Genomic DNA, 40,516 nt, shown 5'->3' with positions numbered 1-40,516 from the left:
GGTAGTGACGAGGCAGCACATCTGCTGTAACCAACGTGCCTTAACACCCCCCAGATATCATGCAGGCAAGTTGAGATCTACCCTACTTGCCTCATGTGCCTTACGGCTTCTGGTCACCCAAGATAACGACCGGCCCGCCTGTAAGGCGGCCCATCGCCGGGCCCGGCGCCACCAGGTAGAGGCCATCGCGATCGGCTTCGCCATCCTCGACGGCAAGAAAGCCGAGGTCTCCCGGGCCTGCCCGGTCTGCGGGAAGCGCTTCGTCCCAGGTCACGGGCACCGTAAGGACCAGGTCTTCGACCGGCCTTCGTGCCGGACGGCCGCGTGGCGCCGCCGTCGGGCCGAGCGGGTACGCGAAGCCGTCAACAAGGCCACGGCCGTGAACGTGTCCGAGTCGCCGACCAGCGGGAACGCTGCGGCGTTCGTCGACGGGTCGACGACGACCCCGGCGGCGGCACCTGGGCCGGCCCACCTGCAGCGCCGGCGGCTGAGCGTGGCTGCTGCGGATGCGTCGTCGTCTCGGGTGGCACACGGTGGACACATAGCCGTCATCGTGTTGTTGGAGCTCCTGGATCCGGGCCGGGTGATTCCGGCGAGCGGGGAGCCGGTCGAGCCGTCGGCCGTCCGGCAGGTTCACGCGGCTCCGTCCGATCCTGACGTTCCCGGCGACCCGGGGCCGACGACCGTGTGCGGGCGGGACACTGGTTTGATGTTGGTGGAGCACTGGCGGCCCGCTGGGCCTGGCGGGCGCTGGTTCCCGCCGAGGTGGGCGGGCCGCATCTGCCCGGTGTGCGACACGGCGGTCCGGTCCAGCTGATCTTGCGGCCTACGGGTTCGACCGGCGGCGGCCGGTTTTCGGGCCGCCGCCGTACGGAACGGGGGCCTCGTGACCGGGATCGCCGCCTGTCACGACCTTCCGAGCCGGGCCAGTACGGCCAGGAGCACAATGCCGAGGCAGGCGATCACCTTCGGGTACCGGAGGATCAACGCCAGGGGGAGTCGCCAGCCCTTCAACTGTCTCAAGGGTGGCCGCTCGCGCTGACGTTGAGCCTTGCGGATCCCCTTCGCGACACCGCGCGCGATGGAGCGCTCATCCACGGCTGTCCCCTTCCTCTAGGAGTCGCAGGGCTTCGCGTACGCCCTGTGGCAGTTGCGGGTGGTCGTGGAAGGGGCGTGCGGTGTCGAGCAGGATTTTCCAGAGCAGCCGGATGGCGGTCTCGTCGGGCTGGTCGGCTAGGAGGTCGTTCTCCAGTTGGTGGGCGGCGGCTTCCGCGACCTGGCCCAGGGTGCGCGGGATGCGGAGCAGTTCGACGGCGTCGGGGGTGCCGTGTTGTTCGGCGGGGATGCGCTGGAGAAGGTCCTGTGCGGCCACTTCGAGGTGGGCCGGGAGGAAGGTGGCGAGCGCGCGGACGGTGCTGATGGCCGGCAGCGGGAGGCGGCTGGTGGCGTGGGTCATGGGCGGGAGCGTAGTCGCCGCTGACGGTCCGTACGGCGAACTTCCGGCAGCCAACGCGGAGGCCCCGGTCCCGACCTTCAACTTGGGATAACAGGGAGGGGACCTCAGCCACCGTCCTCCCCGCGGGCGCGGGGGCGCGCGGGCACCTTCCGCTCCCACGTTCGGCAGGCTCGGCTGTGGGGTGGTGTGGCGCGCTGTTATCCCAAACAGGCCGGTAGGGTCCGGGCATGGACCCCTATGAAGTGCTCCGGGACTGGCTGGAGCACACCCCACTGGTGCAACGCACCCGCCAGGACTACGACACCGAAGTCCGCGAGTGGATCGGTTATGCCGGTGAGCACGTCTGGGCCGCTCAGCCGGTTGATGTCGCCCGCTGGGCCGGTCAAGCCCGCGCCACCCGCAGCCGCGCCCGCCGCGTCTCCTCCGTCCGCGGCTTCTACACCCACGCGCAGACCCTCAACCCCACCCAACACAACCCCGCCCTGCACTCCCTGCGGCCCAACGTCACCGAGCTGCCGCCCGGCCGACCCCCGCTCGACCCACCCACGGTGGCGCTGCTCGTCACCGCACTCGACCGCTACACCGGCCCCCAAGCCCAACGCGCCCGTGCCCTCGGCTACCTCATCCTCGGCATCCCCCACCTCCGCGCCCACCAGGCCGTCGCCCTCGACCTCACCGACCTCGTGCGCGAGCAGCACCGCCACACCCTGAACACCACGCTCAAGACCGGCGGGCGGCGCCTCATCGAAGCACCCCCCGCCGTCGTCCTCGCCGTCCACGACTACCTGCCCCACCGCAAGACCCGTCCACCGCACTCCACCACCGAGGCCGGACCGCTGCTCACCAGCAACACCGGCCGCCGCCTCGACGGCCACACCACCCCCACCGCGATCCTGCGCGCCGTCGCCGCCACCCACCCCCTCCTCGCAGGCCTCGGACGCGCCATCACCTCCGACGCACTCGCCGCCACCCCCAGCCCCTGGCCCCTCGCCCAACCGGCCGGCGCCCTACCCGACGACCGCATCATCGGCACCCCCACCCGCCTCGTCCTCCACGAACACGACCACTACCGCGGCTGGCAGGAAGCCGGCCACCTCGTCGAACTCCCCGCCACCCCCCACACCCACCGGCAGCTGCGCGAGCTCCTCACCGCCCACCTCACCTACCTCACCGACGAAGTCGCCGACATCTGGTTCGACGAGAACAAGCCCGCCCCGCACACCCGCACCTTCCAGAACTCGGCGCGCCTGCAAGCCGAACACCACGCCCTACTCGCCGGCTACCAGGTCGCCGCCCACGACGCCGACGGCACCCTCCTCGCCCGCATCGACCACCAAGGCCGCATCCACCACGGCCCCTTCGAGGCGCCCTGACCACTCCCCCGCACACCACCGGTGCGCAACGCGTTCGGGTGTACACCCGACGCCCACCCCCGGCAGGCTCCTCGAACTGCAGGCGGAGGGCGAGGTGCCCGACCGGGAAGTCTCCCACCCACCCCAACGACTGATGCACGGTCACGGCCGTCGGGTTGTTAACGAGCGTCGAGCCTCGCTGAGTAGATACACACCCGTGATCTGAGTACCCAGACGGCTGCGCCGGGCTCGCCGATCGGCGTTGGATGAGGGCATGAACGCAACATCCCCTGCCAAGGCACCCCCGGCCCAGGCGTCCTCGGGGAGGGACCGCACACGGCTCCGGGCCGTTCTGTGCGCCGCCCTCTTCGTGCCGGCGACCCTGGCGGCCGTCCTGCTGACCCTGAGCTCCGAGCGGGCATCGTACTGCCTGACATACGGGGAGCAGTGTGACTCGGGACTGCCGGAGTGGCTGTTCGGCTGGGGAGCTGGACTCGGCGCTGCGGCGCTCCTTGTCACCCTGGCCGCACCCGCCGCGCGCGTGCGGAAGATTGCGCTCGCCGCCCAGATCGTCGCGGAGGGCATGGCGTTGCTGGTCATACTCAGCCACGGGTGACCCGCGCGCGGGCCGAGGATTTACCTCGCCGCCGTGTCTCCACTTGTCGCCGACGGCGGACCCGGCAACAACGGTGGCCGCTACGAGACCACCCAGACCCGGACGTGGGGACTGGGGACCGACGGCCAACGGGTGCTCGCGAAGCTGGGCTCGACCGTCTTCGCGCTGCCGCCAGCCTGACGGCGGACCTGGGCTGGGCAGCGCTCGGAAATTCAGAGCCGCTCCGCTTCGCGGCTCGGCGTCAAAACGGCCGTTTTGACGCCGAGCCGCAGAGTGCGTGTTCTACTCCTCGCCGTCCTCGTACCACCAGGCGCTCGGGACGCGGCCGGGAAGGCGGTGGTTGATCGCGTGCTCGCCCTTGGTGCAGCCCTGGAAGGTCCCCGTGCTCTTGCGCAGCTCGTTCATCGCCGGGATGTAGTGGTCACGATGCCAGACGGATGGGCCGGTGTAGCCGCAGGTCGCCGGGTCGGTCAGCTCGGCCGGCCGGCAGCGGACAAGCGGACCGGGCAGCGAGGAGGGCCGGAGGGGAACCTCCGGCCCTCCTCGGCCTCGTTGGCCGAACCTGCTTCGTCTACCTGACGACCCAGTACTGGTTGAGGCCCCAGTTGGGCGACCACTGGTCGAGCTGTGTTCCCCAGTTCTTGTCGAAGTGGGGCTCGTCGATCACCATGCTGATGCCCGCGTTCATGCCGTTCACGTTCCACCACATGGCGCCGACGCTGTCCCCGTTGCCGGCCGACCAGAGCTGGTTGGTCCCACCGTTGCAATCCCACTGGTCGAGGCCGGTCCCTGCTGAGGTGCTCCAGGCCGGCACCTCCAGGCATTTGCCGCTGTTCAGGTTGACCAGCTGGTAGCCGGAGTTCAGCTCATTGTTGCCGTGGTAATACACGGCACTCCAGATCTGGTTGCTCCCGCCGTTGCAGCCCCACTGGATGATCGCTGCGCCGTTGGCCTGGCTGGCGCCGCTGACGTCCACGCACAGGCCGCTGTTCTCGCTCCTGAGCATGTTGTTGGTGGGATAGCCGGTCGACGCCGAGGCGGAGTTGGCGGTCGTCATCAAGCAGGCGCCGGCGAGCGCGGCGACGGAGAGAACGCGGACGGCCTTCGTGCGTATGGTCACGGAGCTCCTTCACGATGTTGTGGTGGATGCGCTGGTAGCACGTACCGACGGTAAGTCGGCGCGGGCCCCAGCCTTCCGCCGCACGACCATTGATCGCCGCGGCGGTCCTGGGTGGGCGGGTCCAAAAACGGTCGTTTTTGGACCCGCCCACCCAGGAAATTCAGGGTGCCGAGGTCTGGCCGTGCTATTGCTCGCTGTCCTCGTACCACCAGGCGCTCGGCACCCGGCCCGGCAGCCGGTGGGCGATGGAGTGCTCGCCCTTGGTGCAGCCCTGGAACGTCCCACTGGACTTCCGCAGCTCGTTCATCGCGGGGAGATAGTGGTCACGGTGCCAGACGGAGGGGCCGGTGTAGCCGCAGCTGACAGGGTCGGTGAGTTCCTGCCAGGCCAGCCACAGGCCGTGCAGCCAGAGCACGGCGTCCTGGTGTTCCAGCCATCGGTGGCACCAGCGGGCGTCGGCGGAGGCCTCGCCGAGGTAGCCGGGCACCAGGACTCCCTCGACCCACTCGGCGAGTGCACGCAGCTCCTCGTCGCGCAGGTCGCCTTCGAGCAGCGCGATGAACGGCGGGTACTGCCACTCGTCCTCTTCGCTCTCCGGCTCGCCGTCTTCGGGCGCCTCTTCCTCGTCGGCGTCCTCGCCCGTGGCCTCGTCGGCGCCGGCGGCCAGCGTCTCCCGGATGCCTTTGAGCTCCGCCGTCAGCTTGGCGACTTGGGCCTTGAGGTCTTCGACGTCCTCCTCGACGGCGGCTGGCGGCCTCACGGGGCCGGTGGGGATGTCAGCCACGGCGCGCCGCCCGGCGCTGCTCGTAGGCGGTGATCGCGCGCCCGGTGATGGCCTTCTCCTCGGCGGCCATCTCCTCGCCGAGGTGGGCCATCGAGTCCTCCTCGTACCAGGGCCTCAGTGCGATCTGGGCGACCGGCATGCCGGTGGACATCAGCAGGGCGGTGCCGCGCTTCATCGCGCGGATCTCGGAGGGTTCCAGGATCTGCTCGCGGTGCTCGCTGACGGAGGTGGAGCCGCCGTCGCGGCTCTTGGAGTAGGAGCCGCGGGTGATCTCGTGGTTGCCGACCAGCGAGGCGACGTCCGCGCAGAACTTCGGGTCGTCCAGGCCGACGCCGATGATCTTCTTCGTGGCCGCACCCCACATCGCGTCCATCCCGACCTCCCCCCACGCCTTCACGCCCTGGCGGTAGGACTGGAGGATCGTGACCGGGGTGATGCCGCGGGAGCCGAGGTGGGAGTAGAGGTCGGGCAGGTCGGCAATGCGGCAGATGTTCGCGGCCTCGTCCAGGATCGCGCGCATCGGCTCGGGCAGGCGCCCGCCGTGGCGTTCGCCGGCCTCCGACCCGGCGGTGAAGACGGCGTCGGCGAGGGCGGCGACGACGGCGGAGGCCGCGCCGCCCTTCTTGCTGAGCAGGTACAGGGTGTCCCGGCTGAGGACGAACTCCTCGGGCCGGAACTGCGGCCGGTGCTTGTCCGGCAGCACCCAGGCGAGGACCTGCTCGTCACGCAGCGCGCTGACGGCGGTTCGCGCGTTCTGGTACAGGCCGGACTGGGTCTCCTCGGCGATGTTGATGGAGCTCTCGACCTGTTCGGCGAGGATCGGCTCGTGCTGGTGGAGGATCCGCAGCGGCGCCCGCTCGTTGGGATCGGCGATCCACTTCATCACGTCGCGCATGTCGGCGCCGTCCCACCAGGCGGCGCGGAGATAGCCGACGAGGATGTCCTGGGCACCCTGGGACCAAAACGGGTCGGCCTGCTCGCTGGTGATCTGGTTGATGAAGTGGGAGGCCAGGCGCTCGGCGCGGTCGATGGTCTCGGCCTCGGCGACGATGTCCCACCACCAGGTGCGCTCGATCTGCGCGACGCCCTGGGTGTCCATCCCCCAGGCCTGGCCCATGCGACTGCGGGAGGTCAGGGTGGCGGCGTAGACGTCGGGCTTGTTGCTGGTCATCAGGAGCGCGGCCGGCGCCTCCTCGGCGACCGGGATGGCGATCGCGGTGGACTTGCCGGCACGGGGGGCCATCAGCGCGAGGTAGGTGTCCTCGTCGGACCCGCGGAGCTCGACCTTGGTCGGCATGTGGTTGCCGAGCAGCACTCCGCGGTCGGCCGCCTTGACCTTCTTGGGCTTGGTGCCCTTGAGGGAGGCGCGCAGGCGGGTGGCGGTGCGGGCGGCGCTCTTGGGGGTGAGGTCGCGCACCTGGTGCAGGGTCGCCAAGTGTGAGGCGTTGCGGAACCAGCGCAGGCTGATCCACAGGCCCCACACGATCGCGGCGACGACAGCCAGATCGAACATGGCCGCGCCGATGCCGGAGGCGACCGGCGAGTGCGGCCACACCGAGTTCCAGTCGGAGGCCATGTGAAAAACGGTCACCGGGTTGAGCGGGGCGACCTCGTTGCCGGTCACGGCGGCACCGGCCGCAGCCCCGGCCCAGGTGGCGGCCGAGAGCACCACGGCGCCGCCGAAAAGCACGCCTCCCGCCGCCCAGTTGCGGTCGCTGTCGGTCATCATCGGCTGTCGCCCCCCGGCGTGGTGTTGTTGTCGGTGCGGTAGAGCCGCGTTTCGGTCGGGGTGAGCGCGGTCGCCGCGGCGATGCCCGGCCTCGTCCCGATTTTGATCAAATATTTGCCGCGGCCGGGGTGCACCTGGTCGCTGGTGTCGAGTCCGGTGGAGGTGGCGGACGACCAGGACTCGATCATCATGCGTTCCTGCTCGGTGAGCGCCCGCTTGCCGGTGACCCGGTTCAACTCCTCCGCGGTGCTGGCACCGATGACCCAGGTGTCGCACCGGTCCATCAGGCCGCGGGCCTTTGCCCGGTCCTCCTCGGTGGGGAGGGACTCGGCGTCGAGGAGGGAGTGCGTGACGTAGATGGTGACGTCGTCCGTGGTCCGGTTCAGGCGGCTGATCGAGTCCATGGAGTCCACCAGGCCGGGGCCCGACCTGAGCGCGCGCCACATCTCGTCCATCGGCAGCACCAGCTTGCGGTCCAGCAGACCGATGCTGCGGGCACTGTCGATGCTGGAATAGGCGTACGCCCAGGTGGCGATCATTCCGGCGGAAACGACCGCGTTGCCGCGTGCTCGCAGGCTGGAGATGTCCACGGACACCGCTGGCGCGTTCAGGTCCAGCGCCTTCGTGGTCGGACCGTCGAACATGCCGCGCAGCGGTCCGCCGGTCAGGTTGTCCAGCCCCGCGATGACGCTGCGGGTGAGCTCCATGTAGGCGTCGCCGCCGCTGACGGCGAGTTTGGCCAGCAGGGGCTCGGGCGCCTGGCGGAGCACGGCGATCACGTCCGGGATGATCGGGTCCTCGCCCGGTGAGGCGTCGTCGGCCAGCTGCACCGCCAGATTGAGCGCCGAACGCTCGATCTCATTCGGCGCCCGACCGAGCCCGTTCTTCGTGCTCAACAAGGCGCCGAGGGTCTCCAGGCGGCGGCCGTTGAGGACGTCGAGCAGCGCGGTGCGCCGATCGACGGACAGGGTCGCGACGGTGTTCTTCAGCGGTCCGCTGTCCAGCGGATTGATCCGGCCGATGCCGTCGCCGATGCGCACCACGCTGCCGCCCAGCTCGCTGATCAGGGTGTTGTACTCGCCCTTGACGTCGGCCGGTACGCACACCATGAACCCGAACGCGCAGTACACGAGGCAGACCCGCTTGACCAGGGCGGATTTTCCCGCGCCCGGCTGCGACATGACCCACACGCCCGGGTTGGTGGTCAACTTGCCGGTCCAACCGGACGGGTCGATGCACACCAGCTCCCCGGTCAGCACGTCGCGACCGACCGGCACCCCGCGCGGCGGAAGCCCGCTGCCGAGGAGAAACGGGTACAGACCGGCCACCTGGGTGGACGGGCCGGTGTAGACCGTGCCGGCGTCCTCGACCACCGCCCTACCGCCGAACCGCCCGCCCCAGCCAAGGCGTGGGGCATAGACCCGTCGGCGCCGCTTCTCCTCGCCGCGCTGCTCGCGGTCCGGCAGTTCGGATCCTGCGGGATCCAACCGGCGGGGCGTCGTCACTACCGCTTTGCGTGCCATGTCCAAGCCCCTCTTACTTCACCAGCGGGTTGTAGCCGATCGGAAGCGAGGCCGCGAAGGTGGCGGCCTGCGCGCCGAAGGCAGGCCTCATCCGGATACCGCGGGTCGCCTTCACAGCACGCTCAAGGTCCTGACGGGCGGCGGGCAGCTCGGCGGCGCTGCGGGCCGTGGTGGTGACGATGAGAGTCCAGTCCACGACCTGTGCACCGCTGGCCGCCTGGGCCGCGGCCTTCTCCGCGCGCTGCAGGTCGGCCTTCTGGGACCAGCGCGCCCGCCGCTTGGTCTCGGCCGTCGCCGCCGCCCGGTTCTGGGCATTGGAGATCTCGCGCTCCAGGACCTGCTCGCCCTCGTGCGGGTCCAACACCCGGTAGGCGATGGTGATCCGGCGCTGGAACCGACCGGGCGACAACAGGGGCAGCAGGACGCTGTACGGAATGGGGCGGCGCGGCATCTCACGCAGGACCCAGCTCACCGAGACGGCGCCGTCGTGCGCGTACTCCTCGAAGCCGTCGTCCGCCGCAACCGGTCCGCACTCGCCCCACTGGAGCTCGGCGAACTCCTCGTCGCGCGCGTGGAAGACGTCCGGATCGTAGGCGCTGCGCACGATGCGGCGCAGGTCGGTGGCTGTGGTGCGCCGGTAGATGTCGGTGCCGGTGCCACTCAGGTCGAGGCCGTCCACCACCCTCAAGGTTTCGGCGACCTTCTCGGCGAGGTCCTGGGGCGGGTTGGCGGTGGCCATCGGGTCCACGGTCACGCTCATCCACGGCGCCACCGAGGCGGTGGCGCGCGGTGTGGTCCGCACGAGCTCGTCGATCGTGTCGAGAGCCAGCTTCGGGGCGTCGTCGCGCCGGCGGGCCTTGACGTCGTCGCCCAGGGCCTCGCCGGCTCCGGGGGTGATCTGGATGGTGACGGAGGCGCCCTTGATCTGCTCGTCCGTGCTCATGGCGTCGAGCACGGACGACCAGGTGCGGATGCTGCTGCGCACGGCGCTGGTCGGGGCCATGAGACTGCCGCCGGGGGCAAGCAGCGTCGTGACCGTCATCCAGTCGGTTGCGCGGTCGTGGACGACGCCCACCCGCTTGCCGGTCATGGGGTCGTGAGCGTCGATCAGCGCCGAGGAAGCGCCCACGCCGGGCAGGTCCAGCGCGTAGGGGTGCGGCAGCAGCACCTGGCGGTAGGACGTGGCGTCCGCTCGGGATGCGCGCTTCCAGGCGAGGCGGGCCCCGTAGTAGTTCAGGGCGGGCATGCCGTGGCGGCGCGCGGCGGCCAGGCCGGCCACCACGGCGGTGGCCGGCAGGGTGACGAGCAGGGTCGCGTGCTGGGTCGCGCCGATGAGGCCGTCCGCGGTCAGTGCGACGGCCACTGCGATGGTCGCGGTCTTGCTCATGTTGCCGAAGCCGAACGGGCTGCGGGCCCGGAAGCCGTCCACCCGCAGCCCGTCGGGCACCTCGTGTGCGCTCACGTGTTGTTCCCGCCTCCCATCTCGTTTCCGGCCTTCTGGATGCCCTGGTTGACGCCGTCCAGGATCGCGATGCCAGCCCCGACCGGTCCCAGTCCCGCCGTAGCGCCTGTGGTAGCGGCCTGGGTCGTTCCGGCCTCCGCGACCCCCGTTCCCACTCCCGTGCCGGCCTCGACGCCCGCTCCGGTACCCGTGCCCGTCGCGGACGGGACACCGGCATCCGGCGCGGGAGCCTGGTTCGGCACCTGGGCTGCCTCGGTACGGGATTGCTGGGCGAGCGCGTCGCTCCCGGCGCTCTCCTCGGCGCCGCCGCTTTCGTACTTGGGCATGGTCTGCTCAACGTGCTTGGCGTGGTCCACGGGGTTGGCCGGCGCATCTCCTCCATCGCCCCCGCCGCCACCGGCACCGCCGCCACCACCGGCGCCGCCGCTACCACCGAAATGCTTCGCACCGAGGCCAGCCACCGCACCGATGGCACCGCCGACGGCCATACCCGACCCCATCTCGGCACCCAACGGCGCAAAAACCTTGGTCAGCGGGCCGGGGGCGAGGATGCCGAGAATCAGCGTGGCGACGCCGCGCATCCACTCGGCCGCAGTGGTGGCCTTGCCGAACTCCGAGAATCCGACGCAGATGATGATGGCCAGGATCGGCTTGTAGATGATGATCACGAAGATGCTGGTCATCAGCCGCGGTGCCCACTGACGGGTCGTGTCCCCGCCGACCCGGCCAGCACCGGCGATCGGCAGGAGCAGGCACTGAATGGGGATCGCGCTCTGCCGCAGGAAGACCAGCGCCAGCTGGACCGCGCCGACGATCAGCAACAGGATCAGGCCGGAGGCGACCAGCGTCGGGTTGGGGATGCCGTCAGGCACCAGGACCTTCGCGATGCGGTCGTAGGCGGCGTCGTCGCTGCCGAAGACCGTGTTGACCAGTCCGGTCGTCATCTCGTCGCCTGCTTCGAGCAGCATCGCCACGAGCGAGATGCCGAGCGTGCACAGCAGGACGTTCTGCAGCCATCCGACCGCGGCCCGGCCCAGGTGTTTGGCTTCGCCGGTGACGGCCATTTTGCCGACCTGCCACATGAAGCCGCCCGCCGCGAAGACGAGACCGAGCCACGTCAGCATTCCCGTCAGAGTTGCCTTCCCGTCGAACAGACCGGTGGCCCGCAGGTCGAGCGACGGGCCCCGCAGCGCGAGGGTGAGGACCGTCTTGATGAGCCCCTTGGCGAGGTCCTCGCCGCTCTTGAGCATGTCTCCGACCAAGGAGTTCCAGACGTTCTGATACTCCTTTTTGATCACCTTCTCGGCGACATGGCCGATCTCTTTGCAGATCGCGTCCGCGCCGAAGAAGCCGACGATGCTGGTGCCTGCGACGTCGCACAGTCCCCGGATCCCGGTGCCGATGACGCCGTCCGCGGCGGCCGGCTGCGGCGCGACCACCGTCTCCTGCACGACGACTGCGCCGAACAGGGCCGCGAACGTCAGCAGCAGAGCAGCCAAACGGCGTATCACGACGCCTGCCTGATCGCGGTCCACCCGGCCTCATTGAACCTGGCGTCGCCCGGCGCTGCGATCGTGGGCGACTGCTGCCCCCGGGTCTGGGCCACCGCGTCGCTGGAGGCCTTCACGCTCAATTTCCAGTCGGTGTCTTGCCAGACGGCGCCGAGCGCGCTCACGACGTAGGAGTCGTTCTCCGGTGACATCTCCCCGGCCTTCGAGCTCACCTTGGTCAGCAGGTAGGCGGTCACCTCACTCGGGGACGACTGAATGACCTTGAACCCCACAACGTTGGCGCGCACGAACGCACCGGACGGCAGGGGACCGCTCGCCGGCAGTCCGAGGTCCGCCCTGTTCTGCGCGTCGGTCTGCGAAGCCTTCTCCCGGAGTTTCGCCTCGTTCGCGGGGTTCTGGTCGGCCGCGGCCAGGTAGGTGTTGTAGATGGCCAGTTGCTCGTCGAGCATGCCGCGCTGGTTCTGCATGTTCGTCGCGGTGGCGGCAACCAGCAGCGCCACCGCACCGTCCGTGGTGTTCGGGAACCCGGTTGTGTTGCCGCTGGCGGCGGTCTGGGAGCCGCGCGGCAGCGCCGCCCACCGCGCCGGCTCCGTCCAGTTCGCCGGGATGCTGTAGGTCGACGTCGCCGCAGGCGGCGCGGGCGCTTGCGAACTCGCCCCCGGCGACACCGAGGGCGAGGGCGAGGCCGTGCTGCTGCCCTGGCCCGTCACGGGCCCGTCGTGGTCGCCGCCCGTCAAGGCCACGTAGGCGGTCAGCCCCAGCACGGCGGCCAGCGCCACACCGGAGCCCCACACCGTGGCTCGGCTGATCCTGCTCCCCCTGCCGCGCATGCCCGTCAGCCCGCGATTCCGTTGAGGATCGCGATCAGCGAGCCGCTCAGCAGGATGGCGGCCACTCCAGCACCCATCCACTTGAAGGGCTCGCTGCCGCCCCCGTGCCTGCTCTTGTCGGACATCACCAGCTTGTAGACGCCGAAGCCGACACCCCCCACGCCGACCAGGACGAGCACCCACAGGCCGTAGCCGAACAGGGTGGAGACCGTCCCGTCAACCCCGGGGATCTTGGTCGGCTTGGCATTGGGGATCAGATCCCCCGGCTTCGGCGAGGGCTTGTCGTCGGCGAGAAACACCGTGGTGATCACCTTGTTGAGCATCACTTCGTCCCTTCCATCTGGCGGCACAACTTGGCCGCAGCGCGTGCCACATCGGCGTTTTTGAGTGCGTCCTCGGGAGCCTCCACCGCGCGAAGCACGGGCAGGTAGGGCACGTGGGCGGTCCCGGCCAGACGGTCACTCAGGGCCCTTAGCCGGTATCGGGCCGCCGGCACCGCGGAGGCGGGCACATCCGCCACCAGCACCAGCCACGGCCGCGGGACCCCGGGCGACCACGCCCTGACCATCCGCTCGACGGCCAGGGCGCCAAAGACCGTACTTGGCGCGACGAGGACGGGCAGCGCCCCGTACGGGATCGGCTCGCCTGGCTGCAGGACCCGAGCCCGAGCGCCGTTGCCGTGTACACCATCGAGCATCGCCGTGACGGTGGCCACGACGATGTCGTATCCGTGCACGGGGATCAGCCCGTACCGCAGCGCCGCCAGCGGTTCACGCACGGACACTTCCGGCACCTGATCGGTCGTCATATCGCAACATCCCCCCTTACACCTGCGTCGCTAGAAACATCCTGGGCTCCTGGGAGTACAGAGACTAACGTGAGCGAGCGACAACTTTGAGTAGCATTTTTTGAAGTCGGAGGACCCGTGTCCCGGTTCGACGCTGCGCGAGCGCGCGCGCTTCGCCTCAACTCCGGTGTGGGCTTTGAGGATTTGGCACTTCTGGCCGGGGTGAGCCCCAATACGATTCGCAATGCTTTGGAGGGCAAACACAACCCCTGGCCTCGGGTTGCCGCAGCGATCGCCCGGGCCCTCGGGGTCCCTGCAGCCGAACTGTCACTAGCCTCGGGGCCGTTGACTCTGCGTGACATCAGGCACCGTCTCGGGCTCGCACAGAAGGACATCGCCACGCGCGTCGGCGTCTGCCGACAGATGGTCTCCCGAGTCGAGCGCGGTGTCGGCGGTGTCGGCGCACCGGAGCACTGGGCTCGGGCCTACGGACTGACACTCAAACAGTGGTTACGGGCTCATCAGGCATCTCAGAAGTCTGCTCTCAAAAGGGTCGAAGAGCGGATAAAGAACACCACGGGGGGCAAATGAACAAGCTTGCGGCAGGCATCGGCGCTGCCATACTCGCGGCATTCGTCATACCGCTCCTGCTCGTCGCCTACGTCGTGACGTCCGTCATCTCCGGCCAGGAGAGCGCCACCGCGGCAGGCGTCTCCACCTCTCTGACCGGGGTACCGGACGCCTACAGGCCCTGGCTCGCCAAGGCATCCGAGGCATGCAAGTACCCTGCACTCTCCCCGGCGCTGCTCGCCGCCCAGCTCGATACGGAGAGCGGTTTCAATGCCAACGCCCGCAGTCCTGCCGGTGCCGAGGGGCCCGCGCAGTTCATTCCGGGCACGTGGGCCACCTGGGGGCGCGATGACGCCGGTGACGGCCATCCTTCCCCGTTCAACATCGCCGATGCTGTCATGGCCCAGGGGCGATTCATGTGCAGCCTGCTCGGGGACGCCCAGAGCTCCGGCATCCCCGGGGACGTCCGCGGGTTGGCGCTCGCGGGATACAACGCCGGCTGGGGCCCGGTCGCCCAGCATCACGGCATCCCGCCCTACGCCGAGACCCAGAACTACGTGACGACCATCCTGGCCGCCGTGCCGAAGTTCCAGGGCGGCGCCACCACGGCCACACAGGTGACCGGCACCGGCACCGGCCCCGACGCCGTGCGCAGGGCCCAGACCCAGCTGGGTCTGCCGTACTCCTGGGGTGGCGGCAGTCCGGCCGGCCCGTCCACGGGCTTCTGTGACGGCGTCAACGGCATACGCAACGGGGTGTGCCTGGCACAGACCACCGTGGGCTGGGACTGCTCCAGCCTCGTGCAGTACGCCTACTGGCCCACCCGACAGCTGCCGCGCACCGCGGCCGAGCAGTACTCCGCCACCTCGGACCATCCCGTCGCCCGGGCCAACCTCCAGCCCGGCGACTTGCTGTTCTGGAGCAACGCCCACGGCATCTACCACGTCGCCATCTACGCCGGGAACGATCAGATGGTGGAGGCACCGAAGACGGGAGACGTCGTCAAGGTGGCAACGCTCGACGCCATGCCCGCCGGGGACTATTACGGCGCGACCCGCCCGTAACCGGCCACCGATCACGACCCGACCGGCCAGCCAAAGACCGCCGCACCCCCAGGATCTCATGGCGCGGGCGGCTGGCGTCAAAGCTTCACCCCTTCGTGGGAAGGACACACAGATGGGCCCCTTCGCTCGACGAGCGAAGGGGCCCATCTAGCAGCCGACAGCCGCTGCTAGCGCTTGCGTGCGGCAGTCGGAGCAGGCCCGGGTGCTCGGTGCGGAGCAACCGCGGGCGTGGTGGGCGCCGCGCTCTTCGCCGGCGTCTTAGTAGGGCCCATCGTCACCGATCCCGCCTTCGCGGCAGCCGGGACCACGCCGCCCGCCGCCACCTCCTCCCCGGTCGGCTTGAGCAGCGCCGCGTTGGTGGCCTGCACGAGCCGGGGGACGAGATCCGAGGCCGATCCCTTCGCCCACTCCTGATCGCGCATCAACCGCGGCAGGTGGTCGCCGGGCTTGAGTCCCTCATCCTCCATCTTCGCCATCCGGGCCGCCAGCAGCGGCCACTGGCGCGCGTTGACCAGCAGTGCGGCCTCCCGTTCCTTGCCCGGCATCGCCTCCTGCACCATCCGCACGAACCGGGCGTTCTCACTGGCGCTGACACCGACCTGCGCCAACGCCTTCCCGCGGTTCGACAGGTCGAGATCCTTGGGGATGTCCAGACCCGTCGTCAGCGGCCCCCAGGACCGCTTCGCATCCCGACTCGGCGCAACCACGGGCGCCTTGCCCGTCTCCATCACGCGGGCAACGGCCTGGTCCACGCCCGCTCCCTCGGCGTGCGCGGCCACCAGAATCTGGCGCACATCAACCCCGCGCTCATGCAACTGGCGCATCGTCTGAGCGATCTCCGGCCACCCCGGCGACGACAGGATCGCCTCGCGCACCGGACCGGCCGGCATGGTCTCGCGCAGCAGGCTCGCCCACTCCTCGTTGCCCTCAGCCGCGATGCGGCTGGCGTTCGCCGCAACCGCATCGCGGACGCTCACGGCGATCTCGCCGACCCGCGGCAGAAGCTCGCCCAGATCGACGCCCGCGCGCCGCAGCGCGACCAACTGCTGCGCCATCTGCGGCCAGTCGGCGCCGGACATCAGCGCCATCGTGATGTCCGGCGGCATCACGGTCTTGAGCTCGCCCGCCGCCTCCGGCACCGCCACGTCCGCCGGCGGCAGCTTCGACTCCTCCTTGCCCGCCTTCTTCTCCGCATCGCGGCGCACCGCATCAGCGATCATCAGGATCAGGCGGACCGCCATGGTGGCCGTCGTCGCGGCCTCGCTGGCCGCTTCGGCGACCGGCTCCGGACCGTGCATTCCTGGTGTCGTCACTCGCGCTCATCCCCTCGTGTCAGCGGGCCCTCGGGCCCTTCCGCTGTTCCCCGCTGGGGGCCGTGGTCCCCGGCGACGAGCTCTTCCCCCGGACCGGTTTCGCCGCCGCACCGCCCGGTGCCGACTTCGGCTGTGCCGCCTTGGTCGGCGTGCTCGTCACCGAGCCCCGCGTGCGCGACCAACCGTCCAGACGCCATGTAAGCACCTCGGCGACCGAATCCGCAGACCTTAGCTCGCGTCGAGCCGCCGCGGCCTCCAGCACCTGCACCGGATCGTCGCCCGCGTCCTCGATGGCCACCAGGCGATCGCGCAGCGTCGGCCACGCCGGATCTGCCAGCACACCCGCGGCGTACGTGGGGATCGCCTGCTGAACAACGGAGGCCATCAACCGTGCACCCTCGCGGCGCGCGTTCGCCGGCGCCGTCGAGCGCGGACCGGCTCCGCGGGCCTGCCCGGCACGGCGCGCACGGGGCCGGTACTCGCGCGCGGCCACCGCCCCGGCGCTCACCTCCACCGCCTCCCGCAGCAGCCGCCCGGCGCGACCGGCCGCCTGTGCTTGCTGCCGGTACTCCTGCGCCTCATGCCAGCGCTGGGCTGCGGCGACCGCGGCGACCAGCGCCACCAGAAACCCGAGCACGGCCGCCACATCGTTGCGTCCCGTCGCGTAGGTGGCGTCCGACAATGCCCGCGCCGAGGTGCGCGACAGCTCCCGCGCTTCACCGTCGAGGTCGCGCTGCCCCGGCGCCCGCCCGGCACGTTCGAACTCCAGCGCCGCGCGCCGCAGCTGACCACGCACCAACGTCGGGGAGACCATCGCAGCGACGACCACCAGGTCGCCGAGCGCGGCGACATCGCCAGCGCCCTGGAGCAGGCCGCCGGTGCCCAGATGCTCGGCCGCCAGGCGCACGCGGACCTCGACCGTCTGCCAGATTTCGGCGACCGGCACCGTGAGCGCGGGAGTCGGTTTCTGCCAGCGCTCGCGTACGCGCGGCAGCGACAGGTCGTAGGCGAGTTTGCTGCCGGGAAACCACACCGCACGCTGCCCGGCATCGCGATCGCCGGGCAACGCTACCGAGTAGCCGGTCAGCCGCCCGTCCGGCGCAATCCTCTGCTTGACGCGCACACCGGCGGCTTCGAGTTTGGCGAAGAAGTCGGCGTCGCTGACCGCGCCCGCGGCTGCCGTACGCACGATCCACTGGAGCTCGTCGCGCGCGGTCTGCGACCGTCCCTGCTGGGCGGCCTTCTCCTGCTCGCCCTTCGTCGGCCACCGCTTCGCGGTCTTGTCACCGGAGACCAGCGGACGCAAGCCCCAACGCTGCTCGAACCCGCGCGCCGCCCTCTGCATCTTGACGATGTCCTGGCGCAGGTTCGGCTGCCGCCCGTCCTGTCGGGCCAGCGTCGCGACGATATGGATGTGGTCGTCGGCGTGACGCACAGCCACCCATCGGCAACCCTGGTCGTCGCCGTGCGGGGCGATGCCAGCCTGATGCATCATCTCCCGCGCGACCTCCGCCCACTCCTCGTCCGTCAGGACTCTGTCCTCGGGCGCATTGCGCACCGGGACGTGATACACGTGCTCAAGCGGTTTCTTGCCCAGCAGTGCGTGCACCGGAGCATCGAGCAGCATCGCGAGATCGCCGATGGTCATCTTCCCGGGAAAGCGGACCGGATCCCTCTCCACCATCCGCGGATCCCATGCGGCGACCATGTGCGGGTCGGCATGCTCGTCCCGCCGGCCCGGTCCGTAAAGGTAGAAGAGCAGTCCCGCGGTGTCGTTTCCACCGTCGGCCTTCTTCGGGTTCACGCCCGTGCTTGCCTCTCTCGCATCACCTGGAGCGTGGCATCGTCCACGCGTTGAAGCGCCTGCTCCACGCGGACGGCCACCGCCTCCAGCTGCGCCGGTGTCACCGCTCCCTTGGCGTTCAGCTGGTAGGCAATCTGATTCCAGTTGTTGCCAATCCTCGCGAGCTCACCACGGGCCTGGATGAGCTCCGCGAGGACGTCCTTCGCGTCGACCGAGACCGGCACCACAGTCTCCTTCGCCACTGCGAGGGCACTCCGCGCGGCCCACGCCGCCGGCGCCATCCCCTCGCGCTCGGCGGCTGCTCGAACGACCGCCATCTCGTTGTCGCTGTACCAGAACCTAACCCGGTTGGTCCGGGGCTCTTCATCTCGCACACGCCGCCGCACAGGACGGCGTGACGGGCTCTCGCCCGCCGTCAGATCGCTCAATCTGGCCTCCTTTCACCGGCCCGTGCTCGGGCCCCAGTCGACCGCAACGCTAGTGAAACGCCGGGCGACTTGTCACGGCTATTGGGCCCAATAGCCACTAACTCGCTACGGGTAGTTAGCGTCACATCGCCTGTGCCCCGACCTCGTCAGGCTACGGCCAAGACCGCCGCCACCCTGGGGAATTCCACGGAAACGGCCTGCCCCGGACCGGGCAGCCGCCCTACGATGCGGGCATGACCGTAGACGAGAACTTCATGCAGCGGATGCGCAAGATCCAGGCGGCTCGCGAGGAGGCGATCACCCCGCTCGCCGAGACGATGGCCACCCGCGAGGATCTACTCCGTCAGCTCGCCGCAACGGACGAGACCTACGCCGAGCGGTACCGGGCCGCGGTGTCAGCCGGCTGGACCGAGCCGGAGCTCACCAGCCTCGGCGCCGCTCAGCCCAGCAAGCCCGCCAAGCGCCAGTCGGGCCGCGCGCGCAAGCGCACCGCCCCGATCCCTGCCCCGGCCTCCGGGGCCGCGAGCAAGACCGAGCCAGCCCAGGGGTGAACGGCGAACGCCCCCGAACGCAACGAAGCCCCGGACTCTCGTCCGGGGCTTCGTCGTAGGGTGCGTCAGAACAGCTCCAGCTGGGCCGTCGGCTTCGGCCGCGGGGCGGGGACCGCTCGCTGTGCCCCGGCCAGCCACTGCCGCAGGTCGAGTCCGCACGGCCACGGGTGGGTGCACGGCTCGGTGGGGTGGCACAGGCCCGGCAGGCGCTCGGGCGCGTGGACGTTCGGGTAGAGCTCGGAGAGGTAGCGGTGCAGCGAGGGCCGCCACTCCAGGTTGAACAGGGTGCCCAGGACGCGGATGGCGGAGACCGGCGAGACGATGTCCGCCCGCTGCTGCGCGATGCTGGTGCGCGAGCCGATCTCGGGGTGGTCGGCGGGCAGCCCGGCCAGCAGCGCAATCTGCGCGTAGGTGAAACGGTCACCGTGCTCGCCGACCTCCCAGCTGCGGATCCGGGAGGTCAGTGAGGGGATCTGGCGACCCATCACGAACTTGTTCCCACCGCTGGTACGGCGGTTGCCGCGGGTGGTCACCTCAAGCTCCGGCGGGCAGCCGATCGCCTCGTTGGCGAGGGTGACCAGCGGGCTGTCCAGCTCGACCGTCGCGCTGATCGGGTGAAGGCTGATCATGTGGAACCAGCGGCGGCGGTGCGAGGGGTTGCCCGCCTCCGCGGAGTCGAGCTGGACCCACCGGTTGTAGGCGAACCCGGCAACCTCGAAGCTCGCCCACAGGTCGCCGCGGATCACCTCCGGCAGCGCGCTCGACTGCTCCACCGCGATGGTCTCCAGCGGCGCTCCCGCCCCGAGCAGACCCAGCCCGAAGATCAGCACCTCCAGCATGAGCCCGGCGGTCGGCGCGGTCATCGGCGCCAGCGCGGCGCGGATCTCAGCCCAGCTGTAGTCGGCGGCCCGCTTGTAGGTCATGGGCCCGCCCGGCATGCCGGTGAAGAGGTCGAATCCCGCGGCCTCCTGAGCGTCACAGAAGGCGTCCCGCAGGATCGCGATGTTGTACGGCTGGATGCCCAGCTGCTTGCCGACCCGCGTGTAGTCGGTGCACGGCGGCGACATGATGAGGACGCTCACCCAGCGCAGCACCCACGCGTCGGGGTCCAGGTCGGCCACGTCGGCGCGGACCGCGAAGCACCCGGCGGCGTTCGAGGTGGCCACCGCGTCGGCGTTGAGGTCGATGCACACCATGTCGAGCTCTTGGCGCAGGCCCTTGCGCAGGCCGGTGCACCAGCCGCCGCAGCCGCTGAACAGGTTGAGGGCCCGCTTGGGTTCCCCCGCCTTGGGCGGGTAGAGCCAGCGCACCGGGAACGGCCCGGCGAGCGCCTGGCGCTCCTCGTCGGTGAGGCTGTCGATGTAGGCCACCATCTCCTCGTCGGAGGCAGGCTCGATCTCGTCCTGCTCGGCGAAGGGGTCGTCCACCTCATCGACCGAGAGGGACAGGACCATGTCGTCGGCGTGGTACTCCTGGAAGTTCTGGGTGCCGTTCTCGCGGGCGATCCACACGCCCGGCTGCTCGGCGCGCTCGATGAGCTCCCAGTCCCAGCTGTCGTCGCCGTTGACCTCGACCAGGTCGCCGGGGCGGAAGTCTCCCCAGGCGGTCACCGGGGCCTCGGTGGTGATGGTCATTGGGTTCTCCGTGTTGTGGTTCTCGGTGTTGAGCCGGCTGGCTCGGGCGCCGATCGGGGATTCCCGCCCCCTCCTGGCGTATCTAATTCAATCACGGTCAAGGATGTGGGTCAATACCATTTCCGCAGGTCACACAGTGTTTTTGGCCGCCCGACGAACGCTCAGCAATCCGCCGAGCGGCACACCCTGCCTTCCAGTCAGCGCATTTGCTTGCGCGCCTCGGTGAGACGGCGCTTCCAGGTGTGCACCGACTCGCCAGTCTCGGCCGCCAGCTCCGCGGCGACCTGGCCGACACTGCGCCCGTCGGCAGCCTCCAGTGCCTCGACCGCGCGCTGCACGTGCGGGTTCGGCCCGGCCGCGGCGCGGCGGCCCGCGACACCAGCTCGACTGCGGCCGTCCGCGTAGTCCCACAGCTGCTGGCGCGTACGCCACTCGCGGAACTGGCCGGGGGCGATCTCCTCCTCGCGGACCGGCTCCGGCCACCCCTTCGGGGGGTTGCGCCGGTACTGCCGGATCGCGTCCGGCTCCAGGCCGAGCACCCGGGCCTGCTCCGGACCCGGCAGCTCCTCGGCGGGGTCGCCGCTGCGGTCCACCTTGCGCTCCTGCTCGTTGCGGGTGCGCCGGCGGGCGGCCTCCCAGTCCAGCCACACCTCCACGTCCCAGTGCATGATCCGGTCGATGGTGAGCGCCGGCGGGTGGCCGTTGGCGTCGCGGTCGCGCCAGAGGTTCGCGAGGGTCGCCCGGCTGTAGCCGCTGCGCTCGATCAGCTCGCCCCGGTCCACGTAGGTGCGTCCGTTGATGGTCTTCATGGGGGTGATTCTCCGCTTCCGCCAGCTGATGGCTACCATGATCGTGCGTCCGGTTTCGGGTTCGTTGAGGACCCTCGGTGGCCGGGCGCACCGGCCGGCGGGATTCCCAGGTTTTACACCCGCCGGCCGTCTGCGTCTTCCGGGCCCCTGCTTCTGTTATCCCAAATAGGGATGCGAGAGGGCCGCCCCGCCGCGGCCGTGCGGCTGGCGGGGTGCGCACCCCGCCAGCCGCTTCATCGCATCGCGCTACCGGGTCAGATCCCGGCCTCCTCGATGAGCTGGGCCACCGTCACCGTCTTCTTGAACGGCTTGCCCATCTGCTCCTCCGCGTCCGCGTACTCACGGGCGATTCCCGGGTTGAGCTGGACGGAGCGCACCAGGTCTTCCCGCGCGGCCAGCGGGCACATCGCGGGGTGCTACTCATCAACTGACTCCTTTGTGGGCTGGGGCACCGGGCCCGGACGCTCGTCCGGGCCCGGTGGTGGGCTACTTCCGGTAGGCCGCGAGCTGCTCGCGGATCGTCTCCTCGCCGACGCAGTCACCGGGGTGACGGCCGGTGATGCTCGGCGGGTTGCCGTTCCGGCCGCGCAGGTGGCTGATCGAGTGCCAGCCCTCCCAGCCGCACAGCTCGCACGCCACGCGCACCGGGTTGTCCGCTCCGGGGAAGCCGCTCGTTCGCCGCATCCCGATCTGTGCCAGCTTGGCGTCCGCCGCCCGCGCGCTCTCCTCGTTGCGCTCCTTGCCGCGCGGGTTCTCCGCGAGTCGGGGGTGCAGCAGCGGCACCTCGCCCTCCGGGTAGACCGTCTCGGCCTCTACGGCGCCCTGCGGGAGAGCGACGGTGCGTCCCGCGGCGTACTCCGTGGCGACGTAGTCGGCAGCCACGGTGATCCCCTTAACGCCCTTAGCGGGGCGGCCCAGCTTGTGCTCGCCGTTGCTGGTGAGGGCGAACCAGTCGCGGCTCCAGCGGAAGACCCAGCCGATGACCAGGTCGCCGATCAGTACGGGGTAGCGGCACTCGCCGGTCGGCTTGCCGATGCGGTACGCCAGGGTGGTGGTGCTGGTGTTCATGCTGCACTCCTTGTTGAGGTGGTTCGGTGGGTTGGTGCCGCGGGCGGGCGGGGATTCCCGGCCCTGCCCGCCCGCGGGGTGATGTCGGTCAGTCCTGGGCTTCGGTGTTGACCTGGAACAGGAAGAGCTGCCAGTCCGGGCCGCCCTTGGCCTTCACGAGACCGGCGTAGAGCTGGAACTGCTCATCCACGGTGAGGGGGCGGAGCTCGGCCTCGGCGAGGAAGTCGTTGATGCCCTCCAGCGGCTCGTCGGCGTACTGGAAGGGGTCGATCAGGCCGTGGATGCCGGAGGGCTTGCCGTCCTCCCAGAGCTGGACGGAGAAGGTGCGCAGGACCGGGTCGTAGACCGGCTTGAGCACGGCGGTGGTGCCTTCCAGCGTGAGGCGGTCCAGGGTGGTGAAGTCCATGGTGATGGCCCTTCGGTGAGGTCTTCGGTGTGTGCGCAGGGAACGGCCCGGCCCGGTGTCGAGGGAGGATTCCCGTCCCCGCTCTCGACGTATCTAATTCAATCACGGTTCTGTCTGTCGATCAACCCCGCCACGTGCACAAATACCTTCAGTTTGAGATCACGTCAGCCAGCTGCGCGCGGCGTGGCGGGCATCACGAAGCCCCGCCGGCGGCGTGACGGGCCTGCGGATCGTCCTCGGCGAGAAGGTCCGTAGGCCCTGCGGCGGACGGCGCAGCGGCCGCCTCCTGCAGGGCGAGCGTGCCGCTGAGCAGCAGTCCGCCGGCGGCTGTCGGCTATGGGGAGAATCAGGCAGGCCCGCTCCCGCGCTGGGCGCGGAGCGGGCCTGCGGCCTGCGAGAGATCGGCGGCGCCGGGGCGCCTCGCGACTTCTGGATTCCTTGAGTTAGACCTCGTGGGCCGAGGCGAACTCAGCGAAGGCCGCCCAGCTCTCCACGGGGAACGTGAGTGTCGGGCCACTGGGGTCCTTGGAGTCCCGGATCTCCACGAAGCGCCCGAGGGTTTCGCCCGGTGGGGTGCGCCACTGAACGCACTGGCCGCTGTTGCCGGAGTGGGTGCTGCTGGTCCAGTCGGCCGGGGCAGATCGGGGCACGGTTGTTTTACCTCTCTTGGTGCGGTGGGGCCTACGCCGCGTGGGCGGCGCGTTCCAGGAACGCTTGGGTCTGCTTCTCGTCCAGGGCGAGCTCGTGGATCTGGCCGAAGGCCGCGTTGTAGATCCGCAGGGAGTCCTCGTCCTCCAGGTAGAAACTGTTGAGGAGGGCTTCGAGACTGACGAGCTGGCCGCCGTCCGGGAACGTAAACAGCGTGAAGGCACCGTCGAGGCCGAGGTGCGGGCCACAGCTGAGCGGCAGGATCCGCAGGTTGATGTCGTCACGTTCGCTCTGCTCGCGCAGGTGAACGATCTGCCGTTTCATCGCCTCCGCGTCACCGATGTGGTTGAGCACGGCGGCCTCACCGAGGACGACCTCGTACGGGCGGCGCAGCTTCATCTGACGTCCCATGCGGACCGCGACGCGGGACTCGATCTGCTCGCGGGTCGGGTGGACGATTCCTTGCCCGGCTGCGAGCAGGAGCCGCGTGTACTCCTCGGTCTGCAGGCGGCCGGGTACCAGGTTCTCCCATTCGCGGGTCAGGGCTGCTTCGCCTTCGAGGCCGAGGAAGTCTTGGAACCCGAGGGTCAGGAAGCTGTTGTAGCTGTGCCACCAGCCGCGGGCACCGATGTTGCGGGTCATGTCCTCCAGGGTCTGACGCAAGTCCTGGTCGGTTACGGCGTACTCGTCGAGAAGGACGCGCAGCAGCGGCACGTCCACCTTGGTACGACCCAGCTCGGCCCGGCTGATGCGGTCGATGTTCACGCCGATGGCGGCGGCGACGTCGAACTGGGTGCGGCCCTGGGCCTCGCGCAGGCGGCGTAGGGCCATTCCAAGGCGTCGACGCCGGAAGGTGGGCGGACTGGTGGGTGCCATGCGCTTCCCTCCCCGAGGTTGATGGTGGGTCACAGTCTGCCTCCTGTACCGGGCTTCGCCAATCGAAGATCTGCGAATTCGCAGATTCTCACCTTGACGCTCTGCGAACTAGAGAGGACAGTGAAGCCACGCTCGCGGAAAGTCGCAAGTTGATCACTATCCGCGATCAAAGAGTCAGCGTGCCCGTGTGCAGACCAACCCTCCGGCACACCCGCTACCAGGGCCTCCCGGCAGATGACGCATGCCTCGGGCGCAGACCGGCAAGCACGAACGGAGCGTCTGCCGTGGAGACCATCACCCGAAGAGCGCTGGCACCGTCAGCGGCGGATCCGCCGATGCCGCCCCCCGACACCGCAGAGCCGCCGCCTTCCCACCGCCGCCTGACCGGGGCGCTCGCCGTGCGCCGATCCTCTGATGACCAGCTGCGCCGCCGGGTGCTGGCCGACATCGCCTCCGGGTTCCTCGCGCAACCGGCCTGCCTGGACTGGGGCGACCTCCTCGCCCGGTACTTCCCGGCCGACGCGCCCCGGGGCGCGTGGCACAGGCAGCCAGATGACACCGAGGTCTTCCTGGAGGGCGTCGAACGCGCCCTGCGACTGGCGACGAGCCTGCGGCGGCTGGAGGCCGGCCGGTGGCTCAGGCAGTACCGGGGGCTGTCGTGACGACGGAACTCGCGCCCGGCGCCCACGCCGCTCCGCCGCGGTCCGCGACAGCAACACTTCCGTACTGCCCGGAATCGGCGCGCGCGGCCCGCCGGCTGATTCGGGACAAGCTGCCGGAGTGGGGCCTGGACGACTTGACCGACGTCGCCGAGCTCATCGTCTCCGAGTTGGCCACCAATGCCGTCAAGACCGGTTGCCTGACAGTGATGCAGGTCGGCATCCGGCGGCCCACCGAGGGAGTCGTGCGGATCTTCGTACGGGACGGATCCCGGGAGCTGCCGGTGCTGCTGGATGCTGGCGAGGACGAGGAGGGACACCGCGGGCTCGCCCTGGTCCACGAGCTAACCGGCGGCCAGTGGGGCGTCACTCCCGATCCCTGGGGCAAGACCGTGCACGCCGATCTCCGCACCCCCCGGTCTGCGCGATGACCTCCTTCCCTGCTCTCGCCGGGACCGTCACCCACGTGTCGGGGCCCGCCAGGCGCCTACCGAGCGAGTGCGCAGGCCGCGAGCGCGGTGCAGGCCTGCACCGCCACCAGGCGGTTGAGCGGGACCGGCATCATCCGCAGCTCCCGTTCGGCCCGCCTGGTGCGCTCGGACAAGGCCCGATCGAGGCGGGCGCGGGCGCCCGGATCGGCCTGCGAGGTGTCGGCGGCGGCCCGGAGCGCCAGCCCGGCGGAACGCAGGCTCAACTGGACGCGGGTGTAGTGCGCCTCGGCGAGTTCGGCACCGGCCACGATGCCGCCGGCGGCGGCCTGGTGCTGCCAGGAGCGAGTGACGGTGTCGGCGACCGCGAGGGTGTCGGCCGCGGCCCGGCCGGACGCGTCGTCCAGGTCGCCCGCCTCGGCCATCAGCTGCCGGATCTCGGTGGCCTCGGCGCCCAGGGCGTCGGCCAGGGCGCCCAGGGCATCGGCCGGGGCGTCGTCGAAGGCTGCGCCGGTGTGCCAGCGGGGGACCTCCGGCAGGACCGTCAACGTGCTGTACCGACTGGCGTAGTGGACCAGGTGGGCGCCGTGGGCGGGCGCGTCAGCCTCGTGGTCGCGGATCACCACCTCATCGACGGGCGGCATTGCGTACACCCCGGGCCCAAGGACCGGCCAGCCCGCGACGTCGGAGGGCGCCGCGCCGCCGGCCAGGCCGTGCCGAGCGGCGACGGCGCCCAGTTGGGCCGCCAATCCGGGCACCTCGTGGCTGACGATGTGGAACGCGGCGCCGAAGTCGGCGTTGTGCAGCGAGATGGCGGCGATCGGCTCCAGCTCGTCGACGAGCGCGGCCAGCGCCGCGTTCTCCGGCAGCCCGAAACTATGAACGCCGTCCCCGAATGGAATCGGAAACGTCCATTCCGCCTGCTCGGCCAAAGCCGGACGATAAAAGTACCGGTGCTGCCGGTGGAGATCGAGCGGCACACTCGTCCACCCGGAATTCATGGCCGCACCGTCCGGGTCGACACACGGCAAGAAATGCCACGCGACGTCTCGTCGGAGCTCCGGCCGCGCGGCCACCAGGTTGGCCAAGAAGCTGACCGTCGCGTACCCGACCGGTTCGTTCGGATGCGGGCCGCCGACCACCAACGCGGCCCGCCGCCCCATACCGACCGACAGCACGTGCAGCGCCCTGCCCTGGCGTGACGTGCCGATCTGCCGCATCCGGCACAGCCCCGGCTCCCGATCGGCCAGCGCCCGCAGCCGCCGGACCAGGTTCCCGACCGAGGGCACCAGCTCCCCCGCCGGTACCAGGCGCGCGTAGCCCGCCAGGCGCTCATCCATGCCAGAGAGGACGTCAGCCACCGGAAATCTCCCTTCCCGAACCGGGCCAGAATTCGTCTGTCCCGGAATTCGATGCTGCCCGAAAATAGGACGCGAAGGGGTTTGAGGAAATTCCCGAAAACCCCTTCCCTGGGCATTGCGAGAATGCTTCCATGGATCCCGGCGATTCCGCCACCATCCGATGAGAAATGAGGAGGATCCCCATGGACGCCACCCAGAACCCCGCCTCCGCGGCCGTCGACCCGGAGGACACCGAGGACGACGCGCTGCTGCGCCGCGCCAGCGACGACGAGCTGGTGCGCCTGACCAACGTCTCCGGCTGACGCGGCACCACCCCGACGGGCCCGGCCTCGCGCCGGGCCCGTCCCGTCCCAGCACCCTTCGACACCCTTCGACCCTTGGGGAGGACCAGGTGAGATTCCTCCACCTGCGCGCCGAGCACCAGCCCTTCCGCAGGCCGGACGGCAGCATCCAGATCGGCGCCATCCCGGGCATCGCGAGCATCCTGCCCGACCCCGGGGGCTGGCGCGGGCACCTGCTGGATCTCCTGGACGGCACCCGCACCCTGCCCGACGTCCTCGCGGCCATGGCGACCGACCACCCAGACGTCGGCCCCGCCGAGATCGGCCGCCTGATCGGCGAACTGACCTGGGCCGGCCACCTGCGGGAGACCCGCCGCCAGGGCCCGCCCGTCGGCACGGACCCCGACACCGCCCAGCGACACCAACGCGGCGCCGAGTACTGGGACATGGTCGACCGGTTCGGCCGCTCCGGCTGGGACATCCACCTGCGCCTGGCGCGGGCCTCGGTGACCATCGTCGGGGTCGGCGGCGCCGGGGCGAGCGCGGCCACCGTCCTCGCCGCCGAGGGAGTCGGACGCCTGACCCTGATCGACCCCGACCACGTCGAGCTCTCCAACCTCCACCGCCAGCACCTCTACACCCACGCCGACATCCGCCGGCCCAAAGTAGAGGCCGCCGCCGACCGCCTGCGCGAGCGCACCCCCGACCTCGACGTCGCCGTTCGGATCGAACGTGTCACCCTCCAGCCCCAACTCGCCGCCCTGATGGCCGACTGCGACCTGCTGCTGCTCGCCGCCGACGAGCCCGAGGGCCTGCGGCTGCGCGCCAATCGGGCGAGCCTGCAGACGCTCTGCCCGTGGGTCGACGCCGGCTATCACGGGCCCGTCATCACCACCGCGCTCTACGACCCCGACTCCGACGCCCCGTGCTGGGAGTGCCTGCGCCACGGCGAGGCCGCCACCCGCGGGCTGCCCGGCCTGCACGGTGACGACCTGCACCGCGCCCTGCCGCGCCCGGCCGGACACCCCACCACCGCGGTGACCGCCACCCTGGCCGGCACCTACGCCGCCCACGCCGCCCTCACCCACCTCACCGACACACCGCGCTGGGACACCGCCACCGTCTACCGGCACAGCCTGATCGCCGCCGCCGACCGGCCCCTGCCGCCCGTCACCCACCCCCGCAACCCCGACTGCCCGTCCTGCGCCACCCAGCCCGTGAGGACCCCATGACCACCGACCACCGCTGGACCATCACCGTCCGCGACGCCCTCGACGGGGCCCTCCACCACACCTTCCGGCACCTGCCCGCCGGCCTGCCCGACCCCGGCGACCTCTTCGGATGGGACGACCTCGCCCGAATCCTGACCGACCACCAGCTCGAAGCCCCCCGACTCCAGCTCGCCCGCCACGGCGCCCTCGTCCCCCCGGCCACCTACACCCGCCCCGTCACCCTGCGCCCCGGCGTCGTCCACCACCAGCTCCGGCCCCACCTGCTCAACAGCGAACTCGACAACGGCGCCACCCTCGCCCTCGACGCCGTCGACCACTGCCACCACAGGCTGCGCCGCGTCGCCCACCACCTCGAAGCGGCCTTCGCCACCGGTGTCCTGGTCACCGCCTACGCCTCCCGCACGCCCGCCCCTGGGTTCAACCGGCACACCGACCAGACCGACGTCCTGGTCCTCCAGCTCGACGGCTCGAAACACTGGGAGATCCACCCACCCACCGGCGGTGCCGAACCCACCACCAATGCCACCGAGATCGTCCTCACCCCCGGCGACGTCCTCTACCTGCCCCGCGGCTGGTGGCACGCCGTCACCGCCCACGCCGGCCCCAGCCTCCACCTGACCTGTGCCCTCACCCCCCACACCGTCCTCGACCTCCTCCAGTGGCTCGCCACCCAACCCGTCGGCGCCCCGCTGCGCGCCGACCTGCCCGCCCCGAGGCAGGCGCTTCCCGACCTGGTCCCCCTGCTCAAGGACCCCGAAGTGGTGGCCCGCTACCGCGCCGCCCAGGACAAGGCCCTGCACGCGCGGCCCGCCATCGACCTCCCGACCCCCGACGAACGGTACGACAAGTTCACACAGGTCGCCCTCGTGCCGTCCCGGTCCCGCCTCGTCCGCCACGACGACGGAGAGACCGCCCTCCACGCCGACGGCGACACCTGGCCAACCGTCCCACCCAAACGGCTGCCCGTCCTCACCGCACTGCTCGGCCAGCGCGACACCACCATCGGCGACCTCGCTGCGGCCACAGGCCTGTCCGTCGCCCAGGTCGCCGCCGATGTCCGCCACCTGGTCCGCCACGGCCTCGCCGCCACCCGCTGATCCCAGCTCACCGTGAGACCCCCGGGCCAGCCCGGGGGTCTCATGTGTTCCGGGCCTACTCGCCCGTACAGCGAACAAGGCGCTGACCTGCGCAGGGGTTGACCTGCCATAGGTAAGGGCTGCGCCGCCGCTCTGGTCCCCTACTCGATCGGCGCGAAGTCGCCGCCGCACACCTGGCACATGATGCCGCCGAGCTCCCACATCCCCGGGGTGACCCACATCGTCCGAGGTGGGGTGCAGCGGCACCCGACCTTGAGTCGCTTCCCCGCGCGGGCCGGCGTGACCACGCGCTCGACCTGCTCATCGCCGAACAAGCCCTCTGGGGACTCCCCCCCGTCACCCCAACCGTCCAAGCCGGAGATCTCCGGGGTGGCGGCGAAGTCGAGCAGCGCGAGCGCGAACGCGTACCGCGCGGTGGTGGACTCCGGGAGCGAGATGGCCGCGTAGCCGGTGCCTGTGGCAGGCCGACGCGGCACCTCGAACCCGAGCTCGTGAGCGGCCTCGGCGAACCTGGCGGAGTGGTACCGGCCACCGGTCGAGCTGGTGTCCCTGGTTCCGCGGGCGTGGTTGAGCGCGTGGGCGGCCTCGTGCAACACGGCGACCAGCAGCGCGGCGCCGTCAGCGAATGCCTGCGCCGAGACGAAAAGCTCGCCTGCAGTGCCGTACCGGCGCGGGGTGTGCTGCGCAAGCTTGGCGGAGCGGGCAGGGCCGGTGGTGACCACCACGGTGGGTACGTCGGGGTGGTGGCGCCGGATCTCGGCCCACAGTGCTTCGATCGCCGCGACCGCGCGAGAGCCGCCGTTCGCCAATGGGGTGTGCACGCGAGCCGCCTTCAACTCGTTGACCATCTCACCCTCACATGCGCTAGTTTGGGGCGTTTAGTGGTGGTTGGGCTGTTTTTAGTCACGTGTCATGTCTACGAAACGCGAGTAGTGCCCCTGGAAAGCGACCGTGATGGTGGCGGTCGGGCCGCCCCGGTGCTTGGCGACGATCAAGTCAGCCTCGCCCGCACGGGGGCTCTCCTTGTCGTAGGAGTCTTCTCGGTGCAGCAGGATCACGATGTCCGCGTCCTGCTCCAACGAGCCGCTTTCGCGCAGGTCCGACAGCATCGGCTTGTGGTCCTGGCGCTGCTCGGGGCCGCGGTTGAGCTGGGACAGGGCGATCACCGGGACTTCGAGCTCCTTCGCCAGGAGCTTGAGGTTGCGCGACATGTCGCTGACCTCCTGCTGGCGGTTCTCCGATCGCCGGCCACCGGACTGCATGAGCTGGATGTAGTCCACAACGAGCAGCCCAAGACCGTGCTTCTGCTTGATCCGCCGGGCCCGGCTGCGGATCTCCAGCGCCGTGAGGTTCGGCGAGTCGTCAATGATGATCGGCGCTTCGGTGATCTGCGGGGCTTTCGCCGCGATGCGTTCCCAGTCAGCCTCGGTCACGGTGCCGTGCTGGATGTGGTGGTGGCCGACCCGACACTCGGCGCTGAACAGCCGGTCGGTGATCTCGCCGCGACCCATCTCCAGCGAGAACAGCGCGCTGGTGTAGTCGTGGTGGATCGACGCCGAGCGGAGGCAATCCAGTGCGAGGGTGCTTTTCCCGATCGCCGGTCGCGCCGCGATGATGATGAACTGACCCGCTTTGAGACCACCGGTCAGCGCGTCAAGGTCGGCCAGGCCGGTGGGCACGCCGGTCAGCTTGGCGCCTCCCTTCATTCGGTCTTCGAGCCGATCGAAGAAGGACTCGACATCACTGGAGACGTACGCGTAGCCGGTCTTCTCCTCGCGGTCGATGGCATCGAGCAGCTCCTTCTCAGCCGCAGTGGCGATCTCCTCGACCTCGCCTTCGGCCGCATAGCCCATGCCGGCGATCCGTGTGCCGGCCTCGGTGAGGCGGCGCAGGACAGCCTTCTCCTTGACGATCCCGGCGTAGTACTCGGCGTTGGCTGCGGTCGGCACCAAGTTGACGAGGGTGTGCACGTACGTTGGCCCGCCTGCCTTGGCCAGCTCTCCACGCTTGGTGAGCTCGTCGGCCACGGTGATGGGGTCGACCGGCTCGCCCTGGACGTACAGCGCCATGATGGCGACGAAGATCATTTCGTGCGCCGGACGGTAGAAGTCGCGCGGCTTGAGCACCTCAGCCACGTCACCGATGGCGTCCTTGCTGAGCATCATGCCGCCCAGGACGGACTGCTCCGCGGCCAGATCCTGCGGAGGAATGCGCTCGAACCCGCCGGCCTGACGTTGCTGCGGGAGCTGCTCCTCGAACGGGTCGCCGTCCGCGAAGGTAGACGTGACATCCTGGTCCATGTGCACTCTCTTTCGGTTTGAGTCACAGCGGCGGCCGGGCCTGGCAGGGTTGACGGCCGCCGCTCTCGTTTCCGGACTAGATCAGCCAGTGCGGCGAAGTCGCGCCCGCATCGCCTCGAAGTCCACCGCCACCGGAGCCGGCTCCGACTTGTCGCGCTCGGCCGCCAGGCAGGGCGCGCAGTCGTCCTTGATCGCCCACGAGTGCCGGGGGCACATTCCCTCAGGTGCAGGACGCTGGCTGGGGAGCCTGGGTTCGACAGGGGCACCAAGCCGCTGCGCACCGGTTGCACCGTCAAGACCGCACCAGGCTGCCTGAGTCGAACCCATCCACCGGGCGAGCTCGATCAACCAGGGCAGAGGCTTGCCCTGGGCCAGCAGGCCGGCTGCCGAGGACTCGAACTCCTCGACTGCCCCCCGCTTACGGTGAGGACCGAAGCCTGCCTGGACACGCGCCGCCACCCACGCTGAGCGGATCTGTCCAACCGGATCCGGCTCGGCCTCGGGGCTGGGCTCACCCGCAGCAGGCGCCGGGGTGTGGTCGTTCGGCGTAGCGATCTTCTCTTCTGTCGTCAGGGTGTCGCCCTGGACTGGCGGGGCCGTCTGGTCGGACGGTGCGGGAGAAGAAGAAGGGACTGAGTTAAAGGACAGAGTTGGGGTGCTTGAAGCACCCGGGTCCGGTGCTTCAAGCACCCGGGTGCTTGAAGCACCCGGGTCGTACCCGGACATACCGTCACCATTGGAAGGAGGGGGTGCTTGAAGCACCCGGGTGCTTGAAGCACCCCCCTTCCGTCCGGCGACACCTCGCTTCGTCCCCTTGTCGGCCCGGGGCTTTCGCTCGGGCGCGTCAAGCAGATCCGGCCGATCCTGGGGAGTCAAAGGGCCCAGGCCCCGCTCGGCGCGCTCGGCGTTCACCTTGGCGAGTTGGCCGGCGCCGTAGTACGAGTAGGGGATCAGCAGGTCGTAGACCTTCGGCCGCTTGTACTCGGGGATGTGAGCTGCGGCGCGCTGGTCGCCCTCGCAGATCACCCCCCGCTCTTCGAGCGTGTTGAGCCTCCGCGTGACCACGGACTTGTCGCACAGTGCCGAACCGGCGAGGGTGTTCCTCGACTTGTACGCGCTGGTGCCGTCGGAGTTGGCGTTCTGGGCCATGCTCACGAGGATCAATCGCTCGTAGGGATCAGCAACCGGAGAGTGTTCGAGCGCCCACTCGATAGCGAGGAAACTCACCGGGCGCCCCCGGTGACGAGAACGAGATCCGCAGTGTCCAGAGCGTGAAAATCGCCCCTGTGGGGCGTGGGAACTTGCGCGAAGGCAGGCAACGCGGGCATCCTTTCCCGCGTACGCAGACGGCCGCACCCCCAGTTGGGGGCGCGTCGCCCCGGTACATCCGAGCGAGAGCAGGCCAACGGCCGAAACTCATCTGCCCGGGTGCCAACCGGGGGTGTTACCGTCAAGCGTGCGCTTGTTGAAGGACCATTGGCCCGGCGAACTCGATCCCCATCGAGCCGGGCCTTTGGTGTATCTACAGGTCATCGGGGTTTGAGCGGGTTCGCGCTCAGCGGGACGAAGGTTACCGCCAGTCCAGGGCTGGATAGCAAGTCAACTCGCCGAAGCGGATCGCGGTAATTGCCGAGAGCACCCCGTGCAATCGAGATGTGCTCCGGCCTCGCGGTGTAGGCCGGAGCACATCGCTATCAGGCCAGCGGGACACCGTACTTGAGCACCCATCCGGGGCCGAGGGTGTGCACGGTCACCTCGACCACGCGGTCACCGCTGCTGGCGACGTGGGTGATCTCGATGAGGCTGGTGCCGGCCGGAACACCGAGGAGCTCGGCTTCCTCAGCGCCGACCTCGACCTGGCGCAGCTCCTCGTACGCGTCATCCTGCTCGAACCCCGCCTCGCGCATGCGGCTGATGATGCCGCCCACGCCGGTGTCCACCTGCTCGATACCGGCCGCCTCGGCGACGTCCACCGGCACGTAGGTAACGGCGAGCTGCACCCGGCGCTCCCCCGCGTACATCTTCCGGTCGCGCACCGCGGCCTCGGTTGCGGAGTCGATGCCGAGCAGCCCGGCGACGCGGGCCGGGGCGGCGGCGCGCTTCACGGCGACCTCGGTGCGCGGGACGCTGCCGATGCGGCGGACCTCGGCGTCGAACGCCCCCTTCGCGCCGTCCTCCCCCCGGCGGCGGTAGCGGTCGCGCGCGTCGCGGATGATCGTGCCCTCGGTGGTGATGCTGGTGGCCATGCTGGTGATGCCCTTCTGCTGGTCTGTCTGTTGTCGTGTGCGTGCTAGTCGATGGCCCAGGAGTACCGGAGCGTCCAGAGGTGACACGGCATGATGTGCACGGCCGCCTCGACGGGCCGGCCCTCGGCCGTCCGCCCGATGTGGACGAGCTCGTAGACCCACTGATGGTCGATGATCCGAAGCGCCTTGCACTCCTCGGCCGACGGCGGCCGGACGTTGACCGTCTCCTCGATCGAGGCTTGCGAATAGCCAAGTTCAGCCATTCGGCTGATAGATCCGCCGGGCCCGGGGTCGAGATCTTCGACCCGGGTGCCGCCCACCACTGCGAGCGCGAAGTAGCTGTCGGCGAGCTGGACGGGTATCGGTCGAGCGTCCGGGGCGTCCTCCGGCACTGCGTACATGACGCGAGCACGGACAAGTGCTGATACCTCATCGGTCGTAATGTCGAGCGCCTCGGCCACCTCGGCCGGCGGTGCGACCCGCCGGACCGTGGTCTCAGCCTTCGGTACGAGACCCATTGTCCTGAGTTCAGTCTCGAACGCGCCGCGGCTCTGGCGCTCGGCATGGCTTTGCTCCCGCCTGGCGCGCTGGTAACGCGAGGTGCCGTCCCTGGTGATCTTCTGGGTGAAGATCGAGACGTTGTAGCCGCTCCCCTTGTGGCTGGTGAGGAGACCTTCGCTCACCAGGAGTCGAAGGGCGGGCTCGACCGTCTTGCGCGGGGTGTCGAAATGCTCAACTAGCTTGGCGATGCTAGGGAGCCGCGCACCAGGGGTGTAGCCCTCAGCGCCGCTTCGGATGGCATCCCGAATGCGAGTGGCTACCCGCCGATACGCGGCCTGATCCACGGCTACGGGTTCGTTCATGGTGGTAACCGTAGGGCTTCCCGGACACGTCTGCAAGCTTCCCGGGAAGGTTATTGACGACGCGTCACGGGCTGTGCCAGAGTCATCCATGTCGCCAGTCGGACCGGGACGCGACCCCGGAAGGGCAGGCTGATAGATGCACTACCGCCATGCCTGTGACCGGGTGATTTGCTCGGGAAAGGCACAGCGGGCCTCGGGAACGCGACTCCCCTGGCCCGCTGCTAGGCGGCTCCAATCAACCTCATCGAAGCTGAGGGAGTGTGAACCGCCGTGCGCACTACTGTGCCGCAATCCGCTATGCGGAGTCACATCGGGTCGGGAATTCCGGCCACCGGTGAGTCCGTCGAGAGCGACCTCTTCGAGGTCAGCATCGACCTGGGGCTCGACCTCTTCGTCTTCGCGGACGACCTGATCGGCGAGACCGCCGACGAGAAGGCCGCCCGGCTGGACGCCGCCGCGGACATCGTCGCCGACGACCCGTCGCTGTACCTCGCCACCGTCGCCCTGGTCGCCCGCTCGCTGACCTCCGCGGGCCCGAGCACCGGCGCCGCGATCTACCTCCTGCCCTCGGCCGTCCGCCCCAAGTCCGGGAGGGCCGCCGCGTGAAGGCCTTCCTCGCGGCCCTGGCGGGCCTGCTGCGCGACCCGCGCACCTTCTTCCTGGTGATCTCCCTCAGCGTTCTGGCGCGGCGCTACGGCGCCACCCCGCTGATGGTTCTCGGCGGCCTGGCCCTGTTCGGGGTCTCCGTCTCCGCCTGGCAGGCCGTCGGCCTGGTGGGGGGCTTCGTGGCCCTGCTCGGCCTGATCCACCTGGCGAACCTGGCGCCGTCGGCGCACTCGGTGCCGGCCCCCCGGCCGGGGGTGGCCCGGTGAAGCACCTCGGTCTGATCCTCTCGCTGGTCGGCTTCCTGATGACCACGACCGCCACCGTCCTGCACTTCGCCGGCCACCCGGCCGCCAGCTCGTTCATCTCGCTCGGCACCTCGCTGGCGGTTTTCGGCATGGTGCTCAACACGGCGGCGAACCGCCGGAAGGGGGGCGACCAGTGACCGCCGGGACCCACCCGCTGGCTGAGGTCCAGCAGGGCGAGATCAGGAAGCTGATCGCCGCCTTCAACGCCCACCGGAAGAAGCTCGCCGAGCAGGCCCGCGCCGCCCGCGCCGCCAGCAACGCGCTGCTCGCCCAGTACGCCGACTACGGCCTCAACGACATGGCCCAGTGGACGGAGGCCTCGAAGTGACGCTCATCATCAACAACCTCCTCGACCAGATCCTCGGCCCCGAGACCACCACCGACCCCGTGCCGCCGGCGCTGCTGGCCGCGCTGGTCTACGGCGTGACCATGCAGGACCACAGCACCAACGGCGGCTACGGCCACGAGCCCCAGCCGCAGCCCCACCAGGGCGAGCCCGGCAACGACGGCAAGAGGGTCTGACGATGCGGATCATCCGGATCAAGAACGTGCTCGCCCTCGCGGTCGGCGGCTGGTGGGCCTGGCACGACCACACCAAGCACCCCGGGACCAGCGCGTCGCACCTCGCCATCTCGGCGGCCGTCGTGATCGTCATCGCGGGCTGGGTCCTCGGCGTCATCGGCGAGTGGCTGACCGGGAAGGAGAGCTGACGATGCGCAAGAGCACCGTCCAGGCGATCAGCACCGCGATGGAGTACCTGGTGGCGCCGGGCAAGTCGCTCGTGGCCGCCGCCGGGCTCGGCGCGGGCCTGCTGGTCACTCCCGACGCCATCCACGCCGTCACCGAGTACCGCCCGGAGCTGGTGATCGTGCTCGGCGCGCTCGCCGGGCTCGACGCGATCGGCTACTTCACCCGGCCCCGGCCCGAGCACCGGGACTGCGACCCCTGCGACCTCTGCCAGGCCCAGCTCAATGACGTGTACGCCATGGACTCGGAATTTCCGAGTCCGGGGGCGCCCACCTGCTTCGGCCCGGCCGACGTCTACGACAAGATCTACCTGAACAACCCGCCGGTTGAGGCGGCCACCAGCACGAAGGAGAACGAGCTGTGACGATCGCTCTGGAGAGGGTCAACGGCCACGAGCGCGACGAGGTGGACCTGCCGGTCTACATCACCGCGCACGGTCAGGCCGAGGCCCAGAGGATCGCCGCGCAGGCCGAGGCCGACCGCCAGCGCCTGCTGGCCGAGGCGGAGGCGGAGGGCATCCGGATCAAGGCCGCCCAGGAGTCCGAGCGGCAGCGGATCCTCAACGAGCGCGCCGCGATGAAGCTGGAGCAGGACAAGGCCGCCCACGAGGCCCGCATGGCCGAGCTCAAGGCTCAGCGGGCGAAGGCCGACCGGGAGACGGCCGAGGAGGCCGCCGCCGCCCAGACCGTCAAGGAGAGGGCGGCCAAGGAGGAGGCGGAGAAGGAGCTCGCCGAGCAGCGCTGGAAGCTGGGCGCACTTGGGATCTACATCGCCGGCGCCCTCGTCAGCCTCCCGCTCCAGCTGCTCGCCTTCTGGGACCCCACGAAGTGGTTCCTGCTCGCGGCGCCGGTCTTCCTGGAGGGCCTGGCCCTGGTGCTCTCCTGGGGCGCCCAGTACGCGGTCACCCACGGCAAGGCGGTGTGGCCCTACCGGGTGGGCGTGATGGTCGCCGCCGGCATCGCGGCCGGGGTGAACATCTGGCACGGGATCAGCGACCCGGCGATCGGCCTGAACGCGGGCCTGATCGGTGCGATCACCTCGCTCGGCGGCCCGATCGTGTGGACCAGCTACGAGCACGGCCGCGCCAAGAAGCTGGACGGAGTGCCCACCCGGCGCGAGCGCAAGGCCGCCGAGCGGGCCGCCGCGGAGGAGGCGAAGCGCAAGCGTGAGGAGGCCGAGCAGCGGGCGGCCGAGGACCAGGCGAAGGCCGAGGCGAAGGAGGCCGACGAGCTCGCCAAGACGCAGGCGAAGCAGGCGGCGGACAAGGCCGCCGCGGCCGAGCAGGAGAGGCGCGATGCCGAGCGCTCCAAGGAGCACCCGGAGGTGTGGGCGGTCGCGGTGTCGCTGCGGATCGCGGCCGGCCTGGAGCACGTCTCCGAGAAGGTCTGGCAGGACGCGTGGGAGGTCATCCACGGCACGCGGACGGTCGGCCTGACGGCCGAGATCCGAGCTCGCCTGGTCGCCTCCAAGATGGCCATGCAGGCCGCTTCGCAGACCCCCGAAGGCGGCACGTTTCCGCAGGTCGAATCCCAAATGCCCTGCTTCTCGGACGACACCGAGAATGACCCCGACGGCGGGGCGGTGAAGGGCGAGGACCGGCGCAAGAACAACAGCGGGATCCCGCCGGTCCGGCGCCCGGGCGACACTGCGAAGTACGCCCCCGGTGTCGGGAAGCTGAACGCCAAGCACCACAAGGGCGCGACCGGCCGCAGCGGCCGGCGGGCCACCCGCAGCGGGCGCTGAGCCGGTCCGCGAGAAGGGGTGGGACGAGTGCTGATCGCCCCACCCCGGCAACCCCAACGAGTCCATCCGGAGGGAGTCACGATGAACCACCTCCCCGACCTCTACGAGACCGTCCTCGAACGCTCCGCGGGCCGCTGCCAGTGCACCGGCCAGTGTGGCTTCAAGCACCGCACCGAAGGCGGCGAGTGCCGCCACGGCCGGCACGACGGAAGCCGCCTGACGGTGGTCCCCGTCGCCGACCCGGCCGCCCCGCCGCGAGCCGCGTGCCTCGTGCCGGCCGAGCAGATGACCGCGCTGTGCCGCGAGTGTCTGGGCCCGATCCGCGCCAAGGCGTCGAAGGCCCGCCAGCAGCACCTCGCCGAGCGGGCCGCCGACACGGAGCCCACGCTCTTCTGATCCACCGCCAGGCCGGGGTCGAGCAAGCCACCCGACGAAGGGCGCCAGGCCCACGGGAAGTTGCACTCGGCCCCCGGCCCCGCCTCCCGCGACGGGGGGACACCACCACCGGCACCACCCAGCAGCCTGTCATAGGGAGGGGACAGCCATGTTCAAAATCGTCCGCACCGACGTCCTGAACGACCTCCGCCAGGAGCTCGCCGACTGGCAGAACGACCAGAGCTTCAGCCTCGGCAGGATCGCCCAGCAGGACTCCCTGATCGGGGAGCTGCGCCAGGCCGAGCACGCCGCGCTCCTGGAGAACGCGAACCTGATCGAGGCGCACACCAGCGAGGTCGAGGCGCACAAGCGCACCACGCTCCTCCTGGCTCAGGCCGAGACCCGCGTCGAGGAGCTGCGCCGGGAGAACGAACAGCTGCAAGTGGGCCTCCAGGAGACCCGCGACGAGCTCCCCGCCCAGGTCGCCGACCACCTGATCCTCAAGATCCGCGAGGTCGCCGCCGCCGCTGACGTGGACGGTCGCGTGCTGGACCTACTCCTGTGGCTGCGGCCCACGCCGGCCAGCGAGCCCAGCGCCGCCCCGGAGCCCACCGAGGCCCGGCCGCCGGCGGAGCCGGTGGACGACGACGACGTCTTCCTCTGATCGGCCGCAGCATCCCGAACCGCCCGAAGAACAGAACCGGCCCCCGGCTCAACTTTCCACGGTCCCGCCGGGGGCCTCACCTCGAAAGGCAGGACCCATTATGTCCGAGTCCACCCCCAACCTCGGCCCGGCCGGCGCCGGAGACGAGCCCGAAGACGACATCACGCGCCTGTTCGAGAAGGGCTTCGCCGACCTGGAGAAGGCGATGGCCGACGCGGCCAGCGTCACCACCACCGGCCGCTCCGGCGCCACCATCGGCACCTTCCGCGAGCCCGCACCGGCCCAGGACGTCCCCGAGCCGGTTGCCGTCCAGGCCCCGCCCGCCGCGGCCGGCGGCCTCAAGGCCCACGCCCTGCGGGCGCTGCCGGACTGGATGGTCTCCCCCGAGGTCCGCGCGAGCCTGGCGCGCTACCACCGCGACCAGCTCGTCTACCGCGTCATCTTCCACGGGGTGCGCAGCCCCAAGTACCTCGCGAAGGTCATGGGTCTGGCTGCCCGCGGGGCCTGGGTCGTCGTCAGGGACAGCGTCCACCTGCTGTGGGCGATGGAGTACAACCGCGAGCTGCGGCAGGCGAAGAAGGACGGCGACGACGCCCGCATCGGCGAACTGCGGGACGAGAAGGCCCAGGTCGCGGCCAAGGCCTGGAAGAGCAGGCGCACCCTGGCCGCCGCCATCGGCGGCAGCCTCTACCTGGGCGCGGTGCTGATCACCGCGGCCCTGGGCCAGTGGATCGTCGCCGACCCGCTGCTGGCCGCCCTGCTCACCACCCTGGCCGTGGTCGGCCACCGGGACAAGACCAGCACCCCCGGCGGCGCGGACTACCAGATCCTCGCCGACCTGCCGGCCGAGGGCGGCCCGATCGGCGACACCCGGATCATCGGCGCGCTCAAGACCGCGGGCCTGCTGCGCGACGGTGTCGAGGCCGTGCCGGTCGGCCACGCCGAGTACCACGCGGACGGCTCGGCGGTGCACACCTACAACCTCAGCGGCGGCCTGACGGTCGATGAGGTCGCGGCCCGCACGAAGAAGATCGCCGGTCTCCTGCGCCTGCCGGACGACCAGATCGAGATCACCCGCGGCCAGCACGAGTCGCAGGTCGTCGTGTGGACGTCCAAGCGCAACCCGTTCGCCGCGGCCCGGACCAGCCCGCTGTTCGGCAAGAACGGCAAGATCGAGAAGACCGACATCTGGAACGTCGGCGCGCCGGTCGGGTTCGACCGCCGGGGTGCGACGCGCTACCTGTGGCTGCGCCACGTCATGGCGCTGC

Annotated in this window: 48 protein-coding genes and 1 pseudogene (1 of these 49 cut by a window edge); 21 read left to right on the top strand and 28 right to left on the bottom strand. The window is 70.2% G+C overall.

Annotated features, from left to right (window positions below):
* Positions 1 to 906: 906 nt before the first annotated feature.
* Both KV557_RS24965 and KV557_RS24960 read right to left on the bottom strand, forming a co-directional pair.
* A complete protein-coding gene (locus tag KV557_RS24965) occupies positions 907 to 1,098 on the bottom strand; it encodes a hypothetical protein (protein ID WP_218203712.1) in 192 nt (63 codons plus the stop codon).
* Positions 1,091 to 1,456, bottom strand: a complete 366-nt coding sequence (locus tag KV557_RS24960; protein WP_218203711.1) for a hypothetical protein — start codon at positions 1,454 to 1,456, stop codon at positions 1,091 to 1,093. The genes KV557_RS24965 and KV557_RS24960 overlap by 8 nt, the downstream gene beginning before the upstream one ends.
* 227 nt (positions 1,457 to 1,683) lie before the next feature.
* Between KV557_RS24960 and KV557_RS24955 the strand changes: the two genes are divergently transcribed.
* The 3 genes from KV557_RS24955 (at position 1,684) to KV557_RS24945 (ending at position 3,604) form a co-directional block, all read left to right on the top strand.
* The gene (locus KV557_RS24955) at positions 1,684 to 2,829 is read left to right on the top strand and encodes a site-specific integrase (RefSeq protein ID WP_218203710.1); all 1,146 of its coding nucleotides are present in this window, start codon (positions 1,684 to 1,686) and stop codon (positions 2,827 to 2,829) included.
* 253 nt (positions 2,830 to 3,082) lie between these two features.
* Positions 3,083 to 3,424: a hypothetical protein gene (locus tag KV557_RS24950; protein WP_218203709.1), complete on the top strand. Its 342-nt coding sequence runs from the start codon at positions 3,083 to 3,085 to the stop codon at positions 3,422 to 3,424.
* Positions 3,425 to 3,457: 33 nt separating this feature from the next.
* A complete protein-coding gene (locus KV557_RS24945) occupies positions 3,458 to 3,604 on the top strand; it encodes a hypothetical protein (RefSeq protein ID WP_218203708.1) in 147 nt (48 codons plus the stop codon).
* Between the two features lie 102 nt (positions 3,605 to 3,706).
* Here the strand turns inward: KV557_RS24945 and KV557_RS24940 are convergent, their stop codons facing one another.
* The 10 genes from KV557_RS24940 to KV557_RS24895 all read right to left on the bottom strand — a co-directional run bounded on the left by KV557_RS24940 (position 3,707) and on the right by KV557_RS24895 (position 13,191).
* The gene (locus KV557_RS24940) at positions 3,707 to 3,898 is read right to left on the bottom strand and encodes a DUF4913 domain-containing protein (RefSeq protein WP_256177915.1); all 192 of its coding nucleotides are present in this window, start codon (positions 3,896 to 3,898) and stop codon (positions 3,707 to 3,709) included.
* Between the two features lie 97 nt (positions 3,899 to 3,995).
* On the bottom strand, positions 3,996 to 4,544 hold the full coding sequence (locus KV557_RS24935; protein ID WP_218203707.1) for an RICIN domain-containing protein: 549 nt from the start codon (positions 4,542 to 4,544) through the stop codon (positions 3,996 to 3,998).
* Between the two features lie 184 nt (positions 4,545 to 4,728).
* Positions 4,729 to 5,304: a DUF4913 domain-containing protein gene (locus KV557_RS24930; RefSeq protein ID WP_218203706.1), complete on the bottom strand. Its 576-nt coding sequence runs from the start codon at positions 5,302 to 5,304 to the stop codon at positions 4,729 to 4,731.
* A 16-nt stretch (positions 5,305 to 5,320) separates the two neighbouring features.
* Complete coding sequence (locus tag KV557_RS24925) at positions 5,321 to 7,057, bottom strand: type IV secretory system conjugative DNA transfer family protein (RefSeq protein ID WP_218203705.1); 1,737 nt, start codon at positions 7,055 to 7,057, stop codon at positions 5,321 to 5,323.
* Positions 7,054 to 8,580 (bottom strand): ATP-binding protein, encoded by a 1,527-nt coding sequence (locus tag KV557_RS24920; protein ID WP_218203704.1) that lies wholly within the window; start codon positions 8,578 to 8,580, stop codon positions 7,054 to 7,056. The genes KV557_RS24925 and KV557_RS24920 overlap by 4 nt, the downstream gene beginning before the upstream one ends.
* A gap of 13 nt (positions 8,581 to 8,593) precedes the next feature.
* Positions 8,594 to 10,042, bottom strand: a complete 1,449-nt coding sequence (locus KV557_RS24915) for an SCO6880 family protein (RefSeq protein ID WP_308130058.1) — start codon at positions 10,040 to 10,042, stop codon at positions 8,594 to 8,596.
* Positions 10,039 to 11,577, bottom strand: coding sequence for a hypothetical protein (locus KV557_RS24910; protein WP_218203703.1), 1,539 nt, complete (start codon positions 11,575 to 11,577; stop codon positions 10,039 to 10,041). The genes KV557_RS24915 and KV557_RS24910 overlap by 4 nt, the downstream gene beginning before the upstream one ends.
* Positions 11,550 to 12,332, bottom strand: a complete 783-nt coding sequence (locus KV557_RS24905) for a hypothetical protein (RefSeq protein WP_218203702.1) — start codon at positions 12,330 to 12,332, stop codon at positions 11,550 to 11,552. Before KV557_RS24905 ends, KV557_RS24910 begins: the two co-directional genes overlap by 28 nt.
* Before the next feature lie 56 nt (positions 12,333 to 12,388).
* Complete coding sequence (locus KV557_RS24900; RefSeq protein WP_218203701.1) at positions 12,389 to 12,706, bottom strand: hypothetical protein; 318 nt, start codon at positions 12,704 to 12,706, stop codon at positions 12,389 to 12,391.
* Positions 12,706 to 13,191 carry a hypothetical protein gene (locus tag KV557_RS24895; RefSeq protein WP_218203700.1) on the bottom strand — a complete coding sequence of 162 codons (486 nt, stop codon included), beginning with the start codon at positions 13,189 to 13,191 and terminating at the stop codon, positions 12,706 to 12,708. The genes KV557_RS24900 and KV557_RS24895 overlap by 1 nt, the downstream gene beginning before the upstream one ends.
* Positions 13,192 to 13,308: 117 nt before the next feature.
* On the opposite strand from KV557_RS24895, the gene KV557_RS44925 reads away from it, so the two are divergent.
* Both KV557_RS44925 and KV557_RS24885 read left to right on the top strand, forming a co-directional pair.
* A complete protein-coding gene (locus KV557_RS44925; RefSeq protein WP_218203699.1) occupies positions 13,309 to 13,761 on the top strand; it encodes a helix-turn-helix domain-containing protein in 453 nt (150 codons plus the stop codon).
* A complete protein-coding gene (locus KV557_RS24885; protein WP_218203698.1) occupies positions 13,758 to 14,804 on the top strand; it encodes a C40 family peptidase in 1,047 nt (348 codons plus the stop codon). Before KV557_RS44925 ends, KV557_RS24885 begins: the two co-directional genes overlap by 4 nt.
* Positions 14,805 to 14,971: 167 nt before the next feature.
* Here the strand turns inward: KV557_RS24885 and KV557_RS24880 are convergent, their stop codons facing one another.
* Genes KV557_RS24880 through KV557_RS24870 form a run of 3 tightly spaced genes read right to left on the bottom strand, consistent with a single transcriptional unit; the run spans position 14,972 to position 18,349 of the window.
* Positions 14,972 to 16,102 carry a hypothetical protein gene (locus KV557_RS24880; RefSeq protein ID WP_218203697.1) on the bottom strand — a complete coding sequence of 377 codons (1,131 nt, stop codon included), beginning with the start codon at positions 16,100 to 16,102 and terminating at the stop codon, positions 14,972 to 14,974.
* Between the two features lie 34 nt (positions 16,103 to 16,136).
* On the bottom strand, positions 16,137 to 17,921 hold the full coding sequence (locus tag KV557_RS24875) for a relaxase/mobilization nuclease domain-containing protein (protein WP_218203696.1): 1,785 nt from the start codon (positions 17,919 to 17,921) through the stop codon (positions 16,137 to 16,139).
* Positions 17,918 to 18,349 carry a plasmid mobilization protein gene (locus KV557_RS24870; protein WP_218203695.1) on the bottom strand — a complete coding sequence of 144 codons (432 nt, stop codon included), beginning with the start codon at positions 18,347 to 18,349 and terminating at the stop codon, positions 17,918 to 17,920. Before KV557_RS24870 ends, KV557_RS24875 begins: the two co-directional genes overlap by 4 nt.
* Positions 18,350 to 18,582: 233 nt before the next feature.
* Between KV557_RS24870 and KV557_RS24865 the strand changes: the two genes are divergently transcribed.
* The gene (locus KV557_RS24865; protein ID WP_218203694.1) at positions 18,583 to 18,900 is read left to right on the top strand and encodes a hypothetical protein; all 318 of its coding nucleotides are present in this window, start codon (positions 18,583 to 18,585) and stop codon (positions 18,898 to 18,900) included.
* Between the two features lie 65 nt (positions 18,901 to 18,965).
* Here the strand turns inward: KV557_RS24865 and KV557_RS24860 are convergent, their stop codons facing one another.
* The 7 genes from KV557_RS24860 to KV557_RS24830 form a co-directional block, all read right to left on the bottom strand.
* Positions 18,966 to 20,534 carry a hypothetical protein gene (locus tag KV557_RS24860; protein ID WP_218203693.1) on the bottom strand — a complete coding sequence of 523 codons (1,569 nt, stop codon included), beginning with the start codon at positions 20,532 to 20,534 and terminating at the stop codon, positions 18,966 to 18,968.
* Positions 20,535 to 20,731: 197 nt separating this feature from the next.
* Entirely contained in the window at positions 20,732 to 21,343 is a 612-nt protein-coding gene (locus KV557_RS24855) for a hypothetical protein (protein WP_218203692.1), read from the bottom strand.
* Positions 21,344 to 21,597: 254 nt separating this feature from the next.
* Positions 21,598 to 21,750: a hypothetical protein gene (locus tag KV557_RS24850; protein ID WP_218203691.1), complete on the bottom strand. Its 153-nt coding sequence runs from the start codon at positions 21,748 to 21,750 to the stop codon at positions 21,598 to 21,600.
* Between the two features lie 79 nt (positions 21,751 to 21,829).
* Positions 21,830 to 22,411, bottom strand: a complete 582-nt coding sequence (locus KV557_RS24845) for a hypothetical protein (protein WP_218203690.1) — start codon at positions 22,409 to 22,411, stop codon at positions 21,830 to 21,832.
* Positions 22,412 to 22,499: 88 nt separating this feature from the next.
* Positions 22,500 to 22,817, bottom strand: a complete 318-nt coding sequence (locus tag KV557_RS24840) for a hypothetical protein (RefSeq protein ID WP_218203689.1) — start codon at positions 22,815 to 22,817, stop codon at positions 22,500 to 22,502.
* Positions 22,818 to 23,260: 443 nt separating this feature from the next.
* On the bottom strand, positions 23,261 to 23,467 hold the full coding sequence (locus tag KV557_RS24835; RefSeq protein WP_218203688.1) for a DUF397 domain-containing protein: 207 nt from the start codon (positions 23,465 to 23,467) through the stop codon (positions 23,261 to 23,263).
* 31 nt (positions 23,468 to 23,498) lie between these two features.
* The gene (locus tag KV557_RS24830; protein ID WP_218203687.1) at positions 23,499 to 24,341 is read right to left on the bottom strand and encodes a helix-turn-helix domain-containing protein; all 843 of its coding nucleotides are present in this window, start codon (positions 24,339 to 24,341) and stop codon (positions 23,499 to 23,501) included.
* Positions 24,342 to 24,676: 335 nt separating this feature from the next.
* On the opposite strand from KV557_RS24830, the gene KV557_RS24825 reads away from it, so the two are divergent.
* Both KV557_RS24825 and KV557_RS24820 read left to right on the top strand, forming a co-directional pair.
* Positions 24,677 to 25,003 carry a hypothetical protein gene (locus KV557_RS24825; RefSeq protein ID WP_218203686.1) on the top strand — a complete coding sequence of 109 codons (327 nt, stop codon included), beginning with the start codon at positions 24,677 to 24,679 and terminating at the stop codon, positions 25,001 to 25,003.
* Positions 25,000 to 25,431 (top strand): ATP-binding protein, encoded by a 432-nt coding sequence (locus KV557_RS24820; protein WP_308130057.1) that lies wholly within the window; start codon positions 25,000 to 25,002, stop codon positions 25,429 to 25,431. The genes KV557_RS24825 and KV557_RS24820 overlap by 4 nt, the downstream gene beginning before the upstream one ends.
* 56 nt (positions 25,432 to 25,487) lie before the next feature.
* Here the strand turns inward: KV557_RS24820 and KV557_RS24815 are convergent, their stop codons facing one another.
* Complete coding sequence (locus tag KV557_RS24815) at positions 25,488 to 26,768, bottom strand: M14 family zinc carboxypeptidase (protein ID WP_218203685.1); 1,281 nt, start codon at positions 26,766 to 26,768, stop codon at positions 25,488 to 25,490.
* 412 nt (positions 26,769 to 27,180) lie between these two features.
* On the opposite strand from KV557_RS24815, the gene KV557_RS24810 reads away from it, so the two are divergent.
* Entirely contained in the window at positions 27,181 to 28,302 is a 1,122-nt protein-coding gene (locus KV557_RS24810) for a HesA/MoeB/ThiF family protein (protein WP_218203684.1), read from the top strand.
* The gene (locus KV557_RS24805) at positions 28,299 to 29,399 is read left to right on the top strand and encodes a JmjC domain-containing protein (RefSeq protein WP_218203683.1); all 1,101 of its coding nucleotides are present in this window, start codon (positions 28,299 to 28,301) and stop codon (positions 29,397 to 29,399) included. The genes KV557_RS24810 and KV557_RS24805 overlap by 4 nt, the downstream gene beginning before the upstream one ends.
* A 140-nt stretch (positions 29,400 to 29,539) precedes the next feature.
* Here KV557_RS24805 and KV557_RS24800 read toward each other — a convergent pair whose 3' ends face one another.
* The 5 genes and pseudogenes from KV557_RS24800 to KV557_RS24780 form a co-directional block, all read right to left on the bottom strand.
* Complete coding sequence (locus tag KV557_RS24800; protein WP_218203682.1) at positions 29,540 to 30,220, bottom strand: hypothetical protein; 681 nt, start codon at positions 30,218 to 30,220, stop codon at positions 29,540 to 29,542.
* A gap of 78 nt (positions 30,221 to 30,298) precedes the next feature.
* Positions 30,299 to 31,621: pseudogene (gene dnaB, locus KV557_RS24795) on the bottom strand (replicative DNA helicase); the annotation flags it as partial.
* Positions 31,622 to 31,780: 159 nt separating this feature from the next.
* Positions 31,781 to 32,926: a hypothetical protein gene (locus KV557_RS24790; RefSeq protein ID WP_218203680.1), complete on the bottom strand. Its 1,146-nt coding sequence runs from the start codon at positions 32,924 to 32,926 to the stop codon at positions 31,781 to 31,783.
* 467 nt (positions 32,927 to 33,393) lie between these two features.
* Positions 33,394 to 33,945: a UTRA domain-containing protein gene (locus KV557_RS24785; RefSeq protein WP_218203679.1), complete on the bottom strand. Its 552-nt coding sequence runs from the start codon at positions 33,943 to 33,945 to the stop codon at positions 33,394 to 33,396.
* Between the two features lie 44 nt (positions 33,946 to 33,989).
* Complete coding sequence (locus tag KV557_RS24780) at positions 33,990 to 34,808, bottom strand: GntR family transcriptional regulator (protein WP_218203678.1); 819 nt, start codon at positions 34,806 to 34,808, stop codon at positions 33,990 to 33,992.
* A 297-nt stretch (positions 34,809 to 35,105) separates the two neighbouring features.
* Here KV557_RS24780 and KV557_RS24775 point away from each other — a divergent pair, with 297 nt between their 5' ends.
* The 11 genes from KV557_RS24775 to KV557_RS24725 all read left to right on the top strand — a co-directional run.
* Positions 35,106 to 35,414: a hypothetical protein gene (locus tag KV557_RS24775; protein ID WP_218203677.1), complete on the top strand. Its 309-nt coding sequence runs from the start codon at positions 35,106 to 35,108 to the stop codon at positions 35,412 to 35,414.
* Complete coding sequence (locus tag KV557_RS24770) at positions 35,411 to 35,680, top strand: hypothetical protein (protein ID WP_218203676.1); 270 nt, start codon at positions 35,411 to 35,413, stop codon at positions 35,678 to 35,680. Before KV557_RS24775 ends, KV557_RS24770 begins: the two co-directional genes overlap by 4 nt.
* Positions 35,677 to 35,856, top strand: coding sequence for a hypothetical protein (locus tag KV557_RS24765; RefSeq protein WP_218203675.1), 180 nt, complete (start codon positions 35,677 to 35,679; stop codon positions 35,854 to 35,856). The genes KV557_RS24770 and KV557_RS24765 overlap by 4 nt, the downstream gene beginning before the upstream one ends.
* The gene (locus tag KV557_RS24760; protein ID WP_218203674.1) at positions 35,853 to 36,047 is read left to right on the top strand and encodes a hypothetical protein; all 195 of its coding nucleotides are present in this window, start codon (positions 35,853 to 35,855) and stop codon (positions 36,045 to 36,047) included. The genes KV557_RS24765 and KV557_RS24760 overlap by 4 nt, the downstream gene beginning before the upstream one ends.
* Complete coding sequence (locus KV557_RS24755; protein WP_218203673.1) at positions 36,044 to 36,241, top strand: hypothetical protein; 198 nt, start codon at positions 36,044 to 36,046, stop codon at positions 36,239 to 36,241. The genes KV557_RS24760 and KV557_RS24755 overlap by 4 nt, the downstream gene beginning before the upstream one ends.
* A 2-nt stretch (positions 36,242 to 36,243) precedes the next feature.
* Positions 36,244 to 36,429 carry a hypothetical protein gene (locus tag KV557_RS24750; protein WP_218203672.1) on the top strand — a complete coding sequence of 62 codons (186 nt, stop codon included), beginning with the start codon at positions 36,244 to 36,246 and terminating at the stop codon, positions 36,427 to 36,429.
* 2 nt (positions 36,430 to 36,431) lie between these two features.
* Positions 36,432 to 36,830 (top strand): hypothetical protein, encoded by a 399-nt coding sequence (locus KV557_RS24745; protein WP_218203671.1) that lies wholly within the window; start codon positions 36,432 to 36,434, stop codon positions 36,828 to 36,830.
* Complete coding sequence (locus tag KV557_RS24740; RefSeq protein ID WP_218203670.1) at positions 36,827 to 38,209, top strand: hypothetical protein; 1,383 nt, start codon at positions 36,827 to 36,829, stop codon at positions 38,207 to 38,209. Before KV557_RS24745 ends, KV557_RS24740 begins: the two co-directional genes overlap by 4 nt.
* An 81-nt stretch (positions 38,210 to 38,290) precedes the next feature.
* Positions 38,291 to 38,605, top strand: a complete 315-nt coding sequence (locus tag KV557_RS24735; protein WP_218203669.1) for a hypothetical protein — start codon at positions 38,291 to 38,293, stop codon at positions 38,603 to 38,605.
* Positions 38,606 to 38,753: 148 nt separating this feature from the next.
* Entirely contained in the window at positions 38,754 to 39,248 is a 495-nt protein-coding gene (locus KV557_RS24730) for a hypothetical protein (protein WP_218203668.1), read from the top strand.
* 100 nt (positions 39,249 to 39,348) lie between these two features.
* Positions 39,349 to 40,516, top strand: the 5' portion of a protein-coding gene (locus KV557_RS24725) for a hypothetical protein (RefSeq protein WP_218203667.1). 1,097 nt of this gene lie beyond the right edge of the window; the window shows 1,168 of its 2,265 coding nt (coding positions 1-1,168); it begins with the start codon at positions 39,349 to 39,351; its stop codon lies beyond the right edge, outside the window.

This window comes from Kitasatospora aureofaciens, assembly GCF_019192735.1.
GTDB lineage: Bacteria > Actinomycetota > Actinomycetes > Streptomycetales > Streptomycetaceae > Kitasatospora > Kitasatospora aureofaciens_A.
This window is presented reverse-complemented; position numbering and strand designations above follow the sequence as displayed.

Bases quoted from the DNA above. Each gene is read 5' to 3' on its own strand.
- KV557_RS24960 (WP_218203711.1), bottom strand. From the start codon at position 1,456: ATGACCCACGCCACCAGCCGCCTCCCGCTGCCGGCCATCAGCACCGTC.
- KV557_RS24955 (WP_218203710.1), top strand. From the start codon at position 1,684: ATGGACCCCTATGAAGTGCTCCGGGACTGGCTGGAGCACACCCCACTG.
- KV557_RS24950 (WP_218203709.1), top strand. From the start codon at position 3,083: ATGAACGCAACATCCCCTGCCAAGGCACCCCCGGCCCAGGCGTCCTCG.
- KV557_RS24925 (WP_218203705.1), bottom strand. From the start codon at position 7,057: ATGATGACCGACAGCGACCGCAACTGGGCGGCGGGAGGCGTGCTTTTC.
- KV557_RS24920 (WP_218203704.1), bottom strand. From the start codon at position 8,580: ATGGCACGCAAAGCGGTAGTGACGACGCCCCGCCGGTTGGATCCCGCA.
- KV557_RS24900 (WP_218203701.1), bottom strand. From the start codon at position 12,706: ATGCTCAACAAGGTGATCACCACGGTGTTTCTCGCCGACGACAAGCCC.
- KV557_RS24895 (WP_218203700.1), bottom strand. From the start codon at position 13,191: ATGACGACCGATCAGGTGCCGGAAGTGTCCGTGCGTGAACCGCTGGCG.
- KV557_RS24885 (WP_218203698.1), top strand. From the start codon at position 13,758: ATGAACAAGCTTGCGGCAGGCATCGGCGCTGCCATACTCGCGGCATTC.
- KV557_RS24880 (WP_218203697.1), bottom strand. From the start codon at position 16,102: ATGCACGGTCCGGAGCCGGTCGCCGAAGCGGCCAGCGAGGCCGCGACG.
- KV557_RS24865 (WP_218203694.1), top strand. From the start codon at position 18,583: ATGACCGTAGACGAGAACTTCATGCAGCGGATGCGCAAGATCCAGGCG.
- KV557_RS24860 (WP_218203693.1), bottom strand. From the start codon at position 20,534: ATGACCATCACCACCGAGGCCCCGGTGACCGCCTGGGGAGACTTCCGC.
- KV557_RS24855 (WP_218203692.1), bottom strand. From the start codon at position 21,343: ATGAAGACCATCAACGGACGCACCTACGTGGACCGGGGCGAGCTGATC.
- KV557_RS24850 (WP_218203691.1), bottom strand. From the start codon at position 21,750: ATGTGCCCGCTGGCCGCGCGGGAAGACCTGGTGCGCTCCGTCCAGCTC.
- KV557_RS24845 (WP_218203690.1), bottom strand. From the start codon at position 22,411: ATGAACACCAGCACCACCACCCTGGCGTACCGCATCGGCAAGCCGACC.
- KV557_RS24840 (WP_218203689.1), bottom strand. From the start codon at position 22,817: ATGGACTTCACCACCCTGGACCGCCTCACGCTGGAAGGCACCACCGCC.
- KV557_RS24830 (WP_218203687.1), bottom strand. From the start codon at position 24,341: ATGGCACCCACCAGTCCGCCCACCTTCCGGCGTCGACGCCTTGGAATG.
- KV557_RS24825 (WP_218203686.1), top strand. From the start codon at position 24,677: ATGCCGCCCCCCGACACCGCAGAGCCGCCGCCTTCCCACCGCCGCCTG.
- KV557_RS24815 (WP_218203685.1), bottom strand. From the start codon at position 26,768: ATGGATGAGCGCCTGGCGGGCTACGCGCGCCTGGTACCGGCGGGGGAG.
- KV557_RS24805 (WP_218203683.1), top strand. From the start codon at position 28,299: ATGACCACCGACCACCGCTGGACCATCACCGTCCGCGACGCCCTCGAC.
- KV557_RS24785 (WP_218203679.1), bottom strand. From the start codon at position 33,945: ATGGCCACCAGCATCACCACCGAGGGCACGATCATCCGCGACGCGCGC.
- KV557_RS24780 (WP_218203678.1), bottom strand. From the start codon at position 34,808: ATGAACGAACCCGTAGCCGTGGATCAGGCCGCGTATCGGCGGGTAGCC.
- KV557_RS24775 (WP_218203677.1), top strand. From the start codon at position 35,106: ATGCGGAGTCACATCGGGTCGGGAATTCCGGCCACCGGTGAGTCCGTC.
- KV557_RS24750 (WP_218203672.1), top strand. From the start codon at position 36,244: ATGCGGATCATCCGGATCAAGAACGTGCTCGCCCTCGCGGTCGGCGGC.
- KV557_RS24745 (WP_218203671.1), top strand. From the start codon at position 36,432: ATGCGCAAGAGCACCGTCCAGGCGATCAGCACCGCGATGGAGTACCTG.
- KV557_RS24735 (WP_218203669.1), top strand. From the start codon at position 38,291: ATGAACCACCTCCCCGACCTCTACGAGACCGTCCTCGAACGCTCCGCG.
- KV557_RS24730 (WP_218203668.1), top strand. From the start codon at position 38,754: ATGTTCAAAATCGTCCGCACCGACGTCCTGAACGACCTCCGCCAGGAG.